Here is a 57408-nt window from a genome sequence, read left to right on the forward strand (position 1 = left end):
GGAACAAACTGCGGACGATGTTAGCCGCGCTCGGCATCATCATCGGCGTCGTCTCGATCTGTTCGCTCGGAATGGCGACGGCTGCGATTCAACAGCAGGCGACGTCGCAGTTGGGAAGTATCGGCAACGAGGTATCGATAACGTCCGGTCAGGACAGCGACACGGACGGGGTGACCGACGACCAGGTCGACACGATACGGAATCTGGTGACCGACGCGGAGGTCGTCCCCCAGAAGACGAACTCGACGACGATCTCTTCACGAAACGGACGGGAGGTGAGGGTAAGCGTCACCGGGGTGACGAACGCGGCAGCGCTGTACAACCTCACGTCCGGCGAAGCACCCTCCCGGCTGTTGAGCGGCGCCCTCCTCAGCAACAGCACCGCCACGACACTCGGGATTGAGGAGGGTGACCCCGTCGAGTACGACGGCCAACTGTACCGCGTACAGGGGCTCATCGAGGAAGAAAACGCGTTCGGCTTCGGCGGCGGTGAACTGGTGTTACCCGAGTCCGGCCTCTCCGACCAGAACCACTACAACACCGTGACGGTCGTCGCCGAGGATAGCTCGACCGCGACCGAAATCGGCGGGGAACTGAATCAGTACTTCAACACCGAAGACGAAGAGGAACTCAGCATCAACACGTTCGGGAACGCCGGCCAAGTCGGCGGGTTCTTGGAGACGCTGTCGCTCGCCTTGCTGGCCATCGGCGGCATCTCGCTCGTCGTCGCGAGCGTCGCCATCCTCAACGTGATGCTGATGAGCACGGTCGAACGCCGCGGGGAAATCGGCGTCCTCCGCGCCGTCGGCATCCGCCGCTCCGAAGTGCTGCGGATGATTCTGACGGAGGCCGCCCTGATGGGCACACTCGGCGGGCTCGTCGGTGCGACCCTTTCGCTTGCGGCGGGGCTCGTCATCTTCCAGATGATTACTGGAGACCCGCTCGGAGCGCTCCAGTGGAGCAGTGCGCAGTATCTGGTGTACGGGTTCGGGTTCGCCGTCGTTGCGAGCGTCCTCAGTGGGGTCTATCCCGCGTGGAAAGCGGCGAATGACCGGCCGGTCGACGCATTGAGAGGCTGACTCACTCCCGTGGGAACGCCGCGGCCCTCAGCCGCCGGCGGGTTTCTGTGTCGTCTCCGAAGCCGGGCCACCCTTGTGCAGTCGCGTGAGCCGGCGGAACAACGAGAGCACGAGTAGATAACAGAGAACAAGCCCGGCAGCGAACGCCCCGGCGACAACCCAGAACACGACCACCCCTCCCGCTTTGAGCAGTCGAACCAGAAGCGACGCCGCGTTGGGCCCTAAATACCCTGCGAGCGTGGTTTTATTCGCCTGTGAGTCCCCGGTGATATCTTGGATGTTGCGGGACTCGACGCCGGCCGCGGTGATAAGAAACCAGCCGGCGAAAACGGTCACTCCATCGAGCGAATACGGTTGTGGCGTTGCTGCAACGACCGAAAACACGGCCACAAACGCCCAGGTAAACCCGACGCCGATAGAGTCGAGCGTCGGATAGCGCTTCAGCCAGCCGTAGCTTCCGAGGACGACGAGGGGAACCTGCGCAAAGAGTAGGTCGCTGACGTTTGCTGTCCCCGTCTGAAACACCAGCAGACAGACCACGAGCTCGTAGCCGAGCAGCGCGAGTAGCTCCGTCACGAGTAGCTCCGTCTGGTACTGTCGCACGAGCTTCGTCCGATACGGCTGATTCACCTCGTCTTCGGCTGTCACCGCTCGTCGGTCTTCGACATATATGAAATAGAACAGGAGCGGTGCGAGCAGCAGCCCTCCCCCAACTGAGAGGGGAGCAACTCCCAACGCGACACCCGTGATTGCAACCATCGCGGCAGAGAGCAAGCACAACCAGATGTTCAACTGGAAAAACAGGAATCGCATATCCGCGACTCTCATCTCAGTATGCACCTCCTTGAGGGAAGGCGTTGCGGTAGATACGGTGTTGACGCCGCGGAGCGTAATCCGTCCCGGTCATCTCTCAGACCTACCTCGCTGCTCGTACTATACTTGTTTGGTCAGCGACTCACGACCGAAACGACAACTCGGCCGTCGTGCCGTTCACGCACCGTCGGTACCCGTTTCTTTCAGTTCCGTTACTAGATATGCGTCTCTGGTGCAAATCTGTGGACTATATTACATAATTCCAAAAAGAATAATTAGCTCCCATCTACTGGTATAGAATACGGTGTTTGACCGATGGCTCACCCTCGAAATCTCCATAGCGCTGATGTATCTTGGGGTGATTCCATCCGTCGTGAACTGCTGTCTTCTCTGGAAGGAACGTGACAAACCAGGAGTCATCTGGTTTATCTTATCGATGGCCACTGGAGGTCTCTGGGCACTATTGTTCGCGACGTTCACACTTATCCCGGACCCGGGTCTCACGTTAGCGGTCGCAAATTTCTTCTGGGTGTCGATTCCGGCTGCCGCAGTGACGTTCTTCTTACTCGCGTACGAGTTCGTTTTCAAACAAACGGTCCCGTCAACCGTCGTTGCTGCGTTGTTCAGCCCACTCGCAGTGTTATTCGTTCTCTCTTGGATTAACCCGTACGAGTTGGTCTTTACAACTGCATACTACGTGACCGCCGATGGGGTGTTACACTTCCCAGTGTTCGACGGCCCGCTGAAAGTTCTCGTGACGCAGGTCTATGGCTACCTCCTCGTGTTTCTGGCTGCGGGCATGTTCGTCGGCGAACTGCTCCGGACGAACGGCACACAGCGCCGACAAACCGTGTACCTCTTGGTCGTGTTTTCGATGCTCGTCGGCTCGACGATGGTTAAGGTCGCGGGGGTCGTTCCGATCTATTTCGATCCCACGTCGGTCTTGTACTCGTTTTCCGGACTCTTTTTCGCGTATTCGATTCGAGAACACGGGTTGCTGAAGTTCGTTCCCGTCGCTCGCGAACAGACGTTTGATGAGATTACGGACCCCATCTTCGTGATTGGCTCTTCCGGGCACATCGTGGATGCGAACCGGGCCGGGAGCCAACTGTCTGATCAGAGTGTCATCGGGACCAAAATCGAACAACTCATCTCCGAATCCGCCGTGTCTTCGGACGAACAAGACACCGGCGTCATCAAATTAGAACTGGACGGCGGCACGCGGATATTTTCCATCGAAGCATCCGAAATCGTCTACGGTCGGGGCGTGACCGGGAAAATCGTCGTGCTGAGCGATATTACGGCGCTCAAGGAGCGCGAAGAGGAGTTAGATCTGCTCAAGCAAGTTCTCTCGCGTATCTTCCGGCATAACATTCGGAACGACCTCAACGTAATCGCGGGGTTTGCGGCGATTATCCGAGACTCAACGAACGGCGAGACCGCGCGGTCGGCGGACCGCATTCACACGCGTTCGATGAAAGTCGTTGACCAAGCGGCGAAAGCGCGGAAGATCGAGACCGTGCTGTCGTACGCCGAAACGGACCAGCGCCCGCTCGAAGAGTATCTAGCCAAGGTCAAACAGAACATGCCGGCCGAGCTGTTGAGCTGTGTCTCGTTCGCTGTCGACGACGTCGTACTCGACGCACACCCTCGGTTTGACCTCGCACTCACCGAGTTAATCGAGAACGCGATCTCTCACCACTCCGGCGAGGAGCCGATTGCTGTGCGCGTCACAACCGACGTGTCCCCGGCGGACGCGACGATTATCGTCGAGGACAACGGACCGGGGTTACCGCCATCCGAATTCGCCGTGTTAGAAGCCGGCGAAGAGACGGACCTCGAACACGGGTCCGGTATCGGTCTGTGGTTGGTGTACTGGATCGTCTCCCGCTCGAACGGGACGCTCAGTGTGCAGGTCTCCGATTCCGGAACGGAAGTTCGAATCACACTGAATCGACCGGACTCGACCCCTGACGTTTAGCAACTCCCTGCGACTCCCGCGTCTCCAACGGAGCCCCACAGTCGTTTGGGAGAGACCGGTCACGACCGAAATAATATTGCACTTTTTTGAACTACTATATCTGTATAATAACTATTAGAATACCAATCTAGATTGAGTGTTTTTCTTAGAAGAACTATCGAATTTTCTCTTACTGCTTATATATTGTCTAACATAGTTCATACTGGCCCCAAAATTCCTATAAAGTATTAAATTAATATTTTTAAAATGGAATTTAATTCTGACCCTCGACCCGAGATGTGTTTGAGAAATTATCATTCTCGGTTCAGTTATTTTCCCCCGGTTAGTTATGTTTGAACTATACGCGACTCTCCGGTCGGGGCGATGTAAAATCTGTGACCGGAGCTCGATGCCAGCGTAGTTCTGTTCCTTCATACCTGTCCTCCACGCTGTGAGGGGCGACGGCGCTCGGCCGCTTACAGCGTCAGTTCGAACTCGACGTCTCGCGCCGACCGACAGATTTCGATGGTGAACGGCCCTTCGAGCGCGGTCCAGCCCGCGGTCTCGTCGTACTCCGAGAACGCGAGGTCGTCGAGGTCGACGTCGACGGTCGCCGTCTCACCGGCCGGAATCGAAACGGCTTCGAAGCCGCCGAGTTCGCGGACGGGCCGGTCGTCGCTCGCGTTCGAGGGCCGGACGTACGCCTGCACCACCTCGCGACCCGTCCGGTCGGAGACGTTTTCGACCGTGACTTCGACGCGGCGCTCGTCGACGAGTTCCGCGCCGCGGTATTCGAACGCCGCGTAGGACAGCCCGTAGCCGAACGGATAGACGGGGTCAGCCTCGGTCGCGTCGAAGTGCCGGTAGCCGACGAGCAGGTCTTCGTCGTACTGCACCTCGCCGTCGATTCCCGGGAACGTCGCGTCGTCGGTCACCGGGTAGTCTTCCTCGTTCGCGAAGGTGACCGGGAGCCGTCCCGATGGGTCGGCGTCACCGAACAGGACGGCCGCGAGCGCGTCGCCGTCGGCCTGTCCGGGGTACCACGACTCCAGAACCGCGCTCACGTCGTCGCGCCACGGGAGTTCGACGGGGCCGCTCGACTGGACGACGACGACGGTGTTGTCGTTGACCGCCGACACGTCTTCGACGAGTTCGTCTTGCCCGCCGGGGAGCGTGAGGTCGTCGCGGTCGACCGCCTCGGCGGCGGCGTCCTCGACGACGACGACGGCGACATCGGCGTCCGCCGCCGCCGAGACCGCATCGTCGAGTGTGGGGTCCGGTCGCTGGTCTTCGTCCTCGTCGTCGCCGCCGAAGAACGAGACTTTCTCGATGGGCGGGACGCCGCGCTCGACGGTGACGCTGCCCGTCGCGCGCGCGCCGATTCCCGTCGCCGTCGGGACTTCGTGGAGCGCGTCCATCTCCGAGGACCCGCCGCCCGTCGAAATCTCCTCGACGCCGGGGCCGATGACCGCAACGTCCGCGTCGTCCGCGAGCGGGAGTGTGCCGTCGTTCTCCAAGAGGACCGTCCCGCGAGCGGCGATGGTCTCTGCGAGTTCTCGGTGGCCGTCGTCCTCGGGTGGCGATGCCGCACGGCCGCCACCGAGCACGCCGATGCGCCTCATCTGCCGGAGTATCCGCGTGACCATGTCGTCCAGTCGCGCGTGCGGAACATCCCCGCGTTCGACGGCCTCGCGGAGCGGGCCGCCGAAGTTGCCGGTGTTAGTCATGTCCGGCATTCCATCGGAAACGTCCTCGGTCTCGCCGAAGACGGCGTCATCGTCGTCTTCGGGGGGTTCGAGGTCGAACATCTCCCAGAGTTCGTCGCGGGTGACGCCCGGCATTTCGAGATCCAGCCCCCCGTTGGCCGACTCGACTGTGCTGACGGCTCCGAACCAGTCGGAGACGACGTAGCCGTCGAAGCCCCACTCGCCTTTCAGCACGTCAGTGACGAGCGGGCGGTTCTCTCATGAACGAGTCGTTGACGCTGTTGTAGGCGGTCATGACCGACCCGGCACCGGCGTCGACGGCCGCTTTGAACCCGGGGAGGTAACACTCCCTGAGCGCACGCTCGCTGACGCTCACGTTCACCGACGCTCGGTGTGTCTCTTGGTTGTTGGCGACGTAGTGTTTCGGGGTCGCGATGACATCGGCCGACTGGATACCCTCGACGGCCGCCCCGGCGAACGCGGCCGTGAGAACGGGGTCTTCGGAGTAGTATTCGAAGTTCCGTCCGCAGTGCGGCACCCGAATGAGGTTGAGCCCGGGACCGAGCAGCGCGTCTTGGTCGCGGGCGTTCGCCTCGCGCCCCATGGCGGTCCCCTGCTCGCGCGCGAGATTCGGGTCGAACGTCGCCGCGAGGGCGATCGACGCGGGAAACAGCGTGGCGGGCGCGCCGTTGACGCGGACGCCGAGCGGTCCGTCGGCCAGCCTGAGCTCCGGAATTCCGAGTCGGTCGACGCCGGGGAGGTAGCCCGTCGCCGTTCCGTCCGGGTCGACCGCGCCGTGGACGAGCTGGATTTTCTCTTCGAGCGTGAGTTCGTCGACTACCGTCTCAACGTCGGCTTCGGCGGTTTCCATCCCTGTGGTCGAGTGCCGGCAAACGCCCATAAAACGATTGGAAATGTGACTAGTATTACCCGTCGGTTCGCCGTCCCGGATTTCGGGCCGAAACCGGACACCGCACTCGAACGACCGGAAGGAGAACTGCGGAGTCTCGCCTTGAAGCACCGCTGTCTCCCGTTCGGCCGGGAGAGCCATCCCATCGACATCATATTCGTATTACTAGTATTTCTAAGGATGTCACGGGGTGGGAACGTCCATCGCCCCGACTGAGCGCGCGCCAGCGGCGGCTATCGGGATCTGCGGGCCGTCGAGTCGACGAACCGGCCGGTATCTCGAAGAGGACGTCACCGGGCAGGTCATCAGCACCGCGAAATCTATTCAGGTCGACCTGACGCGGTGAGTCGCGACGCTGTCGAGGGCGGTTTCGAGGCATTCGAGTGCGAGGTCGAGTTCGCGGTCGGTCACGTCGAGCGGCGGCAGGAGGCGAAGCGACCGCTTACCGCAGCCGAGCGTGAGAAGCCCCTCGGACAGCGCGGCCTCGAGGACCTCGTCGCGACGGTCCTTGGTATCGAATTCGACGGCAGTCATCAGCCCGAGGCCACGCACGTCAGTGAGACAGGGGGTCCGCTCGGCGAGCCGAGAGAGGTCCGCGCGGAACCGCGTGCCCTTCTCCGTCGCGTTCGCCATGAGGTCCTGTTCCTGAATGATGTCGAGCGTCAGCGTACCCTGAATCGACGCGAGGATGTCGCCCGCACCCCACGTCGATGACAGTCGCGCTTCGGTGTCGGGGAACAGCGCTTCGTTCGCCACCGTCGCGCCGACCCGAAGCGCCTTCGCGCTGGTGATGACATCCGGTTCGAGGTCGTAGTGGTCCGAGGCCCACAGCTCGCCGGTCCGACCCACGCCGGACTGAATCTCGTCGGCGATGACGGGGATGTCGTGTTCGTCGCAGATGGCCTGTACTTCGCGCATGAACGCCTCGCTCGGGACGTGGTAGCCGCCTTCGCCCTGAACGGGTTCGAGGATGAGGAACGCGACCTGGTCGGCGGGAAGGTGACCGTGGGTATCGTCGAGTTTGTCGCGCAGCGTTTCGAGGCCCGCCATCGAGTACGGCACGTCGTGGATACCGCTCACTTCGGGGAACTTGCGGCGGTGGACGGACTTCGAGCGGTTGAGCGAGAGCGCGCCGAGAGTGCGGCCGTGGAACGCCCCGTCGAAGGTGATGCCGTACTTCGGAGTCTCGCAGGCGTCGTAACAGATTTTGATGGCGTTTTCGACCGCTTCGGCCCCGGAGTTCGACAGGAACACTGTGTCGAGGCCGTAGTGGTCGGTGAGGTCGGTCAGGCGGTCCATGAGATGGGCCGGTCCGGGTAGCGACGCCGTCTCGGGCGACCCGCCGGTGCTCACGTAGAAGTCCTGGCCCGCGATTTTCATCGGGTCGACGAGGTCGAGGTCGTCGAGGCGGGACCGCAGTTCGGGGTTGTTGTAACCGAGCGGCGCGGCCGCGACGTGGCTCGTGAAGTCCAGCAACACGTTGCCGTCTGGGTCGGTACAGAACGGCCCGACGGCGTCTTTGGTGATGTCCCACACGAACTCGTAGACGTACGTGCTCGTCGCGGCGGTCGACTGGTGATACTCGACCCACTCTGAGGCCTTCGGCCCCGGGAGCGACGTGACGGTCGGCTCGACTGAGTCTCGATCCATACGAACACGCTGGTGGACAATGTACCATAAAACTACCTAGAAAAATGAGTAACATCTTAGAAACTGCCCCTAAGTAACCGAATGTCTGATTAACCGAGGAATTAGTTTGATAATAACGAACTATGTCGGCGCGTGCGAACGCGTCGCAGGTCGCGAATCGGCGGCGGTTCGCGCCGAGGGCGCTCTTCGTGCGGTGCGCCGGAGTCGCGCGGCGTTTGGAATCGTCAAAGTCCGGCTCACCGGGATGGGTCGAACGTGGTCGTTTCGAGGTTCACCTCGATGATGTTCGCCGCCTGCATCACGAGTTCGGGGATTTCCGAGCGAAAGCGGTCCCCGGAGAGTCGGCTCGTCGGCGCGGTGACGCTCACCGCCCCGCAGACGTCGCCGTCGACGCCGCGAATCGGTGCACCGATAGAGCGCATGCCGCGAAGCTCCTCTTCGTCGTTGACCGCGTAGCCCCGCTCGCGAATCCCCTCGAGTTCGTCGAACAGGCGGTCGGCGTCGGAGATGGTGTTGTCGGTCTGTTCGACGAGCCCCTGGTCGTCGATGATGTCGCGGACGCGGTCGTCGTCGAAGTGGCCGAGCATCGCCTTTCCGGTCGCCGTACAATGGAGGTACTGCGGGGCCTCGCGCATCCGCAGGTGGTAGTCGGTCGCGACCGCGTTGTCGCCGCGACTCTCGTAGATGGTCACCTCCTTGCCGCGGGAGACGACCGTCAGGTGGACGTACTCGCTGGTCGTCTCGGCGAGTTTGTCCACCTCGACCTGTCCCGCGCGGTACAGCGGCGTCTCGTTGCGCACGGTTTCGCCCATCGTGACCAGTCGGAGGCCGAGACGGTAGCGGCCGTCGACCTTCGCCACGAGTCCCTCCGCTTCGAGCGTCGCGAGATAGGTGTGGACGGTCCCCTTCGAGGCGTCGAGTTCGTCGCAGACGTCGCTGAACGTCGGGTCGGACCGCCGCTGTATCGCGGCCAGAATCTCGCTCGCCGTCTGTACGGATTTGATTCGACGCGGGCCGTCCGCGGGGCGACTGTCGTCCATACGACTCCGAACTCGGTGGAGTGCTATTAGTTCTGTTATATCAAACTCCGATTCGACTGGAAACCCCGTTTGTCTGCTCTCGCCGCAATCTTGTTTGACTTTCTCAAACATTCACTGAGAAAATCTCCAAATAAAAATTTATATGGGACATTCATGATTGTTCGAGTGGTATGGACTGTCAACCATCTGGCCGCCGCCGGGATGCGCCCGCGGTGGACCGGGTGCGAGCGCGCACGTATCGGCTTCCAACGACGGTCGGTGAACGCGGACCGACGGCACGCGCCGACCGCGCCGGTCCGGTCTCGGTCGGTCTCGGCCGCGGACCCCCGACGGGGCGGGCGGGCGACGGACGGCGACCGGTGGAGGTGTCACGATGGGGTTAGCGTTCGAGCCCCGCCTGTACGAGGAACTCGACGCCGACGAGCGACCCTCGCTGCTCGAAGCGTTGGTCCCCGTCTTCGGGATGCTCGTCTTCCTCGGCGTCGGCATCGTCGTCTACGGCCTCGACCCGCAGTTCCCCCTGTTTTGGGGCATCAGCTTCACCGGGTTGTTCAGTCGGTACTGGCTGGGCATCTCCTGGGCGGAGCTCTACGACGGCATCACCGACAGCCTCCACATGGGGATTCAGGTCATCCTCATCATGTTCGTCGTCTACGCGCTCATCGCGACGTGGGTCGCCGCGGGGACGATTCCGAGCCTGATGTACTACGGCCTCGACCTGCTGACGCCGACGATTTTCCTGCCCATCACGGCGGTGCTCGCGTCAATCGTCACGTTCGCAATCGGGTCGTCGTGGACGGCCGCCGGCACGCTCGGCGTCTCGTTTATCGGCATCGGCGCTGGGTTGGGGATTCCGGCCCCGATGACCGCGGGGGCCATCCTCTCGGGGGCGTACATGGGCGACAAACAGTCGCCGCTGTCGGACACGACGAACCTCGCGGCCGCCGTCACGAACACCGACCTGTTCGACCACGTCAACGCCATGCGCGACAGCTCGCTCGTCGCGTTCGGCATCGCCGTCGTGTTGTACGCGGTCCTCGGCGTCCAAGCCTCCGGGAACATTCCGGTGGGCCGCATCACCGAGATACAGGGCGCGCTCACCGGGTCGTACGCGATATCGGCGCTCACTTTCGCCCCGCTCGTCGTCACGTTCGGCCTCGCGCTCTACGGCGTGCCCGCGTTGCCGACGCTTGGCGCGGGCGTGTTCGCGGGCGCACTCACGTCGGTCGTGATGCAGGGAACCGCGTTCGGGGCCGTGTGGTCCATCGCGCAGTCGGGAACCTCGCCGTCGACCGGGATGGAACTCGTCGACGGCCTGTTGGCCAGCGGCGGGATGATCGGCGGCGCGTGGGTGGTCACCATCGCCATCGCGGCGCTGTCGCTCGGCGGGATGCTCGAACGCGCCGGCATCCTCGCCGTGCTCGCACACCACCTCGGCCGGCTGAGCCGCGGTGTCGCGAGTCTCACCGGCGTGACCGCCATCTCCGCGGTGTCGATGAACGTCCTCGCTGCCGAGCAGTACATCAGCATCGTCGTCCCCGGCATCACGCTCAGGAACCTCTACGAAGAACAGGGACTCCAAAGCGAGAACCTCTCGCGGGCTATCGAGTCCGCGGGCACGACGACGAGCGCGCTCATCCCGTGGAATAGCGGGGCGCTGTTCATGGCCGGCACGCTCGGCGTCGGTACCCTCGAGTACGCGCCGTACTACTTCTTCGGCCTGCTGTCGCCGCTCGTCTTACTCCTCATGGGTGTGACCGGGTGGCAGATTACCTACCAGCCGGGCGAAGCCCCCGGGAACGCCGGCGACCGTCGCGGCTCGCCTTCGTCGACCGACGACTGACGAGGACCCGCACCTACAAACCCCCTCCCGCGACGAGTTCCTCGACCCGCGCGTGGTCGAACAGCTGTTCGTCGGCCCCGAAGTCGGGGTAGTCGTCGCCGTCCTCGTAGGTCGGCCACGCGCCGAACCGCTCGGGATAGAGCTGTTTGGCCGTCATCTCGGTCTGGAACAGGTTCATCAGCGGCCCCTGCCACCGGGTCCCCTGCGGGTAGACGCGGTCGTTCCGGACGGCCGCCAGTTCGCGGCCGACCGGGTCGTCCCGGAGGTTCTGTTTCAGCCCGTCGAAGTCGAACGTCTCCGTGACCGTCCACAGCGCGAGAATCACGTCGGGGTCGGCTTCGAGGAGCGCCTCCACGTCGACCTCCTGGAACGGCCCCGTGAACTCTTCGTCACCGAAGGCGTCGACCGCGCCGAGCGGCCGGGTGTGGGCGTTCCAGTAGCCGGGCGCGTTCAGGCGGAGCAGGTAGATGCTCGACAGGTCGGTCGAGATGGAGAGGTACGCGGCGGTGGGCCGCTCGGACTCCGGCGGCAGGCCGTCTTCGACAGTAGTGAGCAGGTCGTCGTGCACGGACTGGAGCGCTTCGTAGCGCTCGCGTTCGCCGTACAGCGACGCGACGCGCTCGAACAGCTCCCAGAGGTCGTAATACTCGTAGCCGTCGGCCCACTCTTCGGGCGGCGCGGCGTTGAAGTTACTGTAATAGTTCCCGAACCACGGGCCGATGTTGTCCGCGACTTCGTCGATGTCGGCTCGGTTCCAGTTGTCCTGCGTGGTCACCCACGCGGGGTCGACGAGGTGGAGGTCGCTGTCGAGTTCGTACAGTCGCTCCTTCGTGAACCCGTACTCGCCCGCCGCGTCCGCCCACTCGATTTCGAAGCCGTCGAAGCCGGCGGTGAAGTATTCGAGCCCCGCGACGGTGCCGTCCCACCAGAGGTCGTTGACGGTGTCGCCCCGCCCGAGCGCGCTCGCCATGTCCGGGAACCACGGGAAGTGGGTGAACACGTTCGTCGGCGGCTCGTCCAACGTGACCGTCCCGACCGGCGACAGTTCGGCCTCGTAGCTCGATTCGGCCGTCTCGGTCGCCGTTTCGGTGGCTTCCGCCTCGGCCCCAGTCGCCGTGGCGGTCTCGGTCGCCGTCGTCGTTGCGCCGTCGTCCGACTGCCCGGTACAGCCAGCGAGCGCTCCGCCACCGAAAAGCGCCCCGCCGTACTTCAGGTAATCTCTCCGCGTCGGTTCCGCGTTCTCGTCGCCGTCGTCCAGCATACGAATTAGGCCAGCCTAAAACAATATAGCTGCTTCGGAATTTAGTCCGGCCTAAAACTGGGCGACACGACGGTTCGCGTTCGGGGGTCGACCGGGCCCCGCCGACGCCCGCGTCGGCGTCGGGTTAGGGCTTCGATACGCCGACGACCTGCTTGCCGATGTTGTCGCCGGAGAACAGTCCGAGGAACGCGTCGGGCGCGTTCTCCAGCCCGTCGACGACGGTTTCGCGGTGTTCGAGGTCGCCCGACGCGACCCACGAGCCGAGCCGTTCGCTGGCCTGTCCGAAGCGGGTGGCGTAGTCACCGACCAGCAGCCCTTGGACTTTCGCGCGCGGCGCGATGAGCTGCGGGAGCTTTCGCGGACCGGTCGGTACGCCCTCGTCGTTGTAGTGGGCGATTTGCCCGCAGACGGCGACGCGAGCGTCGAGGTTCAGCTTCGTGAACACCGCGTCGGTGATGGGGCCGCCGACGTTGTCGAAGTAGACGTCGACGCCGTCGGGGGCGGCGTCGTCGAGCGCCGCCCGGTAGTCGTCGACCGCCTTGTAGTTGATTGCGGCGTCGAAGCCGAGGTCGTCGGTGAGCCACGACACCTTCTCGTCGGAGCCGGCGAAGCCGACGACGCGACAGCCGTTGAACTTCGCAATCTGGCCGACGACGGAGCCGACCGCGCCGGCGGCCCCGGAGACGACGACCGTCTCGCCGGGCGAGGGGTCGCCCACGTCGAGCAGGCCGAAGTACGCCGTTCGTCCGGGCATCCCGAGCACGCCGAGATAGGCGGGGAGGTCCGCGACCGATGGGTCGACCGGCGCGACGTTGTCGGCGTCGAGGACGGTGTAGTCGGCCCACGTCCCGTTACCGCTCACGAGGTCGCCCGCATCGTACGCGTCGCTTTCGCTTTCGACGACTTCACCGACGACGGCCCCCTGCATCGGGTCACCGACCGACCACGGCTCGGCGTACGACTCCGCGTCTCGCATCCGGCCGCGCATGTACGGGTCGACGGAGAGGTACCGCACGCGAACGAGGAGCTCCCCGTGTCGCGGCTCCGGCAGGTCGCCCTCGCGGAGTTCGAAACTGTCCATGTCCGGTTCTTCCTCGGGTCGTTCGACGAATATCCACTGGCGGTTCGAATCGCGCATACGTGAACACCGACCTGCGGACCAACGACGGTGTTGCTTCCAGCAGCACCCGCCGGTTCGACGAGGGATATCGGGTGTCGGGGTCGGTGCTCCACCGCGACGGGTCACGCACGCCACCTTCGCTGAACCCAGCCCCTATCTGGCCGGGCCGACTACGGGACAGCGAACGATGCAGGTCGCAGTCATCGGCGCGAACGGCGGTATCGGCCGAGAGCTACTCCCCCGACTCGCGGACGCCGGGCACGACCCCGTCGGCGTCGTCCGCGACGAATCGCAGTTCGAGGCGGTCCGCGACCGCGGCGGTGAGCCGCGACTGGGCGACCTCGAAGGGGACTTCGAATCGGCGCTCGACGGGGCCGACGCGGTCGTGTTCACCGCCGGCTCCGGCGGGTCGACCGGCGCGGACAAGACGCTCATGGTCGACCTCTGGGGCGCTCGGCGGGTGGTCGACGCCTGCGTCGAGGCGGGTATCGACCGCTTCGTGATGATTAGCTCCATCGGCGCGGGCGACCCGCTTTCGGGCCCGGAGGCGCTGCGCCCGTATCTGGTCGCCAAGCGCTGCGCGGACGACTACCTCGAACAGTCGTCGCTCGACGCGACGATTCTCCGCCCCACGAGGCTCACCGACGCGGCGGGCACCGGCTCCGTCTCGCTGACCGTCGAGAGTCTCGACGGCGACACGCCCGAGATTCCGCGGGCCGACGTGGCACAGTCGGTCGTCGCCAGTCTCGATATCGACCGGACGGTCGGCGAGACGCTGACGCTCACGGGCGGCGACACGACCATCGAGCGGGCGCTCCGCGGAGACGACTGAGTCGGTGAGGCACCCGCGGCCGCGGCGCAATCGGACCGCAATCACGCGGTTTCATATCCTTCCGCCGAGCAGGTAGCGAAACCGTGAGTACGACTGACGACACGACGGGCACGCGACGCGAGACACTGGGCATCGTCGTCGGCTTCTTCCTGCTTTCGACGGCGGCCGCGGCCTACGAAATCGCCCCGGCGAGCGTCTTTCCGGCCATTCAGGACTCGCTCGGACTGAGTTCGAGCGCGGCGGGCTGGCTCGTCAGCATCATGTACGCGACGGCGGTCGTCACGAGCGTCCCCGTCGGCGTCGTCCTCGACCGGTTTTCCGTGCGCCGCGTCGTCGGACTGGCGACCGTCGCGCTCGTCGTCGCCGGCGGCTGGGGCTGGTACGCGGCCACCGCCGGCGCGTTCGGCTGGCTCCTCGCCTCGCGGGTGCTCGGGGGCCTCGCCTACGTCACGTTCTGGAACGCGGGCGCGAACGTCGTCGGCAACGCGGTCCCTCCGGCACAGCGCGCGACCGCGGTCGGCGTGTTCACCGCGAGCGCGCCCGTCGGGTTCGCCCTCGGGCAGTTCGGGAGCCCGCTCATCGCAAACGCGGCGGGCTGGCCCGCGATTCTCCCGCTGTACGCCGCGGTCGCCGTCGTCGGCGTCGTGTGCTTCGCGGCCGCGACTCGCCGCCGCGTCCCCGGTGTCGACGCGCCGTCCCCCGACGGGGCGGCACTCCGCGAACTGTTCGGGAGCCGGGCGGTCTGGACCGTCTGCGCGCTCTGTTTTCTCGCCTACTCGCTGTACCTGTTCGTCAACACCTGGCTGCCGAGCTTCCTCGCCAGCGAGTTCGAAATCTCGCTGGCGGCGAGCGGTCTCCTGACCGCGCTGTTCCCCGCCATCGGCGCGGTCGCGCGGTCGACGAGCGGCGTGGTGACCGACCGCGTGTTCGGCGGTCGTCGCCGCCGCGTCATCGTCTCGTCGTTCGCCGTCGCCACGCCCGCGGTCGTCGCCTTCGCGTTCGTCTCGGGACTCGCCTCCGTCGTCGGCGCGGTCGTCGTCGTCGGCTTCGCCATCCAACTCGTGACGGGACTCATCTTCTCGTACATCGCTGAACTCGTCGCCCCGTCGGTGCGAACCACGGCCGTCTCGCTCCTGACGAGCGTCGGCCTCCTCGGCGCGTTCGCCGCGCCCATCGCTGCCGGCGCAATCATCGACTACGCGGGCTACGCGCCCGCGTTCTTCGCCGCGGGCGGCGTCGCCGTCGTCGGCGTGCTTCTGGCGCTCCGCGCACCGGAACCGACGCGGGCGTAACCCCGCGCGCCGCTCCGCCGTCTCCCCGCCCGTAACCGCCGCCCTCGCCCGCCGGTATTTATATATTAACTATTCAGTCAGCTTATGTATGATGGGAACGGACGACTACGTATGGCCCGCGCAGTCAACCCCGTTCGAACCGACTACTCGAACACCCAGATGGGTCTCATGGGGACGCTCATCGTCGCTGGGATTGCAGTACTCATGATTCCGTTCGCGCCGTTCATCCTCCTCGGTCTGCTGTGGAGAGCGTTCCACTAGGGACGGCGAACCACGCGTTGACCGGCGGATATCGGGCACAACGCATTTTATCGCTCCAAACGACCGACCGACTGGTATGTCCGTTCCCCGCCGTACACTCCTCCGCCACTGTGGCCTCGCCGCGATTGTCGGCCTCGCGGGATGTGCCGGCTTCGGCACGTCGCCCGCCGGTGCGCCCGACCTCGTGCTCGTTAATCAGAACGACGACCCAATCACTGTCGAGACGACTGTCACCGACGCCACCGGCGAGACGTTGGTCTCCACGCGTCTCGACGTGCCCGTCGTCGAGGGTCACGGTCGTCCGAACGCGTCGATCGACAACGTGTTCGATACCGACGGAACGTACACCGTCTCGGTCGACGTGACTGACGGGCCGTCGGCCACGACAGAACTCGATGTCGACGGAACTGCTGAGGACACCGACACTCACCAAGCGTACTTCGAGGGTGACGAGATTACTTTCTCGTGACCGCCGAGACGGACCCACTTTCCCGCTGACTCGCCGTCGGTCTCTCCCTCTCGCCCACCGACAAAATGTTCGGAAACCATGTATGTTCAATTGAATATATAATAATTGATGTAGTTTGTATAGTTGAAATCTTGAATCGACGTAATACCCTCAGCTGAAGCATTAATCCGCCGAGATAGCTTCTCTAGTGCGTCGCTCGCGTTCTCGAATCAAACTGCGATTCGAAACTGACGACACACGAGCTGAAAGAGCAGGCCGGGTGCTATTCGAAGTAATATCTCAACCACCATCTCGAAACATATGTTAATTGTTACTACTATTGAATACTCAAAACACTGCCTTGAATACACGGCCCGTGCGACGGTGCTCACGCCGGGCGTCACCGGCGGCAACGGCTCACAGCAGAACCACAACTGTCGACCGTCAGGAGAGGCGGAGCCTCGTCCTGACGGCGATGCTCAGCTGTCGTCGTCACTCCGGCCGTCGGTCGCGAGCGTCGCGGTCGGTGGCGAGTTCGATTGTCTACTAATCGAGGTCGAAGTCGTTTTCGACGAGTTCGACCAGTCGCTCGACGGCCTGCTCGCCGTCGCTGCCGTCGGCGGTGATGACGATTTCCTCGTCCGGGCCGACGCCGAGCGAGAGAACGGCGATGCTGCTTTTCGCGTCTACTTCCGTCTCCCCGCCGGCTTTCCGCACGGAGATGTCCGTCTCGAAGTTCGACGCCGTCTGGACGAACATCGACGCGGGGCGTGCGTGGAGACCGGTCTCGTGCTCTACGACTACTGTCGCTGATTTCGCTGCCATCCGTGCGGGCATTTCCCACGCCGGCACTAAGGCCTTTCCGCTTGGCGAGCGTTTTTGCCGGCGGACGCGGACTAGACGCGTGCGATGTTCGCAAGCGAAGCGTATTCAGCGATAGCTACGAGGGAGCGATGAGCGACCGCCGAATCTCGGGCGTCGGGGTGACGCCGCTCCTCGGTGTCGGCACGGTCGTCCAGTACGATTCGACGGTCGACCTCGACGAGAGCGAGCGGTCGGCGGCCGACCCCGAAACTGAGCTTCAGCGGTTCGAGGCGGCACGGGAGACAGCCGCGGACGAACTCGCCCGCGAGCGGTCTCGGACGGCCGAGCGCGTCGGCGCGGAAGAAGCGGAGATATTCGACGCGCACCTGCAGTTCCTCGACGACCCACAGATAACCGACGGCGTCGAAACCGCGGTCGGAGAAGACGGCGTCACCGCCGGGCGAGCCGTCTCGCGGGCGTTCGAGGACCCGATCGCCACGTTCGAGGGCGCGGATGGGATGTTCGCCGAGCGCGCGGACGACCTCCGCGACGTGCGCGACCGACTGCTCCGCATTCTGCTCGACCGCGAGCGGGTCGACCTCTCGGCGCTCCCCGAGGGAACGGTGCTCGTCGCGGAGCGGCTCACTCCGAGCGACACCGCACAGTTAGACCCCGACGCGGTCGCCGGGTTCGTCACGGTCGAGGGAGGCCGCACGTCGCACGCCGCCATCATGGCTCGGTCGCTGGCGATTCCGGCGGTGGTCGGCGTCGCCCCCGACGCGCTCGACCTCACCGACGGCACGCGTCTCGTCGTCGACGGCACCACGGGCGACGTGACCGTCGACCCGGACGCAAACGCCGTCGCCGCGGCGCGGGAATCGAGCGGTTCGACGGTCCGGCACGACCCCGTCGCGACGGCCGACGGCCGGCAGGTCGAAGTCGCCGCGAACGTCGGAACGCCGCGGGAAGCGGTGGCGGCCGCCGAACGCGGTGCGGACGGCGTCGGGCTCTTTCGAACGGAGTTCCTCTTTCTCGACCGGGCGACGCCGCCGGACGAAGACGAGCAGTACGAGGCGCTCGACGAGGTGTGCGAGACGTTCGCCGGGTCGCGCGTGGTCGTCCGAACGCTCGATATCGGGGGCGACAAGCCGATTCCGTACGTCGACTCCGACCCCGGCGATAACCCGTTTCTCGGCGTTCGCGGCGTCCGGTTCGCACCCGGCGAGCGGCCCGAACTGTTCGAGGAACACGTCCGCGCGATTCTGCGTGCCGCCGCCGGTCCGGCGCAACTCGCCGTGATGTTCCCGCTGGTGTCGACGGTTACGGAGCTCGACGCACTCCTCGACGAAGTGAGCGCAATCGCCGCGGAACTCGATGACGAGGGCATCGACTGCGCGGTCCCCGAACTCGGCGCGATGGTCGAGACGCCGGCGTCGGTCTTCGTCGCCCGCGAGTTCGCCGAACGCCTCGATTTCCTCAGTATCGGGACGAACGACCTCACGCAGTACGTGATGGCCGCGGCCCGCGACGACGACCGCGTCGCCTCGTTACACGACCCGCTTCATCCGCCGGTCCTCCGCGCCATCGCGCGGACGGTCGAGGCCGCCCACGAGGGCAACGCCTGGGTCGGTATGTGCGGCGAGATGGCGGGCGACCCGGACCTCACAGAACTGCTCGTCGGGCTCGGCCTCGACGAACTGAGCATGAGCGCCGTGACGATTCCCGACGTGAAAGCCGGTGTCCGGAACATCGACGACGAGTCGGCGGCGGCGCTCGCCGAGGCGGCTCTCAGCGCCGAGACCCGCGAGGACGTGCGAGCGCTCGTCGACTGAGAACTGGATAGAGTGGCATGGAGTGAAGTGGAGTACTGGCCGCTCGCTCGTCGTGAAGCACCACTCCACGGCGTCGCCTTCTCCCTCTCAGCCGTCGAAATCAACACAGCGCTCGACGACGAGGTCGAGCAGGCCGTCGGCGTCGCGGCGCTTCGTCAGTTCCGCGAACTCCTCGGCCTGGAAGAGCTTCGCGAGGTTCGAGAGGAACGACGAGTAGCCGTCGGTGTCTGTCACGAGGAGTAACACGACGACTTCGGCGTCGACGCGCTCGTCGGGGTTGTCCATGCTCCGGAACGCTATCGACTCACCCGCGGGCGGCAGTCCGAGGAGCACGGCCTGTTCCGTGACGTGGTCGGGGTCGGCGTGGGGGATGGCGATACCGAACCCCATCGTCGGGATGTCGAGTCCCGTCGGGTAGTCGGCTTCGCGTGCCAGAAGGGCGTCCGCGTAGCTCTTGTCGGCCCAGCCTTGGTCGTAGGCGTACGCGCCGAGTTCCGTGAGGACCGCTTCGTCCGTCTCGCCAGTCAGTTCGAGGCTTTCGGTTCGCATCGATGAGTCGTACGCGAGTCTCCGAGAAAAGTGTTGGTACCGGTTCGCCGGCGATGCCGCACAACGCGGCGACTCGTCGCGGTCGAGTCGCGGACACCGACGGGTAACTGCGCGGTCAGTCGTCGGAGCGACCCTCCGCGCCCGAGGCGTCGACGGTCGAGCCGATTTTGTTGGGCAGGAGGCCGCCGCCTTTGCCGGTGTGACGACGTTCGACGGTCTCCCGCGCTTTCTCTTCGGACGCGCCGGCGACCATGTACATCCGCTGGGGCCACATCCGAAGCGCGACCCAGATACCGAGGACGATGACGAGCCCGACCGCGAGGGCGACCGGTGCCGGGATGAGGGCCAGAATGCCCGTCGCGGGCGACCCCGCGTCAGCGACGGGCGACGTGATGAGCCCGCGACCACCGAGGTCGAAGCCCGCGCTCCCAGCCGCCTGCGTCAGGAGCGGAGCCACCGCGGAGGAGATGTAGTGCAGCGGAACCAGCAGGATGGTGCCCGTGACGACCATCTTCACGATGTTGCCGTTCATGATAGGGACCATCAGCGCGAAGAAGAACGGGAACGTCGCCAGGTCGATTCCCCACAGCACGTCGTTGCCGGGGAGGATAATCGACATCACGATGGTGATGGGGACGATGAGCAGGCTGGACGCGATGACCGACTCGTGGCCGATGAGGATGGCCGAGTCGAGGCCGATCGCCATGTCGCGGTCTTCGAACCGCGAGGTCATGTAGTTCCGAATCGACTCCGAAAGCGGCGTCAGCCCCTCCATGAGGATGCCGACCATCATCGGGAGGATATGCATCACCGCGGCGAACGAGATGCCGGCGGTGAGGATGGCGTACCAGCTCTCGGCGACGAAGAGCGCGTTACTGTAGGCGGCGATACCGATGACGAGCCCGATAGCGAGGCCGACGAAGATTGGTTCACCGAGGATGCCGAACCGGTCTTGAATCGCGTCGGGGTCGGCTTCGATGTTCCCGAGCGGCGTCTTATCCACCGCCCAGTGAATCGGAATCGCGGCGACGGCGTAGGGTGCCGAGGTCCCGTGCGGAATGGAGATTCCGGGCGTGTCGAACGTCTCTTCGACGGCCGGTTGCGTCCAGTCCGCGGCCACGAGGACGAACAGCCCCAGCGTCAGCCCGACCGCCACCGAGTACAGCCAGTTGTTCGTGCTCATGTAGACCAGTCCGCCGATGAAGGCGAAGTGCCAGTAGTTCCAGATGTCCACGTTGAGCGTGTACGTGAAGCCGATAGCGAAGAGGACGAGGTTCATCACCACGAACAGCGGAATCATCCAGACGCCGAGTTCCGCGATACCGAAGGCGATGGCGGCGGCGGCGGGCCAGCCGACGTCGACCGCCGGAAGCGTGATGCCGGTCACCTCGACCATCTGTTGGGCCAGCGGGCTGATGTTCTCGCTGAACAGCCCGATGACGAGATTGATGCCGATGAAGCCGATGCCGATGAGGATGGACGAGCGCGCCGCCTTCAACACGTCCACCCGGAACGCGAGCGCGATGAGGAAGATGATTATCGGCAGGAGGACGCTCACGCCCAACGATTGGATTACGCTGTTGATAGAATTCAACAGGGAACTCACACCACTCTGTAAGAATACGTCTGGTACTGCCATGTTATTAACTCACAACCCTGTCTCAGAATGAGAGTGTCTCTACATAAATGTTGCTGTCATTCGTGAATGATTCGTGTCGGCGACGTATCGGTCAGCCTTCGAGCGCCGCGGCGATGTCGTCGAGGACCTCGTCTTGGCCGATACCGGTCATGAACGCCGTCGTGTGGATGACCGGGATGTCGAACTTGTCTTCGTTGAGTTGCGTCGTGGTGACGATGAGGTCGAAGTTCCCCGACGAGACCTTGCCGGGGGCTTCCGTCGCCTTCGCCTTAGCGATGGTCCCGATGTCGAGGCCGCGCTCCGGGAGCTTCTCTTTCAGCGCTTCCTTGACGACCGTCGACGTTGCAACCGATGTGCCACACACTACGAGGATGTTTTTCGCTGTCATTGTCGTGTATTGCACATCATCGATGACCACTAAAAAGATTGCGCCGGTCCGACGCGCCGCAGTCCCGAGCGGAGCGAGACGGGGCGGTCTGCCGTCGGCGGCCGTCTCAGGGGAAACTCGCGGCGATATCGCGGAGGAGCGGCTCCGGCTCCGACGCGAGCGACACGGCCGACGCGGCACCGGTCGCGTGACCTCCCTGTTCGAACGCGAGGCGGACGTCTTCGGCGGTCGAGATGCCGCCGCCGACGAGGACGCGAGTGCGCGGGTTTTCCGTCTCGACCATCGACATGAAGTCGCGAACGCGGTCGGGGTGAGTCTGCGTAATCGCGCGGTCCGACGAGATGTCTTCGGGCATCTCGTATATCATCGAGTCGGGGTCGAACTCCGCGACCGCGCGACCCATCTCGATGCTGTCGACGCAGACGACCGAGTCGAGGTCGAGGTCGCGACAGCGCTCGATTTTCCACACGAGGTCGGACAGCGTGTCGCGGTTCTCCGCGTGGTTGATGACGACGCCGTCGGCCCCCGCGTCTGCGACGGTCTCCGGGAGGATTTTCCCCATCCCGCGACCGGGCTCGACGGCGTCCATCGCGGGCGCGGTGACGGCGAGGTCGGTGTGTTCGGTTATCAGCCGGATGTCCGGCAGTTGCGGCGTCAACACGAAGCGCGCGTCGGTCTCCGCCTCTATCGTTTCGAGCAGCCGCGCGAACGCGAGCGCGTCCTCGCCGCTCGTGTCCGGATACACCTTGAAGTTGACCTGAAAGTGGGGGTACGGGAGATTCATGAGTGGGTCCGGGGACTACCTCGGGGAGTCATAACAGCGTCTCCGCCTCCTCGATAGTCGCGCCCTCGTGGACGATGGCCGAGAGCGCGTCGATGATGGCCGCGGGGTCGTCCCGCTGCCAGACGTTCCGGCCGAACATCACGCCCTGCGAACCGGCCTCGACGGCACCGTGGACCATCTCCAGTACCGCTCGGTCCGTCTCGACGGTGGGGCCGCCGGCGATGTACGTCGGCACCGGCGCGTTGTGCACGATGCGCTCGAAGCCCGTGGGTGGGTACGGCGTCTTCAGGATGTCCGCGCCGAGTTCGAAGCCCAGGCGGTTGGCGTTGACGAGGTAGTCGGTGTCGAACTCGTCGTCAGCGCGCTGGCCCCATAATGTGGGTTCGACGATGAGCGGAATCCCCGCGTCGTCGCAGTCCTCGGCCGCGGCCGCGACGAACTCGGCGTTCTCCTTCAGCACGTCGGGACTCTCCCGCCCGAAGACGAGCGCGACTTTCGCGGCGTCGGCTACCTCGGCGCAGTCCTCGACGCTGAACACCTGGGAATGGATTTCGGCGTTCTCGATGTCGCCCGGCATCGTCGAGTCGTACAGGAGGTCGAGCGTGCCGATGGTGTGGACGCCGGCGGCGTCGATTCGGTCTTCGAAGCGCTTCAGAAACGGCACGCTCGCCAGGATACCGTCGGGGCCGGCGTCCAACACCGTGTCGAGGAGCGCCGCGGGGTCCTCGAACCCCTCGAGGGAACCCCAATGGAGGCCGTGGTCGATAGCGACAGTCACCGATCGTCCGAGTGGTTGGTCCGTCATGGTTATTGGAGAATCGTCGTGGTAATCGTTCGCTCGCGCGGGCCGCACAGTTCGAAGAACATGACCTCCTCCCAGGTCCCGAGGTCGAGCTCCCCGTCGCGGAGGACGAGAAGGACCGGTCGCTTGATCATCGCGGAGATGAGGTGCGCGTGGGCGTTCGGCTGCTCGCCCGCGGTGATGTGGTCGAGGTCGTGGTAGTAGCCGTCGTCCGGGGGGGCTATCTCCTTGAACTTGTCAATCATGTCGTCGAGGAGCTTCTCTTCGTACTCGTTGGTCGAGAGCGCCGCAGACGTGTGGGGCGTCGACACGTACACGAGTCCATCGGTCACGCCGAGGTCCTCGATGGTCGCTTCCACCTCGGGTGTGACGCTCAGAATCTCGAACCTGCTGTGGCTCTCGATGGAGAAGCTCTCTGTCTGTATCTCCATACACCGTAGCTCAGGGAGTGAGCGTAAATAGTTTTTGCCGACAATCTCCCGAACACCGCACAGCGGCCGTTAGGCGGCAGATATCTTGGGCTCTCCTTCTACAACTACCGTTCGGACGGTGTCGGTGATTCGCCCCCTCTGTCTCACTGAGTCGAACAGTTGTTCTGCTCGATGGAACAAACTATTTAGGGTTGCCTCGACGACACGCAGTTATGACAGAAAACGCGCCCAACCGGATCGAAACGAGTCGGAAGACGATTCGGGTGCTCGACGCGCTTCGAGAACACGGGTCGAGCAGTGTGACGTTCCTCGCGCGGGAACTCGGGATGAACAAGAGCACGGTTCACAACCACCTCAGCACGCTCGAAGCCGAGAAGTTCGTCGTCCGCGACGGGACCGATTACGAACTGAGTCTCCGCCTGCTCGGGTTCGGGGGATACGTACAGCACCGCCACCCGCTGTATCAGGTGGCGAAGCGGGAGGTCCACCGGTTGGCGTCCCAGACCGGCGAACTCGCGAACCTGATGGTCGAGGAGTACGGACAGGGCGTCTATCTCGCCTCCGAACAGGGTGAGCGGGCGGTCGATTTAGACATCTACCCCGGTCTCAGACGGCCGCTCCACGCCATCGGTCTCGGAAAGGCGATACTGGCGCACCTCCCGTCCGAGCGCGTCGACGAAATCATCGAGGAACACGGCCTTCCCGCGGAGACCGACCAGACGATTACCGACAGGGCTGAACTCGACGCACAGTTGGCGACGGTCCGTGACCGGGGCTACGCCGTGGACAACGAGGAACTCATCAGAGGGCTCCGATGCGTTGGCGCACCCATCATCGCGAAAGACGGGACCGTCCTGGGTGCAATCAGCGTCTCGCAACCCGTCAGCCGCATGAATAACGAGCGGTTCACCGACGAGGTTCCCGACATCGTCCAGAGCGCCGCCAACGTCATCGAACTCCACACGAACCACTAACGATTACAAGCATACCTTTGTAATGAATATCTCGACGACTCTTACAAGTCGCCGCCGACTCCGACGGTGCCGTTCAGTCGGAGTGCACGTCCGTTCTCAAATACAGAATGAATACTACTCCAACAATAATTATGGTCTATCTGATTATGTCTCTTATCTCTGCGGTTATCTAATTGTATTCCCCCGAACCGGAGCTACTTGTCAACCGGATATGCTCTCCGATAGAGCGTATGCTAACTATTGACAACTGAACCCTGCTGTCGCCAGTCGGCCGAACTGCGCCCTCGTGCCCTCGCCGAGGTACCATCCTCGGAAGGATTTAATGGCGTCCTGCGTGACGGCGTGGTATGGAGAGCCCGCAACTGGTCGGCGTTCATCTCGGTACCGCGAGCGTGCATGTCGATGTGTACAGCACCGACGGCGAACGACTCGCCGGCGGTGAGGCACCCGTCGCCGAGCAGACGACGCTCGCGTGGGAGCGAGCGCTCCACGAGGCGGCGCCGGCGCTCCCGCAGACCGGCATCGGCTCGGTCGCGAGTACGTCGGGGACCGCCGTGCTCGTCGATAAGTACGGCGAGCCGGTGTTCCCCCCGCAGATGTACTTCGATTCCGCGCCCGAACAGGCGTCGAAGCTCCGCGACCTCGACCTGTCTGACCTCTCGATTAACCAGAATATCGCGTTTTCTCCGACCAGCCCCCTTCCGAAGATTCTGAAGCTTCGCGAGGAGCACCCCGAAAAGTTCCAGCGGGTGGAGTGGATTCTCAGCCCGACGACGTGGCTGTTGTACCGGCTCCGATTCGACGCGTCGACGCCGTGGCGCGATATCGAGACCGACTGGACGAACGCGTTGAAGTTCGGCGCCGACGTGACGACGCCACTCCCCACGTGGTTCGAGTCGCTGTTCGAGACGCTCGACCTGCCTCGGTCGCTCTTTCCAGCGATTCGCCCCCCCGGCTCGTTCATCGGGGTCGCCGACGGTCAGTTGGCCGAGCGGACCGGCTTCGACGGTATCAAACTCTTTCAGGGGCTCACTGACGGCAACGCCTCGGTGCTGGCGAACGGCGGCGTCAAACCCGGGGACTTCAGCATCACCTTCGGCGCGTCGAGCGTCGTCAAATACGTCTCGGAGTCCGTCTCGCCCCACCCGGCGCTGTACTACCACCGCCACCCCATCGACGGCTATCTGCCAGGTGCGTCGTTCGACACCGGCAACCTCCTCCGATGGTTCTTCGACCGCGTCCTCAACTGCACGCCGGAGCGCGGGCTCGAACTCGCCCGACAAGTCCCGAGCGGCCACGGCTACGAGGTGTTCCTCAAGGGCAACCGAAGCCCGTTTTTCGACGCCGACGTCGCGGGGTCGCTCCTCGGCCTCAACTACGACAACTCCCTGTCGACCGAGGAGGTCCACGGCCGACTGGCGCGCGGGCTCATTACCGGCATCATCCTGACCGAGTGGACATACATCTCGCTGGTGGAAGAACACTTCGACACGGACATCGACCGCGTGCTCGTCATCAACGACGGGACGCCGACGCTCGACGGCAACTACGACTGGTGGAATACGCTCCGGGCGTCGATATGGGACCGCCCGGTCGTCGAGATGGAGCCGCGGACGACTGCCGGCGCGGTCATGGCTCCCGCGCTCATCACGTCGATTTACAGCGATGTCGAGACGGCGGCGGAAAACCTCCTCCGAGAGCGCGACGTTATCGAGCCGGACCCGTCGGTCAGCGCGGACTTCGATACGCAAAAAGAGGCGTACTTCGACCGATGGCGGGACATCGCGGCGTTCTATCAACGGGAGTGACATCGACCGTGGCGGCGAGGCCCGCCGACTGGACGACGACCGACCGCGTCGATGGCACGGACGCGGGAACCGTAATTCCCTGATGTATTACAAGCATACACCTGTAATCTACACTGCCTATCTCGTATCCGAGCGAAGCGCGTGACCGCTCGGTCCGAAACGGTTTCCAACCCGCGTGGAACGTGATGCACGGCGGCTCCGACCAGCGGCGACCATTCCAACCGGCGTTACGGTTCCGCGGGTCGCTCGCTCGCCGCCGAACCACTCCAGCGACACTCGATACCGTGCGTTCGCGTGGCTATCACGGAGCAAGTCCCCACGCAGTGCAACTCGTCCCGTTTAGTGCTTTCACTCAGGGTGGAAACGCAACTCTCGACCCGACCCGTTCGTAATCGTGGTATTACAACGCAGACGATTCCGAAACCATCCACTTGTCGCACACGGAGGCGGACGTTCTGAAAGCGCTTCTCTGCATGCAACGGTTCCGTTTCGAGACGGAGACGGAGAGCCCTACGCCGAATGATGGTCGGTGAGACAGCCGATACCCCGACCTAGGGTCGCTTTTTCGACTCGCGTTCGATTCAGCAGTGGTAACCGTGCTCGACTGCGCCCAAACCCAAATATTTAATCAGGTTGGAAACAGTGTGTTATCGTATGGCAAGCAACGAACCACGAACGCTCGAGGCGGTTGAACGGACTCTCGAAATCGTCGAGGCGCTAGTGGAGGAGGACTCACTCGGGGTGACGGAACTGTCGGAGCGAACCGGACTCCCGACGAGCACCGTCTACGTCCACCTACAAACGCTCCGAGAGAACGAGTACGTCGTCAAGGAGGACAGCAAGTACCGACTCTCGCTTCAGTTCCTCCACTACGGGGGCAAGATTCGAGAGCGGCTCCCGGTCTACCGACACGGGCGACAGGTCGTCCACGACTTGGCGAAAGAGACCGGTGAACTGGTCAATCTCGCAATCGAGGAGAGCGGTCGCGGCGTCGTGATTTTCATGGCGCGCGGCGACAACGCCGCCGTCGACCTCGCGCCCGTGGGGAAGCACTCGTACCTCCACCGACCGGCCTTCGGGCGGGCCATCCTCTCGTGTTTCTCCGACGACGAGGTGAACGACATCGTCGACAAGTGGGGGCTTCGAGCGGTCACCGAAAACACCGTCAACACGCGCGAGGCGCTCTTCGAGGAACTCGACGCCACACGAGAACGCGGGTACGCTATCGAGCGAGACGAAGGCGACGTGGGCATCAGCTGTGTCGGCGCGCCGATTCAGGACATCGAAGGCAACCCCGTCGGCGCGATCAGCGTGACCGTCCCGTCGAACAAACTCCGGGACGACCGCGTCGAAGAGGAACTCTCACACAAGATTCTCAACGGGACCAACATCATCGAACTCAAGATAGAACACGCGTAACCGACGATGCGATGTTTCCACGCCAGTCGGAACACCGCCGAAACCACCTGACGAGGGCTCCGTGTTCGTCACGCTCGCTCGACGGCGACGCGGGCGGCGGTCCGAATCGCATCGACCATGCTCGACTCGGACGCGATGCCCTGTCCCGCGATATCGAACGCCGTGCCGTGGTCGACGCTCGTCCTGATAATCGGCAGTCCGACCGTCATGTTGACGCCGCTGACGGTGTCGGTGCTGTCGAAGCCGAGCATCTTGATGGGGATGTGGCCCTGGTCGTGGTACATCGAGACGACGCAGTCGTAGTCGCCGGCGGCCGCCTTGACGTAGACGGTGTCCGGCGGAATGGGCCCTTCGGCGTCGATGCCCGCCGCACGGGCTCGTTCGACCGCCGGTTCGATGGCGTCGTCGTCTTCCGTTCCGAGGAGTCCGCCCTCTCCGGCGTGGGGATTCAAGCCGGCGACGGCGATCGTCGGGTCGTCGATTCCCAGGTCGCGCAACCCCTGAGCGGTGACCGTGATGGTGTCGCGGACGTTTTCGGTCGTCACGAGGTCGCAGGCCTCGCGGAGCGGGACGTGCGTGCTCACGTGCGTGACGCGCAGTCCCCCCTCGATGAGCATCATCGAGTAGTTGTCCGTCTCTGTGTACGCCGCGAGCATCCCGGTGTGGCCCGCGAATTCGCTTCCGGCCCGTGCCGTCGCCTGCTTGTGAATCGGAGCCGTCGCGATGGCGTCGATGTCGCCTGCGATGGCGAGTTCGATGGCGCGCTCGACGTACTCCAGCGAGGCTCGTCCGTACGCTTCGTCGATTTCGCCGTGAGCGAGCGACGCGACGTTGTCGAGGTCGAGGACGGGCAGCGTCGACGGGGCGGACCGAACGTCAGCGACGGTGTCGACCGCCTCGACGGTCAGGTCGCTCCCGCACTGCGCTACCGCGTTCCGGACCGCGTCTGCGTCACCGATGACGACGACGTCCGCGTCGTCGGTCACCTGCGGTGCTGCCTTGACGATTATCTCGCTTCCGATACCACCGGGGTCTCCCATCGTCACGCCGACGAGGGGTCTCTCTGCTTCCGTCATCACCGCGTACCGATGAAGTCGAGGCAATTAACTATTGTCGTCGGGTCACCGAACGACCCTGCCTTGGTCACGAGCAACGTCTCGTCCGCCGGCCCGCCGCGAATTCTGGTGAGTGGAACCCCATCCGAAAGTTCGATTCCCGTCAGGTCGAGCGATGCCGCGTCGAGTTCGTCGAGCACCGCGATAGTCGTCGAACCGCCGGTCGTGAACAGGCCGGTCAGTGGCCGCGACTCGTGGACTCGTCGGACGGTCTCGCGCAACGCCGTCGCGATTCGGTCTTTGACGGCGCTTTCGTCGAGTCCGAGCGCGTCCGCGGTCCGACGCACCGCGTCGACGGCCCCGGGAGACGCGGCCGACGTGACGACGGCGAAGCCGTGGACGCGCTGTGCGTCGAGAAGCGGACCGAGCGCAGAGGCCGCGGCTTCCTCGGGGCGTTCGAGCATCGCCTCGGGGTCCAGTACCACGAGCGCACCGTCGGGGACTGGGGTGAGTTGCTCGAACGAGGTCTCGCTGACGCTCCCGACGACCCCGAGTACCGCCCCTTCGCCCCCGTCTGTGGGCGAGAGCGACAACGCCCCCGCGAGCCCGCCGCTCCCCGCGTAGGCGACATCGGCGGCGAGCCGGCCGGCCGCGTCGGCGAGCGACCGAAGGTGTGTCTGCGACGTTGCGTCGGCGACGACGACGGTCGGTTCGTTGTGGCGTCCGTGTATCTCGGTGAGCCGCGACCGGACGGCCTGCCGTCCCGCGTCTACGATGCCCGTGTGCATCGTTTCGACGGGATACGGGACCGACGAGAGCAAGTCCACGACGGATGACGCCGAAGGGAGGTTCTCCGAGTCGGTGAGCGTCTGAAGGACCGGGTTTCCGTCGACCAGTTGGACGCCGCCTTCCGTTGTCCGTCCGTTCGCGGGAAACGCCGGCGCGAGCAACAGCAGGTCCGGCGTCGCGGCGTCGAGGAGCGCAGTCAGTTCGTCAGCGACGTTCCCGCGGAGCGTCGAGTCGAGTTTCTTGTACAGGACGGGCGCGTCGTGGGCTGCCACGACGGTTCGAACCGAGTCGTACGCCTCCGTCGGCGGCGCTTCCCGCGTCTCCGTGTCGACGACGAGAACGTCACAGTCCGTCGGTGCGTTCGGGTCGAACACGACGTTCGTCCGATACCCCCGACTGGCGAATTGACTTCCGGTGTCGTTCGCTCCGGTGATGTCGTCTGCGATGACGACTGCTTGCAACTCGGTCATACCGACCGGTTCCGCCCCGCCCTCATGAATGTTCGGCCGTTGTATGACAAATGTCAACAATGGTTAGAAATGTATTTACATTACAATCATGAAGCAGATTCCATGGCATCGAACGAATGCCGAGACAGCGAGAGGAGTGTCACTCGACGCAGAAACGTCCTGAGAGCCGTCGGCGGCTCAGCAGTCGCCGGGCTTGCGGGGTGTATCGGCGGCGGTGGCGGTGGTTCGGGGTCGACGCCCACGGAAGGAAGTACGACCGGTTCGGTCCAGGAAAACGGTTGGCCGGATTACAGCGGGCGCGAGATGCGCGTCGTCACCGACGAGTGTTCGGACGTGTTCAAGCGCGTCTGGGAGGACGCGTTCGCGGAGTTCGAAAACCGGACGGGCGCGTCAGTCACCCTCGAATGCGGTGCGGAGGGCCAGAGCATCCAAGAGCGAATCATTCAGCTCATTCAGTCCGGCAACCCACCGGAGCTGTTCCCGACGTCGGTGACGCAATCGACGCAGCTCCAGAACCAGGGGACGCTCGCGCCGATGACCGACTTGGTCGAGACGGTTACGGACCGACTGGGCACGCCCCACGAGCGGTCGTTTCTCAAACGCGACGGCGAGCATTACACGATTCCCTTCTTCGCGATTCCCTACCTGCAATGGTACCGAGAGGACATCGCCGAGTCGAAGCCGGACTCTTGGGAGAACATGGTCAGTTGGATGGAGGAAGCCAGCAACTCTGACGAGGTGACCGATGCGACGCTGCTCCCGTGGTCGACGCACTATTGTAGCGAACTCGTCGCTCAATGCTTCCTTCGGAGTAACGGCGCGAACATGGCGACTCGGAACGACGACGGCGAGGTCGTGGTCTCTATCGACCAAGGGGAGAACCGCGAGCGCTGGATCGAGATGCTCGAATTCCGCAAACAGCTCCAGCCCTACACGGGTCCCGGTTCGGACATCGGCTGTGAGGAGCGAATCAACGCGCTTCACACCGAATCGTCGGCGCACACGACGTACGGCGGTGCACGGCCGAAGATTCAGTCGATCGAACGCGACCGCGACTTCCACCAACACATCCGCGCCGAGCCGATTCCGGGCCCCGACGGCCCCGGGGAGTTCTTCGGCGTCATCAAGTCGATCTGTTCGTTCGAGGGGTCGAACACGGACATGGCGAAGACGTTCCTCGACCGATTCATCTTCCAACCGGAGTACTACGAGCGCTACATCAACATCCAGAACGCGCCGCTGTACCCGAAACAAAAAGAGGAGATTGACATGCGGGAGAAGCTCCCGGACTCCTACACCGACGAGGATATCGCGGCGTGGAAATCTGTCACCGACGCGATTCCGCCGGCACACGAGACCAGCCCACCGAACCCCTACGTCGATTCGATCTTCACGACGCGACCGGGTTCGACCGCCATCTCGCTCGTGATCAGCGAGGACACGGCACCCGGTGAGGCGGTCGACCAGGTCGCCGAGAGCGCCCGCGAGTCGCTGAACCAGGCGAAAGGGCCGTAGCGATGCGTGACTCACGTCACAGCCACCGACACCGGAGGCCTTCGTCTCGACGTGTCGAAGGCCCCGTAACCGCGACAGCGGACTCCGTTACATTCCAAACGACACACCGATTCACACACGATTCCAACAACAGATGACCAACGAACTTCACGGCGTCAATCCCCCGCTTATCACCCCGCTCGACGCTGACGGCCAACTGAAAGACGACGCGTTCAGAGACGAGATTCGCTACCATCTCGACGCCGGCGTTTCCGGCGTCGTCGTCGGCGGAAGCACCGGCGAAGGGATGCGGATGAGCAACGACCAGCTCCAGCACCTCTACGAGGTCGCGGTCGACGAAGTCGACGGCGCGGTTCCCGTGGTCGCGGGAGTCATCGCGCGGCAGACGCGCGAGGCCACCACGAAAGCGGGGCTCGCTCGCGATGCCGGCGCTGACTTCCTCATGGTGATGCCTCCGACGGGGTACGCCGGCTCGCATATGGCTGACAACGACTCGATTCGCGACTACTACCGCGCGATTGCGGACGTCTCGGAGCTCCCAATCGTCGTTTACGATGTCATGTCGTTGCTCGACCTCGACGCGGAACTCGTCGGCGACCTCGTCCGGGAGATTCCGGAAGTCGTCGGTATCAAGGTCAGTAGCACGCTCGGTAACTTGACGCGCTATCTCCGAGCTATCGGCGACGACGGCTTCGTGCTCGGTGGGATGAGCATCGCGCAGTTCCCGACGTACACGCTGGGCGTCAACGGCGGTATCGTGGGTATCAGCAGCGTCTGCCCGCGTATCTCCGTCCAAATCTGGGACGCCACCCAACGCGGCGACTACGACCGCGCTCGCGAGCTTCACCTCTCTATCGTGCCGCTCATCCGCGCCGCGATGGAAGACTACGAGTCGAACTTCCCCGCTGGCGAAAAAGCGGCCATCGACGTCCTCGGGCGCGACCCGGGCCATCTCTTCCACCCGTTCGACGAGGTGACGAACGGCGACGAGAAACGCGCGGCAATCGAGCAGGCCGTCGCACACATGCGCGAACGAGGAACCAGAGAAGTGGTCGCCGCCGACGATTAGGGCAGTCGTCTCCCGCCCCGAATCTGTCTGCCGTCCAACCGCGACGCAGATTCCGGTGTCGCTCCTGTCTGCGACGACCCGGCGTGCAGTCGGCGTCCCCTGCCGATTTCTTTTCTGTGCCACCTAGGCACCGACCCCGAGGCGTGTTCGGTTCGGAACCCGCAGCACCCGTCACTCGTGTGCCACCGCTGGTGGTTCTTCCAGACGGTTCGTAAAAGCCCGCTCTCGGGCCGGTGTTACCAGTCGACCCAGTCTCGGTCGGCGATTCGTAGCTCGCGGTCGATATCGTCGATACGTGCGAGTTCGTCCGACGCGAGTTCGATAGCCGCGGCGTCGAGGTTTCCACGGATGTGGTCTTCGCTCGACGCCTTCGGGATGGGGTGGACCCCGTCTTTCGAGAGCAGCCACGCGATGGCGACCTGCGCCTCGCTGAGCCCGTTTTCGCGGGCGATGTCGGTTATCTCCGGAATCTCGAAGACCTCGCCGCGGGCGAGCGGCGAGTAGGCGACGACTTCGATATCGTGACCGCGACAGTACTCGATGAGGTCCGGTTGCGGGAGCAGCGGATGCAGTTCGACCTGATTGACGGCGATTGGAACGTCGCAGGCGGCCCGCGCCTCGTCGAGCAGGTCGGCGGTGAAGTTACTCACGCCGACGTGTCGAATCAGGCCCTCGTCCCGGAGTTCCGCGAACGCGCCTAACGTGTCCGCGGCGTCGTAGTCTTTCGCCGGCCAGTGCACGTAGAGGACGTCGACGTAGTCCACGCCGAGGCGGTCGAGGCTCTCGGAGACCGCTTCGGGGACGCGGTCGGACGCGAGGTCGCCCGGCCAGAGTTTCGTCCCCAGCGTTATCTCCTCGCGGTCGATGTCCGCACGCTCGATTCCGTCGCCCACGTAGGCTTCGTTGTCGTACAGTTGCGCCGTGTCGATGTGGCGGTAGCCCATCTCCAGCGCCGTTCGGACGCTCTCCGCACAGGCGTCCGGGTCGGTGTTCTGCCACGTTCCGAAGCCCACTCTCGGCTCTCCAAATACCATGGTCGTCAGTACGTTCTCGCACACTCCTATAATAATCTATGGGGGCCGATACGTCCTCGTCGGGTCGCGCTCCGCCCGCTTTCGTCTTTTTCACTCGCTCCGGTGACTACGGTGATGGGAAGATTTTTACCGTTGGTTCATGAAGAATCGGCACGTTCCATGAGTACAATCAACAAGCATGGCTCTCGGGCTCGACAACTACGAGACGAGGCGTTCGAGTTCCTCTCGAAGAAGAAGGTACTGGCCGCGCTGACGATTCTCCCGCCGATGTTGCTCTTCACGTTCGTGAATCTCGTTCCGATTGTCGGCGTCATCGGCGCGAGTTTCTTCAGCATCAACGCGTTCTCGAACGAGTGGCAGTGGATCGGCGTCGCGAACTTCGAGACGCTCCTGTCGAGCGATTCGTTTTACGATGCGCTCAGCCGGTCGGTCGTCTACGCGGGCGGTTCGGTCGTCATTCAGGTGGTCTTCGGCACCGCCCTCGCGTTGCTACTCAATCGGTCGTTCAAGTTCGTCAACATCGCGCGGACGTTCGCGATTCTCCCGTATCTCATCCCGAACGCGGTCATCGGCTTCATGGCGCTCTGGATGCTGAATTCGCAGTGGGGAATCGTCAACCAACTCGCCGTCCAGGTCGGCCTCATCCAAGGCTACGTGTCGTTCTTCGGAAGCCAGGAGTCGGCGATGCTCGCGGCGATTCTCACGAGTAGTTGGAAGGACTCCATCTTCGTCACGGTGATGGTGCTCGCTCGGTTGCAGGCCATCCCGGAGAGCTTCTACGAGGCCGCGAAGATGTCCGGCGCGACGGCGTACCAGCGCTTCCGGGATATCACCCTCCCGAACCTGAAGGGTGTGTTCTTCATCGTGTTGCTGCTGCGTGCGGTATGGATGTTCAACACCTTCGACTACATCTGGGTCCTCACGCAGGGCGGCCCTCGCGGGGCGACGACGACCGCACCCATCTACGCGTACAACGTCGCCTTCGGGACGAGCCGGCTCGGTATCGCGGCGGCCGTCTCGACCGTGTTGTTCCTCGTGTTGTTGGTCGCGGCGGTGTTGTACTTCCGCATCTTCGAACCGTCCGCGGAGGTGCGTGCAGAATGAGCATCCGCAACGACATCGGGCAGAAGTGGTCGAGCGTCAAGCAGCGAACCGTAGACAAGCCGTGGAACCCGCTGACGCACCTCTCGCACCAAGGTCGGTCGAGAGGGTGGAACCTGCTTTTGAACGCCCTGTTGGTGCTGCTGCTGTTCGTCGTCATCTTCCCCATCTTCTGGATGGTCAGCACGGCGCTGCGGCCGACCGACATGATCTACAACGTTCCGCAGACGCTGTTGCCGCAGACGTTCTCCGCCGAGAACTTCGTCAATACGTTCGAGGGGACGAACTTCCCGACGTACTTCACGAACAGCATGATTCTCTCGGTCGGCGTCGTCGGCGTCACGACGTCGATGTCGACGCTGGCCGGCTACGGGCTCACGCGCATCGACATCCCACACAAGAAGACGTTCGCGAGAATCATCCTCTTCGGGTACATGTTCCCGCAGATTCTCCTCGCGATTCCGATGTTCATCTTCTGGAGTCGCATCGGCCTCATCAACAGTCACCTCGGTCTCATTCTCGCGGTCACGGCGACGGCGCTTCCGTTCGGTATCTGGCTGATGTGGAAGTTCTTCCAGAACGTCCCCATCTCGCTCGAGGAATCCGCCCAGATGGCCGGCGCGTCGCCGTTCCGCGCGTTCTACGAGATCGCACTGCCGATGGCGAAGCCCGGCGTCATCGCGGTCGCGATTTTCTCGTACGCGACGGCGTGGGGGGCGTACACGATTCCCCGCATCATCATGCCGACCAGTGAGAACTGGCCGCTGACCGTCGGCATCCACATGTTCACGATACAGAAGCAGACGCTCTGGGGGGAGGTGATGGCCGCGAGCGTGATGATGGTGATTCCGGCGTTCATCTTCGTCTTCGCGCTCCAGAAGTACCTCCTCGAAGGGTTCGAAGTCGGCGGGCAGATGTGACGCTCGGCCGAACCCCCTCACCGACGTAACCCCGATTTCTTCTCATCTCGTTTCGAGGCCGAGAATCTGCACCCACCGAAACGTATAATGGCAACGTCTCTCAACCTGTATGTGGTTGTCAATCATGACTATTGAGGTCAGCTCCCTGCGAAAAGAGTTCAGTTCGCCGTCCGGCACGATAACGGCCGTCGATGGCATCGATTTCAGCATCGACGAAGGCGATTTCTTCACGTTCGTCGGTCCATCGGGGTGCGGGAAGACGACGACGCTCCGCTGTATCGCGGGGCTCGAAACGCCGACGAGCGGGAGCATCCGATTCGATGGCGAGGACATGACGGGGAAGCCGGCTCACAAGCGGAACTTAGCGATGATGTTCCAGAACATCGCTCTCTACCCGCACATGAAGGTAAAAGAGAACATCTCCTACCCGCTGAAAGTCCGGAACGTTCCGAAGCAAGAGCGATACGAGAACGCCGAGGAAGCCGCGGACATCATGCAGATTCGCGAATTGCTGGAGAAGTACCCCGGCGAACTCAGCGGTGGCCAGCAACAGCGGGCGGCCTTGGCGCGAACCATCGTCCACGAACCGGAGGCGTTCCTGATGGACGAGCCGCTGAGCGACCTCGACGCGAAGCTCAAAGTCGAGATTCGCAAGGAAATCCAGCGCGTCCACGACCGTGTGGAGAAGCCGACGATCTACGTGACGCACGACCAGGAGGAGGCGATGACGATGAGCGACCGTATCGCGGTGTTCAACGACGGCGGTATCGAGCAGATCGGGACGCCCGACGAACTCTACCAGCGGCCGGCGAACCGGTTCGTGGCGAACTTCATCGGCAACCCGTCGATGAACTTCTTCGACGGCACCGTCGACCGCGCGAGCGGCGAGACGGTCGTCGTATCGGTCGACGGTCGAGAGGTCGAGCTTCAGGTGGTCGACTCCACGGCGGTCGGCGTCGGCGACGAAGTCACGGTCGGCGTCCGGCCCGAAGACGTCAGGCTCGACCGGAACGACGGTGATCTCGAAGGCGAAATCACCCTCATCGAGCGGATCGGGAAGCAGATGCTGGCGACCATCGAGGGCCCGCAGGGCGAAGTCAGGGTGACGCTCCCGGCCGACAACTCCTACGAAAAAGGCGAGGTGGTTCGCCTCGCTATCGAGACTCGGGCGACGCATCTCTTCGATTCCGGCTCCGACGACGTCGTGACCCGCGGCCCGGACGTATGACGAGGTGACCGATGCACTGGCTACGTCACCGCGGCTCGACCGTGCTCGACCGCGTCAGGAATCCAGCGTACACGGGTGATAATCGGTGTCTCCCCTGTACCGGCGTGAACGCCGTTTTCGCCGTTACCCTCGCCGGAGTCGTCGCGTGGGCGGGGTCGCCGCTCTTGGGTGCTGTCTCACTCGCGGCGTCGGCCGCGGCCATCGGCCTCCGGGGGTATCTGATACCGGGGACACCGACGCTGACACAGCGATACCTCCCCTCGCGGGCGATGGCGTATTTCGAACACGGGCCGGCACGGACGGCCGTCGATTCGCACCCGGAATCAGTTGACGTGAGCGACCGCGACCGCGACAACGTCCTCGTCGAACACGGCGTGCTTGTGCCGTGCGACGGCGGGGCCGATTTCTGTCTGACGGACGCCGTTCGTCGTGCGTGGACGGACGCACTCGACGCCATCGGTGCCGACGTAGACGCCGCACTCTCGGAGTCCGCGCTCGTCGATGCCGAGCCGTCAGAGTTCGTCGTCGACGAATCGGCCGGCGATTTCGCCGTCTCCGTCGACGGGGCGCACGCCGGTCGGTGGCCCTCGCGCGAAGCGTTCCTCGCCGACGCGGCCGGTGCGGTTGCGTTGGCGGACGAGCTCCCGGATTGGCACGGGCTGTCTTCGAGAACGCGCGGCATCGCCCTCGGCGAACTTCGACTGTTCCTCGACCGCTGTCCGACCTGCGGCGGCGACCCCGACTTTCGGCAGCGAACCGAGGCGACGTGCTGTCGGACGCGAACCGTCACGACGATGCGATGTGCGGACTGCGACGCCTCGTTCGTCGAAGTCGTCGGCGCGTGACCCGTTTTACCACCGTCTGCGGTATCTTTAATATCCCCGCCCCAACTCTGTGAAACAGACGCATGCTAGCTTCACCCAAGAGAGTCGAGAGTGCCGAACACACCGTCGTCTACCACGGTGATGGCGAGTTCTCGGCGTGGCCCTTCAACGGCGGGATGTGGAAGACCGACGACGGCGTGGTCGTCGCGTTCATCAACCACGACTGCGATTACTCGGTGCCCGAGAACCTCCACGACGCCAAGGTCGTTCGCTACGGGAGCGTCGTCTCCCCGACCGAGAACAAACAGAACCAACTGAGCCACGCGCGCATCGAGACCTACGGCGCTATCCGTGCGATGCGAACGACCGACGGCGGCGACACGTGGACGGACGACGGCGTCATCTCGGATAACGTCGAGACCTCCGAACAGGTGCTTTACGACGAGATTCCGGACATCGACCCCCACGACTTCTCGAACCGGGATACCCTCATGGCCTGTTGGTCGTCGCCGCATTCGGCCGCCTCGGACGCGGTTCCCTGGGTGAAACTGTCCGACGACGGTGGGGACTCGTGGAGCGACGCGAAGCGCCTTCCGATGTTCGACTTCGAGCGAATACAGGGCCGTCCGTCGTACATCACTCGCGAAGACGGCACGCTCCTGTTGATGCTGACGGGGAAGACGGGAAGCGACCCCCACGACGTACCAATCGTGTACGCGTCGTTCGATGGGGGGCAGAACTGGACGTTCCTGTCGCAGATCGGCGGGAGCGAGAAGTACCGCATGCTGTGTCCCTCGCCGGTGCTGCTCGACGACGGGACGCTCGTCGCGGCCGTTCGGTGTAAGATTTCCGTCGACTGCGAGTGGACCGAAATCTATCGGTCGACCGACGACGGGCGCAACTGGTCGTTCGTCTCTCGCGTGAACGACCTCGGCGCGCCGAGCAAACTCTTGCAGTACGACGGGTCGCTCGTGTGTATCTACGGCTACCGCCACCCGCCGTACGGCATCCGCGCCCGCGTGAGTCACGACGACGGCGCCACGTGGAGCCGCGAATGGATTCTCCGCGACGACGGCGCGAACTACGACCTCGGCTACCCGCGGGCGGCCGTGCTCGACGACGGGACCATCCTCGCCACGTACTATTTCAACAAACGGGACGACGACGTCGCTGTCGAGGGGGGTCCACGACACATCGCGGCCACTCGATTCGACCCGACAGAACTACTCACCGAGCGGTGATTTCCCGGCGAACAACCTCGTAACCGCGCTTTTACTACATGGCCGTGGCACGGTTAAATACAAGGGAGAACCGGATTACTTCAACTAACCGCGCTTTTACTACATGGCCGTGGCACCGTCTCGTCAGGGGAGTCGCTGTTTCGACGCACTCCTACTGGTGTCTCGCTCGTCGTCCGCGGCGCAGTCCGCGGGACCGTTAGTCTCCCCGAGTGGGCATGCGACGATGTCATCGAGGACGTGATTCTGACAACAAAATATTGTATAAAATATACAATATCATGGGGGACATGGGAATCTCCCCGATTTGAGAGATATTAATCCTGAGTCTAAAATAGCTTTTATTACACTTCTTAATTAGATAGTAACACATACACTACTGAATCGTATATTTAATACGATAACTGGTTAGGATTATTAGTTAAATGATTCGCATCGACGCGTCACCCGTGATGTATTATTGCGTATTTAATACTATTCTAATTGGTGCTCTCGGGAGACTGACTTCGCTATACACTCCCTGTGGAAGCTCGAAGTGAACGCCGTCCACCCGGTCGCGCGCGACGCTCCCCGGCGGCTACCGAGGCGAGAAAGCCCCCGCTACGTGCGGTCGAACTCGTCGTCGACCATCGCCAGCGCCCCGCCGGAGTTGAACAGCAGGCGGCTCACGACCACCCACGTCGGCACCGCGAGGACGACCAACGCGACGGTACTCGCCACGGGCGACAGCGGCGGCAACAGCCCGCGGTAGAACCACACGATGGCGAACGTCAGGACGATGCGGAGCATCGGCTTGACGGCGACGCTCATCTGTCGTCGTCACCCCGGCCGTCGGTGACGAGCGTCGGCTCGGCGTCGAAGTTCTCGATGCTGAACCGCTCGTCGACGCCCTGCGCGGCGCTCGGGACGCCCGCGCCGGTCTCGAACTCGTCGACGTGGATGCAGGCGGCCTTGTGGCCGCCGGTCGCGCCCGCCACGTCGTCCAGCGTCGGGTCGACCGACGTGCACTCCTCGGTCGCCGCGGGGCACCGCGGGTTGAACGAACAGCCCGACGGCGGGTCGAGCGGCGAGGGCACCTCGCCTTCGAGCACCTGTCGTTGCCGGGCGAGTTCAGGCACCGGCTGGGGAATCGCGCCCAACAGCGCCCGCGTGTAGGGGTGCTGGGGGTTCGAAAACAGCTCGTCGGCGTCCGCGAGTTCGACGATTTCTCCGAGGTACATCACGGCGACGCGGTCGCAGACGTGACGAATCACGCTGAGGTCGTGGGCGATGAACAGAAGCGTCAGGTCGAACTCCTCCTGCAAATCGTCGAGGAGGTTGAGAATCTGCGCCTGAATCGACACGTCGAGCGCGGAGACGGGTTCGTCGGCGACGATGAAGTCCGGGTCGACCGCGAGCGCGCGGGCGATGCCGACGCGCTGGCGCTGGCCNGTCGAGCGCGGAGACGGGTTCGTCGGCGACGATGAAGTCCGGGTCGACCGCGAGCGCGCGGGCGATGCCGACGCGCTGGCGCTGGCCGCCGGAGAACTCGTGGGGGTAGCGGTTGGAGTACTGCGGCGGCAGGCCGACCGTCTCCATGAGTTCGTCCACGCGAGCGTCGCGTTCGCCCTCGTAGAGGCCGTGAATCTCCATCGGCTGTTTGATGATTTGGCCGACGGTCTTCCGGCGGTTGAGGCTCGACGCGGGGTCCTGAAAGACGATTTGGATGCGCTTTCGCATCTCCGTCATCTCCCGGTCCGACAGCGCCGTCAGGTCGGTGCCGTCGTAGCTGACCGTCCCTTTCGTGGGCTCGTCCAACCGGAGGACCGACCGCGCGGTCGTCGACTTACCGGAGCCGGACTCGCCGACGAGCCCGAGCGTCTCGCCGCGCTCGATATCGAAGGAGACGCCGTTGACGGCTTTCACCGTCTCGTCGGCTCCGAGCAGGCGGTCGATGAAGCCGTCGTTCTGGGTGAAGTGCTTGTGGAGCCCCGAGACGGACAACAGCGGGTCGTCGCTCATCGCAACTCACCTCCGTCGGTCGCGGGGGCCGCGGGGCCGCCGCCGTCCGCCTCGGCGCGCTCCGTCTCGATGGCCGACGGCGAGAGGTCGTAGCCGCGGGCGTGGAGACACGCCGCCTCCCGGCCGGGTTCGACCTCCCGCAGTTCGGGGTCGTACGACTCGCACTCGGCGGTCGCGTGGGGACACCGCGGGTGGAACGAACAGCCCGACGGCAGGTCGGTGAGGTTCGGCACGTCGCCCTCGACGGGCGTCAGCCGGTCGGTGTCGTCGGTCAGCCGCGGAATCGACCGCATGAGGCCGCGGGTGTAGGGGTGCCGCGGGTTCTCGAAGAGGTCGTCCACGCCGGCGCGCTCGACGACGCGGCCGCCGTAGGCGACGGCGACGCGGTCGCAGGTCCCGGCGACGACGCCGAGGTCGTGCGTGATGAGGATGATGCTCATCCCGTACTTCTCCTGGAGTTCGTCGAGGACGTTGAATATCTGCGTCTCGATGGTCACGTCGAGCGCCGTCGTGGGTTCGTCGGCGATGAGCACGTCCGGCTCGCAGGAGATTGCCATCGCCAGCAGCGCGCGCTGACGCATCCCGCCGGAGAACTGGTGGGGGTAGTTGTCCACGCGCGAGGTCGGTTCGGGGATGCCCACGTCGGCCATGAGTTCGATGGTCCGCTCGCGGGCCGCCGCGTCCGACACGTCCTGGTGGGTCTTGATGACCCGGCTGATCTGGTCGCCGACGGTGAACACGGGGTTGAGGCTCGTCATCGGGTCTTGGAACATCATCGCGATGTCGTTGCCCCGAATCGACCGCATCTCCACCTCGCTCTTTTCGAGCAGGTCGTCGCCGCGGTAGCGGACGCTCCCCCGCTCGATGCGACCGGGGCTGTCCACGAGTTGGAGCATCGACAGCGCGGTCACGGACTTGCCGGAGCCCGACTCACCGACGATGCCCAGCGTCTCGCCCTCGTAGAGGTCGAACGACGAGCCGTCGACGGCCTCGACCGTCCCCTCGTCGGTGTAGAACCGCGTGACGAGGTCGCGGATTTCGAGTACCGGCTGTTCGTCCGGGTCGGCGCTCATCGCTCGCCTCCGTCGTTGCGGGGGTCGAGCGCGTCGCGCAGGCCGTCTCCGAGTAGGTTGAACCCGAGGATAGTGACGACGATGACGAGTCCGGGGAACACCGAGTACCACCACTCGCCGCTGTAAAGGTAGCCGCGGGCGTTCGACAGCATCAGCCCGAGGCTCGCGTTCGGCGGCTGGATGCCCAGTCCGAGGAACGACAGCGCGGCGCTGGCGAGGACGGCCGTCCCCATGTAGAGCGTCCCCTGGACCACGACGGTCGGCAGGGTGTTGACGGCGATGTCCTTCACGAGGATGTGTCGGTCGCTCGCGCCGAGGGACTTCGCGGCGTCGATGTAGTCTTCTTCCATCTCCTTGAGGACGGACCCGCGCATGACGCGCGCGAAACTCGGGATGTAGACGACGCCGATGACGGCGATGACCTTCACGATGTTCGGGAGCGTAAAGGAGCCGTACTCCGTGCTTCCCACCCCGAGCACGCCGAGCACCGCGATGGCGAGGATGAGACTCGGGAAGGAAAACAGGATGTCCATGAAGCGCATGATGACCTCGTCGACCCAGGTGTTGCGGTAGTAGCCGGCGATTGCGCCGGCGGTCACGCCGAGCGCCATCGCGAAGCCGACGACGCCGAGCGAGACGGTCATCAGCGTCCGCAACCCGTAGATGATGCGCGAGAGGATGTCCCGGCCGTGGTGGTCGGTGCCGAGGTAGGCCGTCGTCGTGCCGACGACCTCGCCGGCGCCGTTCTCGACGAGCATCTCGGTGCCCATCGGCATCGGGTTGTGTTCGCCGTCCGGTGCCTCGAACTGCGTCGTCGGGTCGTGGGGGGCGAGAAACGGCGCGAACAGCGCGGTCAGGAGCATCGTGAGGATAATCGCGCTCCCCACGAGCGAGAGGGTGTTCTGGCGGAACTCCTTCCAGAACATCTCGAACTGACTGTGGTGCGTGCCGGGGGCTTGCGCGGCGGGCACCGCCTCGTCCGTCTGGTCTGTCGTTGCCATGTTAGTTTCCATCGTGTCTGATGCGGGGGTCGAGGTAGGCGTACAGCACGTCCACCGCGAGGTTCGCGAAGACGAACACGCTCGCGATGAACAGGATGAGCGCCTGGATGATGCGGTAGTCGCGGCGGTCGATGGCCAGTATCAGGAGCTTCCCGATACCGGGGAGATTGAACACCGTCTCGGTCAGAATCGCGCCGTTCATCAGTTGGCCGAGCCCGACGCCGATGACCGTCACGACGGGGATGAGCGCGTTCTTCGAGGCGTCCTTGAGGACGATTTCGCGCGCGCCGATGCCCATCGCGCGGGCGGTCTTGACGTAATCCTGACTGAGCGTGTCCAGCATCTCCGAGCGCATCATCCGGGCGATGAGCGCGGAGTAGGCCGTCCCGAGCGTGACGACCGGGAGGAACAGCTGTTGGAGGTTCGCCACCGGGTCGACCCACGGCGGCGTCCAGCCGCCGGTCGCCCACGGGAACGAAAACTGCACCGCGAATATCATGATGAGGATGATGCCCAGCCAGAAATCGGGAATCGAGATGCCCGACAGCGCGGCGATGCGCGCGGCGTGGTCCGCGGGCTTGTCCTTGCGGACGGCGCTGATGATGCCCGCCGGGATGGCGATGAGAATCGCCGTAATCATGCTGAGAATCGACAGCTCGACCGTCAGCGGAATGCGCTCGACGATGATGTCGGTCACGGGCGTTCCCTGCTGGACCGTCCACGACACGCCGAAGTCGCCTTGGATGGCGTCGAGCATCCACAGGCCGTACTGGACGTACAGCGGGCGGTTGAGCCCCATCTCCAGCCGAATCTGCCTGACGAGCTCCTCGCTGCTGAGCGGGCCGAGCATCACTCGCACCGGACCGCCCGGCGCGAGATGGACGAGCGCGAAGACGACGACGCTCACCCCGAGGAGGACGGGCAGGCTCAACAGCAGGCGCTTGAGGACGAACCGGAACATGCTCACGGCTGAGTCACCTCCCGGGTCGCCGCTGGAAATCGACGGGGCTGGCGCGAACGCGTGTGCATCTGTTCGTCACTCACCCTTCGAGACGAAGCGGTAGTTGTCCTGGAACGTGCCCACGTCGTAGTCGTTGACGGCGTTGCGCCACGCTTCGAGCTTGTTCACGTAGGCGATGTCGATCTGGATGCCGTGTTCGACGAGGTACTCCTCCAGTTCCCAGACGATTTCCTTCTGTTCCTGTTCGTCCGTCGAGGCCTGCGCCTCGCGGAGCTTCGAGACGTACCACTCGTGGCCGTTCGAGAAGTCGCCGTCGGCGTCTTCGGGCGCGGCGGGGCCGCTCGGCGCGTAGATGTCTTCGAGGTCGTCCGACGGGTGGTGCCAGTTGTTGTGGTTGTGGTTGTTGTCGGCGTAGCCGGCGTCGAGCCACGACGTGGCGACCGGAATCGACTGCGCCCAGTCTTCCATCGCGGCGTGCCACGTGTCCGTGCTGTACACTTGGTTGAGGAGCGTGGACTTGTCGACGGCGGTGACGCTGGCTTCGATGCCGATTTCAGACAGCTGGTTCTGGATGACGACGGCCTCGTCTTTGAACCACGAGCCCTTGGTGGCGATGATGTCCATCTCGAAGCCGTCGGGGTTGCCCGCGAGTTCGAGTTCTTTCTTGGCCTTCTCGGGGTCGTACATCTGCATCTCCTTGAGCTTCGGCGAGGTCCAGTCGCTGTCGGGGTACCACGGTCCCTTCTGGACCGCGCCCTGCCCGTAGAACACCTCGTCGAGAATCTCCTCGCGGTCGATGCCGAACAGCACCGCGCGGCGGTTGTGCCGGTTGCTCATCGGGTTGCCCTCCGACTCCATCAGATTCACGTACAGCACCTGCGTGAAGTTGCCGGGGACGGACTCGGTCGTGATGTCGGGCTGGCCGCTGAGGCTCTCGAAGTCCTTCGGGGGGACCTTGTCCGTCAGGTCGAGCTGGCCCGAGCGGAGGTTCGCGAGGCGCGTGGAGTCCTCGCCGATGAAGTCGAACTTGAACTCGTCGACGGCGGGCGCACCCTCCTTCCAGTAGTCCTCGTTCTTTTCGAGGAGGACGTGACTCCCGCTTTTCCACTCGACGAATTTGAACGCGCCGGTGCCCGCGCCGGAGGGGTCCTGCGTGAGGTCGGTCGCGAGGCCGCTGGGTCCCTTCCCGTCTGCGGTGTCGCCGCGGGAGCCCTCGGGAACGATACCCTCCAGGCCGCGCGTGAGCCACCAGTTGAGCGTCCCGAACGGCTGAGAGAGGTTGAGCCGGAGCGTCCGGTCACCGACGATTTCGGTATCCTCGACGAACGGGAGGCGGCTCTTGACCGGCGACTTGTTGTCGGGGTTGAGAATCCAGTCGACGGAGTACTTGAAGTCCTCGACGGTCACTTCGTCGCCGTTGTGGAACGTGATGCCCTCGCGGAGCGTGTATTCGAAGGCGGTCCCGCCGTCGACGGGGTCGGGAACCTCGGTCACGAGTCCGGGCTGGAGTTCGGAGTCGGGCGTCAGTTCGATGACCTCGTCGTAGATGAGGCCGCCGATGGTGCTGGTCGCGGTGTCCGTCCAGAGCGCGGGGTCGAAGTTCCACGGCTCCGCGGCGAGCGCGACGTTGACGCGGACGGTCTCTCCCGAGTTGCCCGACGAACTGCTGTCGGTGCTCCCGCCGCTCGTCTCGGTTCCGTCGGAACCGCCGGAACCACCGGCGTCACCGCCGGTACAGCCCGCAAACGCGGTCGCGCCGACCGCGCTCGCGGCCGCAATAAATTGCCGTCTGTCCATGTTTATCTCGGTAATGTTGTCGTCTGACATTGTTTTCTGGAGCTACGTACACACCCTTGTAGCGGTACGCGTGATACCTTAGCTCATGAAACACCGTTATTTATAGCTTTGGTAACCTCTCACAATATTGGTACTATATCGCAATGGAGCCGTGCGCGTTCGTTGTGCTACCGCTTCCCAAACAGTTTAACGGGGTGGTTGCAATGTCGGCTTCATGGCGTACGCCAGCACGCTCTCCCTGCGAGAGTTACGACAGGACCTTCACGCTCACCCCGAGTCCGGGTGGAAGGAGTTCCGCACGACCGCCCTCATCGCCGCCGCGCTCGACGACCGCGAGTTCACGCTTCACCTCGGCTCGGACGCCGTCGCCGAAGACGAGCGACTGGGCGTCCCCGACGACGACGCGGTCGCGGCCGCAGTCGAACGCGCACGCGAGGAAGGCGCACCCGAAGCCTATCTCGACCAGATGGGCGGTGTTACGGGTCTCGTCGCCGAGAAGCGCTTCGGAAACGGGCCGACCGTCGGCGTCCGCGTCGACATGGACGCCCTCGAACGCACCGAGTCGAGCGACGAGGAACACCGCCCCGCGAAGCTGGGCTTCGCGAGCACGCACCCCAACGAGATGCACGCGTGCGGCCACGACGGCCACACCGCCATCGGGCTCGGAATCGCCCGCGCTCTCGACGACGACGGCGGGTTCGACGGCACGCTCCGACTGTTCTTCCAGCCGGCGGAGGAGGGCGGCCGCGGCGGCAAACCGATGAGCGAGACCGACCTGCTCGCGGATATCGACTACTTCCTCGCGCTCCACCTCGGCCTCGGCAACCCCACGGGAACCGTCATCGCCGCCTACGAGAACCCGCTTTCGAACGCGAAACTCGACGTGACATTCGAGGGCGCACCGAGCCACGCGGGCAACGCGCCCAACGAGGGGCGCAACGCGCTCCACGCGGCGACCGCGGCGGTCCAGAACCTCTACGGGATTCCGCGCCACGCCGACGGGGCGACCCGCATCAACGTCGGGAAGTTCGAATCGCCCAACCCGCAGAACATCATCGCCGAGGAGGCGCGCCTCCGCGTCGAGGTCCGCGGCGGGACCGCCGACCTGAACGAGTACATGCTCGACAAGGCCCGGCGCGTCCTCGACCACGCCGCGGGCATGCACGACGTGTCGGTCGAGACGGGGCTGTACGGGAAGACGGCGACGTTCACCGCCGACGACGAGATGATAGAGGCCGTCCTCGCGTCGGCGGCCGACCTCGACGGCGTGACCGAGACGGTTCCGCGACTCGACATCGGGGGCAGCGAGGACGCCTCCTACCTCATCCGGCGCGTGCAGGAACACGGCGGGAAGGCGACCTACGTCGGCATCGGCGCGAGCAACGAGTTCGGCCACCACACCTCGCGGTTCGACATCGACGAAGACGCCCTCGACATCGGCGTCGACGTGGTGTGTCAGACGATTCGCGCACTCTAACGCGGCGGTCCGACCCGGCTGTTCGACCCCAACCAGCCGCGGGTGTCGCCACCCGTCGCCGCGGTCTCCCCGTAGAACCTGCCACGAACACGCACAACTATTATCCGCTGTTCGCGAGTTGAGCCGCACATGCAGGCCTCCCAGCAACGACTCCGCGAGGACATCGAAGCGAACGCCCGTTTCGGTGACATCGACGCGCCGGCGGGACGCGGCCGCACCGTCCTGACCGGGAGCGACGCAGACCGCCGCGCCCGCGAGTTCCTCGTCGAGCGACTGCGCGACGCCGACCTCTCGGTCCGCATCGACGCCGTGGGAACCATCGCGGGGCGGTGGGTTCCCGACGGGGCCGACCCCGACGCGGCCCCCGTCGCCGCCGGCAGTCACCTCGATTCGGTCCCGGAGGGGGGCATCTTCGACGGCCCGCTCGGCGTCTACGCGGCGCTCGAAGCGGTGCGGACGCTCCAAGAACGAGACGCCGGCGCGAGCCTCGACCGCCCAATCGACGTCGTCTCGTTCACCGAAGAGGAGGGCGCGCGCTTCTCGCACGGCCTGCTCGGGTCGTCGGTGGCGACCGGCGCGCGCGACGCCGACGACGCGCTCGCGCTCCGCGACGCCGACGGCACGACGCTCGACGCCCACCTCGACGCCATCGGCTTCCGCGGGACCGACACCATCGACGCCGCGGCGTGGGACGCGTGGGCCGAACTCCACATCGAACAGGGGACGGTGCTGGAGTCCGCGGGCGCGGGGGTCGGCGTCGTCGACGCCATCACCGGCATCACGACCTGTGCGGCCGACATCGTGGGCGAGGCCGACCACGCGGGCGCGACGCCGATGGACGAGCGCCGCGACGCGCTCGTCGCCGCCAGCGAGTTCGTCGTCGACGTCCGGGCCGCGGCCGACGACGTGGCGCAGAACCAGAGTTCGACCGCCGTGGGGACCGTCGGCCAGTTCGACGTGGCCCCGAACGCGCGCAACATCGTCCCCGGCGAGGTCACGCTCCAGATGGACATCCGCGACGTGGACTACCGCGCGATGGACGCCATCGCCGAGCGGGCCGAGGCCGCGCTCGACGAACTCGAAGCCGCCCACCCGGTCGAGACGAGCTTCGACCGCTACCGCGACCAGCGCCCGAGTCGGATGGCCGACGACTGCGTCGCCGCCGCCCTCGACGCCGCCGCGACCGAGGATATCGACGCGAAACGGATGCACTCCGCGGCGATGCACGATACTGCAAATGTTGCCGGCGTCACCGATGCCGTGCTCCTGTTCGCGCCGTCGGCGGACGGCCTCTCGCACAACCCGCGCGAATGGACCGACTGGGCGGACTGCGCGACCGCGGCGTCGGTTCTCGCTGGAACGCTCGCACGCCTCGCCGGCGCGTGAGTCGCGGCCGACGGCCTGCTCCCGTGTGACTAATTCTTTGTTTTCAGTCGTTTCACGGCCAGGTTCGCGCCTCTGCCGCGATTTCGTCGCGGCCGCGTCGCCTGTCTCGATATGTGACACGCGGCTCCGAATCACCCCGTGTTTCGCGTGGAACCTCGTATCCCGGCAGTGCGTGGGCGCTCGAACGCGAAGCGTGGTTTTCCGTGCCGCGTCGGTCGAATCCTCGTCCCGTGAGTTATCGGATTACGCCCGAGAATCACGCAGCTACGCGCTCTACTCCGGGTGTTGTCACCATATGCAATCGCTCTCTACGCCGTATGCGGCGCGACCGCACACAGCGACGCCGAGCGGTCGGATATCGAGTGCGAAGCCGATTCCACGTATCCGACAGTTGATGAGGGTCCGGCGACGGGCGTCGCTTCGGGTGTGTCTCGGTCCTGTCGGGCCTGTCTCGGGTCGCGCGCTCGTTCACACGCCAGTCGGGTTCCGGTCGTCCCACGGGGCGTCGCTTGCTGGACAATCATCGAGCGATAGCGGCTCTGATAGCCGGTCCCAACACCGATTCCCCTCGTCCGAGTTCGATTGCAAGATATTCGGAACAGCTATCACACCAGATAGACGTTCTGGTAGCATGCCCGAGAACCCCAACACCGATGCGCCGTCCCGCACGCTGAGCACGGTGGACACGGCGGTCAGCGTCGTCCGGGCGCTCGAGAAGTTGAACGGGGCGCGCGTCGCGGAGTTAGTCGACTACCTGGACCTCTCGAAGTCCACGGTGTACAACCACCTTGCGACCCTGCGGAAGAACAACCTCGTCGCCAAGGAGGGCGACAGCTACCACCTCAGCCTCCAGTTCCTACTTCTGGGCGAGTACGTGCGCAACCAGCAGATACTCTACCAGGTCGGCAAGGAGGAGGTCGAAGCGCTCGCGGAGAAGACCGGCGAGTACGCCCACCTCTCGACCGAGCAGCACGGCCTGCGTATCAGTCTGCTCAAGGTGCGCGGCGAGCGCGCCGTCGGCAGTCAGTACCAGCGCTCGAAGATTCAGCGCCCTGACAATCTCCACGCGTCGTCGACCGGGAAGGCCATCCTCGCGTTCCTCCCGCGCAGTCGCGTCGAGGAAATCGTCGACCAACACGGCCTCCCGGCGAAGACCGACGCGACCATCACCGACCGCGACGCGCTGTTCGACGAACTCGACGCCATCCGCGATCGAGGGTACGCCTGCAACGACGAGGAGGAAATCGAGGGACTCCGCGCGGTCGGCGCGCCGATTCGCGACCGCAACGGCACCGTCCTCGGCGCGCTGAGCGTCTCCGGGCCGACGAGTCGCATCAAGGGCGAGCAGTTCCGCGACACCATCCCAGAAATGGTCACGAGCACGGCCAACATCATCGAGGTGAACATGAACATGGCCGCGCGGAGTTCGAACGCCGGGCGCTTCGACTGAGCCGCACCGGCCGACTTCCATGACATCGANAGCGTGTCATGTCACACGGGTTCTCGCGCGCTCTGGCGTCCAACGTCCTCGACCAACTCGGTTTGGTGGAACCGACACGCCGTCGCAGACCGCGGACAGCTGCTCGCTCCGCCATCAAAAATATCCGAAATAGTATATTTAGAGAGTACTATCAAAATACTGTATTTTCGGCCGGGTCTCCGATGCCGAACTCGAAATCCGTAGTGTCGTATTTCTGCGCCTAAAACGCGACTATTGGGTGCTTCGATCGCAAGCGCAGCGAATGAACAGAGACGAGCTATTGTCTAGATCCCTTTGTAATTTAGGACAAATATCGAATTTATTCTAACTTCTCCTAAAAAGCAAGCATACTAGTTCGAATATAACGATATATGACAAATATTGGCTCAGCCTCTGCTGTCCTAATTCATCTAGAAAAAATATATATCCTATATCTGTTAGTTTGGCTCCCGACGAGTTCATTCTTCGGCGTCTCCAGTGGGTGACGGACCGCCGGCTCGACGACTGGTTTTCGGAACTGCATCGTGTCAGGCGCAGAAACAGGTCACGCCAGCACTCGCGACTCGCCGCGACGCCGATACATCGGGACCGTCAGTCCAACCGCGCTTCCAACGACTCGACGAGCGAGTCGTTGCCGATGTAGACCGGGACGCGGTCGTGAATGCCCTCGGGCGTTCCCGAGAGGAGCGACTGTTCGCCGTCGGACGACTGCCCGCCGGCGCACTCGATGATGTAGCCGATGGGGAAGCCCTCGAACTGCTGGCGGAGTTTGCCGCCCGGCGCGTCGGTCTGTGCGGGGTACGCGAAGACGCCGCCGTAGTGGAGAATCTGGTTCACGTCGCCGATCATCGACCCGCCGTAGCGGAGCTTCATCCCCTCGGTGCGTTCGGTCTCGCGGGCGAACGCCTCGAACTCGTCGAACCAGCGGTTGACGCGGCCGCCGAAGCTGAAGATGGCGGGGTCGTCGGGCAGCGTCAACTCCTCGCGGAGCGGACGCTTGATACCCGATTCGAGGATGTACTCGCTGACGACGCCGTCGCGGGCGGCCACGAGCGTCGTCACCGGGCCGTAGAGGATGTAGCCCGCGGCGAGCAGGTTCTCGCCGCCCGTGGGGAGCGGTTCGTCGTAAATGCTGTACAGCGTCCCCATCACGTTGTTCGGCTTCAGGTTCGTCGACCCGTCGAGCGGGTCGAGCGCGACCGAAACCCCCTCGCCGATGTCGATGACGTCGGGGCGCTCCTCGCTGGCGTACTCGCCGACGCCGTCGAGAGGTCGGAGGCGCTTCAACAGCAGTTCGTCGGCGTAGGTGTCGGCTTCCAGTTGGCGCTCGCCGCTCGGGTTCGTGCCCTCCTCGTAGACGCGCCGGCCGGGCAGCCCCGCCCGAATCGACGGCGCGGCCGCACAGAGCGTCTCGACGACGGCGTCGACCACGTCGTCCTCCCGACTCGATTCGTCTATCATGCGTTCGATACACCCCGCGGAGTCGGGGATGCGTCGAAGCGGTTCGACGGGACGCCGACGGGCGGCGCGCGGACGGGCGTCGGGGTGGTCGTCATTACCTACTGGTCCCGTGGACGAAGTATAGTTCTGTCCCCGCGTGTAAGCGTTGCACCGCGCCCACGACGGAGTTGGCGGCGGGTTTTCGACTCGGGCGCTGGTAGAATCCGCGATGTACTGTGTCGGTGAGACGGGCCTTCTGCATCGGGGCCCGTCCCCATATATATGGTCTCTCCGAACGGTGCAGTCGAATATGGTCGAGGCGGTTAGAACTATCTTCGGGGTAGTTATTCTTGCTAGCTCGTTGTGGTTTGGCTCCCGAGCGATTACCGCCGGGATGCTCTCGCATTCGATGTCGGTGTCCGAGGCCGAGAGTCCATCAACGCTCGTCGGTGGCGAGACAGCCGCGATTGAGGGAACGGTGAAGGTCAGGAGCGAACCCCCACTAAGCAACGCTTTTCGGATTGATGAGGGGGCGTCGATTGGTGCGTACGTGTGGCGGCTCAAGGAATCCGAGTCGTATAACTACAACCTTGATGCCGAAGAGCCCGGGGCGGATATGAATCTGATTACGTATGCATCCGGAATCGAGTCTGGAACGTTTACCGTCGACGACGGTCAACACGAGGTTCGTATCGACACAGGCTGGTTGGCTCAGACCCACGGCAGCGCCGACATCACAACGGTGTCTTCGGATTGGACGGTATCGACCTGGCTGTCGAAGCGTAGCTGGAAATCGCAGCACATCCACCTAGAGGACCACTGGATTGTCACGCCCGTTGCCGATGTAGATGGCTTGGACGCGGGCGCCGACGACGAGAGCCTCGATGAGACGTACTTTGAGGCGAGAGCTATCCTCGACGGCGAGGAGTTGGCCGTCTGCGGGGAAGTCACGGTTGAGCAGGGAAGGCCCGTACTCCACGGGAGCGACGAGACGCCGCTGGTGCTTTCTGATCACGGGTTTGATGACTTCCGCAGTAGTCTTCGTCGGCAGGCCCTGAGGTACGGACTGGCCTCGGGCGGATTTGCGGTCATCGCCGCTCTCGCGTTGGGAAGCGGACTGGGAATCGGTTGAAACTGACGGCGTCTAGTGGCGCACCGCGCCGGCGCAAGGTCCCTCACGCATCTGTCAGAGAGAACAGATAGAGAAACAGGAGAATCGAACTACCAAACGTTACTGCGCCGTACAGAAGCACAGATTTCCACGAGGAGGTTCGGCTGAACCACTTCGACACGAGAGTCCCGATTGCTGACAGTCCCAGAGGGGCAGACACAATCGGCAGACCTTCTAACGAGAGATAGCCGCCAACGACTTCCACAGCAATCGTTGTCGAGAGGAGTCCACAACAGAGAGCGAGGGGGACAGCGGTGGACCGTCGGTTACTCGTCAACTCCATATCGAGACGTGGCAATCAAATATAATAAATTAGTTGTTGCTACGTGGAAGCAGATTACTGCGCGGCAAACAGCCGTTCGAACACGACCGTCGGGAACTGCGGTTCGAGTCGGCTCGGCGGCCGCCCTTTCCGGTCGACGCGCTCCGCCGTGACTCGGCGGGTGATGCCGTCTTCGGCGAGTTCGTAGAGGATGCGTTTGACCGTCGTCGCCGAGAGGTCGACCGATTTGGCGATGTGCTGGCTCGTCGCCTGCACCGATTGCTGTTGGTCGGGGCGCAACGTGAGGAGTTCGTGGAGCACCTGTTGGCGGTTCTCCGGGAGCGAGAACACGCGGCCGAGCGAGACGCAGGGTCGGGGGACCGCGGCGATTCCGGCGGCGACGTCGGCGGCCGTGATGCTCCGGTGTCGGTTGCGGACCGCTTCGTCGGCCGCGCCGAACAGCGCCGCGAGCGCGTCGTGAGCGTCGCCGTCGGCCCACTCGGCGATGTCGCGAGCGAGTCGGTGGTCGAGCGTCCGCCGCGACCCGGCCGCCGACACTCGCGTCATCAGCACGTCGACGAGCACCTGACTCTGGTACGGTTCGAACTGAATCGCGCCGGCCGTGTAGTCGGTCAGCACCGTCTCGTCGGGCGGCGCGCGCCCGATAGCCAGCCAACTGACTTTGCTCGGAAGCCCGGCACAGAGGTCGACGAACGCCTCGCCGTCGAGCGTCCCCGGCTCTTCGAGGTGGTCGACGGCGACGACGGCACCCGTCTTCGGGCCGCCGAGCGCGGCCTTGAGCCGCGACTGGAGCGCCTCGGTCTTGATACCCTGCTTGGGCACGGACTCATCGACGAGCGCGTCGAGCACGGCGTGATAGAACGCGAACGCGCTCGTCGTCTCGCGCGCGTCGACGTAGACGAACCGCGGCGCGAACGTCGCCTGCACGCGGGTCGTCGTGTGGATGGCGGCGTTGTTGACGCTCGACGCGCGGACGAGATGGTCGAACAGCGCCGTCACGACCGCCGACTTCCCCGACCCCTTGGGTCCGTAGACGTAGGCGTTCGGCGGGAGATGGCCGTCGAACACCGGGTCGAGGTAGTCGAGCAGTCGCTCTAACACCGGTCCGCAGTTCACCGGGTCGTCGGTGTGCGCGACCGGCGAGAGCGAGTCGTAATCGACGAGGAGGCGAGGCTCACCGTCCCGGCGTTGCCGACGTTGGATCCTCGCTTCGATGTCCATGTCGTAGTGGTAGTTCCGAAATGGGAGGTATATCAGTTCTGACTGCTTACGGCTGCGGTCCGTCTGTGGTCGCCCGGTCGTCGAACGTGTTCGGGGCAATCGACTCGGTAGTCTCCCGCGAGGTTCGAGGTGTATGGCAGACACCACCCTCGACGTGCGCGACCTCCCACCGGCGGAGCGCCATCCGAAGATTCACGCCGCGTTCGACGACCTCGACGCCGGCGAGTCGCTGACGATTCTCAACGACCACGACCCGAAGCCGCTGTTCTACGAGATGCAGGCCGAAGTCGACGCGTTCGACGCCGACAACTACACGGTCGAACAACGCGCTCCCGACGAGTTCGCGGCGACGTTCCCGAAGCGGTAGCGCCGCGGTCGCGGGTCGCGGCCGCGAGTCGTACTCCCTGCCCCGACCCGTCTCCGCCGTTTCTCCACTCTCGTCGAATATGTTCGGCGTCACCGGTAGGGCTTCGCGCCGCGCTAGTCCGCGTATGAGCGTCATTCCCGCCGATGTCGACGCGGCCCGACAGCCTCCGATGACGATTCCGCTCCGGCACTTCGTCGTCGCGCTCGGCTTCCTCGCGGCCGCGGTGGGCCTCCGGGTCGCCCTCGTCGTCGGCGTCGCTCCCGGTGCCGCCCGCCTCGCGCACGTCCACCTCCTGCTCGCGGGGTGGGTGTGCGTCACCATCATGGGCGCGATGACGCAGTTCGTCCCGGTCTGGTCCGGCGTCGACCTCTACTCCCGGCGACTCGCGACCACGCAGTTGTGGGTCGTCAGCGTCGGTCTCGCCGGCCTCGCGGGATGCTTCCTCCTCGGGGCGTTCGCGTGGCTCCCCGTCTTCGGTGCCGTCGCGCTCCTCGGCTTCTGGACGTTCGCCTACAACGTCGCGCGCACGCTCTCCCGACTCGACGGCTCCGACGTGACCGAGCGCCACTTCGGCCTCGCACTCGGCTTTCTCGCGGTCGTCACCGCGCTCGGCTTCCTGCTCGCGGTCGACTTCACGCGCCCGCTTTTCGCCGGCGTCGGCGCGAGTCACGCGAGCGTCCGCGCGGCCCACGTCACGCTCGCCGTCTTCGGCGTCGTCGTGACGACCGTCGTCGGCGCGCTCTATCAGCTCGCGACGATGTTCACCCAGACGAAGCTCCGCGGCGTCGACGTGTGGCTCCGCCGCGTCGAGGAGGTCGGCTACCCCGTCGGTGTCGTCACGCTCGCCGGGGGGCGACTCGTCTCCGACCCGACGCTCGCGCGAGTCGGCGGCGCGCTCGTCGCCCTCTCGCTGCTCGGAATCGCCGCGATTCTCGCCCGGCGACTCGTCGAGTCGGCGGTCGATTGGACGCCCATGCTCACCCGGTACGCCGTCGCGGCCGTCGCGCTCGCCGGGTGGGCCGTCCTGACGCTCCCCGCGTGGCTCGCTGACCCGCTGGCGGGGGACCGCCTGTTCGGCGCGCCGGGAACCGGGTCGCTGTTCCGGCTCGGCTTCGTCGGCTTCGTCGTGCTCGGGACGCTCTACCACGTCGTCCCCTTCATCGTCTGGGTCCACCGATACAGCGACCGCCTCGGCCTCGAACCCGTGCCAATGCTCGACGACCTCTACGACGCCCGCCTCGCCCGCCTCGATTTCGGTCTCGTCGTCTCGGGCGTCGCCGCCGTCGTCGCACGCGACCTCGTCGGTCTCTCCCCGGTAGCCGAGACGGCGGGCTGGGCGCTCGTGTTCGCCGGTGTGGCGGCGTTCGCTGCGAACCTCCTGCGAGTTATCTGGCTCCACAGCCCGCAATCGCTGGTCGGCGGCGCGGCCGCGTCGGCTGGCGGTGCGGACGACGGCGCTGACTGAGTCGGCGCGTCAGGGACGGTCTCGAACTCACTCACATCCCGAGCAGTTCGGGTGCAAGAAAGAGGAGTGCGAGCAGGCACGTCAGGACGAGAACCGCCACGACGCGCAGGCCGCCGGCCGCTCGTCGTCGGTCCTCCGGGAGCGACTCCGCGAGTCCGGACAGGGCGGTCCCGGCTATCATGAACAGCAGCCAGCTCCCCGACAGAGACTGTTCCACGACCGCGTACTGCCAATACAGCCCCGAGAAGACGAGCGCGCCAGAGAGCTGGACGACTGGAAAGAGGCCGCCGGTGGGTTCGCTGAACAGGGTTTCGTCAACTATGGAGGGCATTGAACGCGTCATCGCCCGCGAGGGTGAAAAGAGCACCTGCCTTCGCCACCTCGGTCGCGCTCGCGCTGGCTCTCGTTCACATCCGGTCGCTTCCGGCCCCGCGCCCCCCGAACGTGTTCGGCCGCAGGCTTACCGACCGTGCGGTCGACGACTCACTCGTGATGCCAGAACACGCCGCGCTCGACGACCTCCCGCCGCAGATGCACGCGCCCGTTTTCGAGACCGACCGTCCGAAAACCGTCAGACTCCGCCTCGAAGCCGGCGACGAGGTGCCGGCGCACTCCCACCCCGGGTTCGATATCGTCTTCCACGTCGTCACCGGCCGGATGGAACTCGCGCTCGACGGCGAGACGCACGAGGTCGCGGCGGGAGAGCTGCTGCGGTTCGGCGGCGACCGAGATATCTCGCCGCGCGCGCCGGTTGACAGCACCGCGGTACTGGTGTTCGCGCCGGCCGGTGACGACTGAACTGCGGGCTCACGACGAACGAAAAACGAACGCCTACTGCTTTTCGCCCGACAGCCGGTTCAGCGCCGCCTCGAACTCCTCGGACAGCGAGACCGGTTCAGGTTCGTCCTTGTCGCCTTCGCCCGTCGGCGTCCCGGTATCGGGGACCGAGTCGTCCGTCTCCGCCGGCGCGTCAGCCGGGTCCATCGCGTCGAGTTCCGCGTTGATGGCGTCTGCCTGCTGGTGCATCGGCGCGACACGGACTCGGACGCGGTCGTAGTCGTGGCGGTCGTCGAGGCCGTTCCACGCCCGGAACGCGCCGACGGTGAGCGTCTTCGACTGCGGGCAAAACGGCGTCGTCGGCGTGAACTCCGCGAGAAGCACCGACGGGTCGTCTCGGTCCTCCGCGTAGCGGAACCCCGCGTTCGGGTGGCGCCGGTCGAGGTTCAGCCGCGCGAGGTTGTAGCCGAACGTCACGTCGTAGACGCCGCGTGCTTCGAACAGGTCGCGGGCGACCCGGTGGACGGCGACGTGGTCGTCGCCGTCGAGGACGCGGTGGCCGTCGAGGAAGGCGTCCGGGGCGGGCAGGTGTTCGGGGACGAACTGGTCGATATCGTCGA

49 protein-coding genes and 2 pseudogenes (2 of these 51 running past the window's edge) are annotated in these 57408 nt (G+C 64.5%); 25 read left to right on the plus strand and 26 right to left on the minus strand.

Annotated elements, in window-relative coordinates:
* A protein-coding gene (locus tag C458_RS09285) for an ABC transporter permease (RefSeq protein WP_008575158.1) crosses the window boundary here: on the plus strand, positions 1 to 1079 show its 3' portion. It extends 64 nt beyond the left edge of the window; 1079 of the gene's 1143 nt are visible here — the last part of the coding sequence; the start codon falls outside the window, past its left edge; the stop codon is at positions 1077 to 1079.
* Between the two features lie 27 nt (positions 1080 to 1106).
* Here C458_RS09285 and C458_RS09290 read toward each other — a convergent pair whose 3' ends face one another.
* Entirely contained in the window at positions 1107 to 1907 is an 801-nt protein-coding gene (locus C458_RS09290; RefSeq protein WP_008577931.1) for a UbiA family prenyltransferase, read from the minus strand.
* Positions 1908 to 2238: 331 nt separating this feature from the next.
* On the opposite strand from C458_RS09290, the gene C458_RS09295 reads away from it, so the two are divergent.
* The gene (locus C458_RS09295; RefSeq protein WP_081603252.1) at positions 2239 to 3873 is read left to right on the plus strand and encodes a histidine kinase N-terminal 7TM domain-containing protein; all 1635 of its coding nucleotides are present in this window, start codon (positions 2239 to 2241) and stop codon (positions 3871 to 3873) included.
* A gap of 455 nt (positions 3874 to 4328) precedes the next feature.
* Here C458_RS09295 and C458_RS09300 read toward each other — a convergent pair.
* From C458_RS09300 to C458_RS09310, 3 genes and pseudogenes are all read right to left on the minus strand, one after another.
* Positions 4329 to 6429 (minus strand): annotated as a pseudogene (locus C458_RS09300) (beta-glucosidase family protein).
* Between the two features lie 363 nt (positions 6430 to 6792).
* The gene (locus tag C458_RS09305; protein ID WP_008575161.1) at positions 6793 to 8118 is read right to left on the minus strand and encodes an aspartate aminotransferase family protein; all 1326 of its coding nucleotides are present in this window, start codon (positions 8116 to 8118) and stop codon (positions 6793 to 6795) included.
* Between the two features lie 236 nt (positions 8119 to 8354).
* On the minus strand, positions 8355 to 9158 hold the full coding sequence (locus C458_RS09310) for an IclR family transcriptional regulator (RefSeq protein ID WP_008575163.1): 804 nt from the start codon (positions 9156 to 9158) through the stop codon (positions 8355 to 8357).
* A 373-nt stretch (positions 9159 to 9531) separates the two neighbouring features.
* On the opposite strand from C458_RS09310, the gene nhaC reads away from it, so the two are divergent.
* Positions 9532 to 11001, plus strand: a complete 1470-nt coding sequence (gene nhaC / locus C458_RS09315) for a Na+/H+ antiporter NhaC (protein ID WP_008575164.1) — start codon at positions 9532 to 9534, stop codon at positions 10999 to 11001.
* A gap of 13 nt (positions 11002 to 11014) precedes the next feature.
* Here the strand turns inward: nhaC and C458_RS09320 are convergent, their stop codons facing one another.
* Complete coding sequence (locus C458_RS09320; protein WP_008575165.1) at positions 11015 to 12262, minus strand: ABC transporter substrate-binding protein; 1248 nt, start codon at positions 12260 to 12262, stop codon at positions 11015 to 11017.
* 124 nt (positions 12263 to 12386) lie between these two features.
* Entirely contained in the window at positions 12387 to 13400 is a 1014-nt protein-coding gene (locus C458_RS09325; protein WP_008575166.1) for an NADP-dependent oxidoreductase, read from the minus strand.
* A gap of 169 nt (positions 13401 to 13569) precedes the next feature.
* Between C458_RS09325 and C458_RS09330 the strand changes: the two genes are divergently transcribed.
* From C458_RS09330 to C458_RS09340, 4 genes are all read left to right on the plus strand, one after another.
* Positions 13570 to 14214: an SDR family oxidoreductase gene (locus tag C458_RS09330; RefSeq protein WP_008575167.1), complete on the plus strand. Its 645-nt coding sequence runs from the start codon at positions 13570 to 13572 to the stop codon at positions 14212 to 14214.
* An 83-nt stretch (positions 14215 to 14297) separates the two neighbouring features.
* Complete coding sequence (locus tag C458_RS09335; RefSeq protein WP_008575168.1) at positions 14298 to 15506, plus strand: nitrate/nitrite transporter; 1209 nt, start codon at positions 14298 to 14300, stop codon at positions 15504 to 15506.
* 111 nt (positions 15507 to 15617) lie between these two features.
* Positions 15618 to 15767, plus strand: a complete 150-nt coding sequence (locus tag C458_RS18460; protein WP_008575170.1) for a hypothetical protein — start codon at positions 15618 to 15620, stop codon at positions 15765 to 15767.
* A gap of 76 nt (positions 15768 to 15843) precedes the next feature.
* Positions 15844 to 16236, plus strand: coding sequence for a hypothetical protein (locus tag C458_RS09340; RefSeq protein WP_008575172.1), 393 nt, complete (start codon positions 15844 to 15846; stop codon positions 16234 to 16236).
* Positions 16237 to 16761: 525 nt separating this feature from the next.
* Here C458_RS09340 and C458_RS09345 read toward each other — a convergent pair.
* On the minus strand, positions 16762 to 17040 hold the full coding sequence (locus C458_RS09345) for an HPr family phosphocarrier protein (RefSeq protein WP_081603250.1): 279 nt from the start codon (positions 17038 to 17040) through the stop codon (positions 16762 to 16764).
* Positions 17041 to 17168: 128 nt separating this feature from the next.
* Between C458_RS09345 and ptsP the strand changes: the two genes are divergently transcribed.
* Complete coding sequence (gene ptsP, locus C458_RS09350; RefSeq protein ID WP_008575176.1) at positions 17169 to 18851, plus strand: phosphoenolpyruvate--protein phosphotransferase; 1683 nt, start codon at positions 17169 to 17171, stop codon at positions 18849 to 18851.
* An 87-nt stretch (positions 18852 to 18938) separates the two neighbouring features.
* On the opposite strand, the gene C458_RS09355 is transcribed toward ptsP, so the two are convergent.
* The 6 genes from C458_RS09355 to C458_RS09380 all read right to left on the minus strand — a co-directional run bounded on the left by C458_RS09355 (position 18939) and on the right by C458_RS09380 (position 23444).
* Complete coding sequence (locus C458_RS09355; protein ID WP_004062784.1) at positions 18939 to 19400, minus strand: PTS sugar transporter subunit IIA; 462 nt, start codon at positions 19398 to 19400, stop codon at positions 18939 to 18941.
* Between the two features lie 115 nt (positions 19401 to 19515).
* Positions 19516 to 20958 carry a PTS galactitol transporter subunit IIC gene (locus C458_RS09360; protein WP_008575180.1) on the minus strand — a complete coding sequence of 481 codons (1443 nt, stop codon included), beginning with the start codon at positions 20956 to 20958 and terminating at the stop codon, positions 19516 to 19518.
* Positions 20959 to 21130: 172 nt separating this feature from the next.
* Entirely contained in the window at positions 21131 to 21427 is a 297-nt protein-coding gene (locus C458_RS09365) for a PTS sugar transporter subunit IIB (RefSeq protein ID WP_004062782.1), read from the minus strand.
* Between the two features lie 106 nt (positions 21428 to 21533).
* Positions 21534 to 22211 (minus strand): triose-phosphate isomerase, encoded by a 678-nt coding sequence (locus C458_RS09370; protein WP_004062781.1) that lies wholly within the window; start codon positions 22209 to 22211, stop codon positions 21534 to 21536.
* A gap of 28 nt (positions 22212 to 22239) precedes the next feature.
* On the minus strand, positions 22240 to 23016 hold the full coding sequence (locus C458_RS09375; protein WP_008575183.1) for a class I fructose-bisphosphate aldolase: 777 nt from the start codon (positions 23014 to 23016) through the stop codon (positions 22240 to 22242).
* Between the two features lie 2 nt (positions 23017 to 23018).
* On the minus strand, positions 23019 to 23444 hold the full coding sequence (locus C458_RS09380) for a secondary thiamine-phosphate synthase enzyme YjbQ (protein WP_008575186.1): 426 nt from the start codon (positions 23442 to 23444) through the stop codon (positions 23019 to 23021).
* Between the two features lie 212 nt (positions 23445 to 23656).
* Here C458_RS09380 and C458_RS09385 point away from each other — a divergent pair, with 212 nt between their 5' ends.
* From C458_RS09385 to C458_RS09395, 3 genes are all read left to right on the plus strand, one after another.
* Positions 23657 to 24418 (plus strand): IclR family transcriptional regulator, encoded by a 762-nt coding sequence (locus tag C458_RS09385; RefSeq protein WP_004041991.1) that lies wholly within the window; start codon positions 23657 to 23659, stop codon positions 24416 to 24418.
* A gap of 347 nt (positions 24419 to 24765) precedes the next feature.
* Positions 24766 to 26226 carry an FGGY family carbohydrate kinase gene (locus C458_RS09390; RefSeq protein WP_008575187.1) on the plus strand — a complete coding sequence of 487 codons (1461 nt, stop codon included), beginning with the start codon at positions 24766 to 24768 and terminating at the stop codon, positions 26224 to 26226.
* 654 nt (positions 26227 to 26880) lie between these two features.
* Positions 26881 to 27645, plus strand: coding sequence for an IclR family transcriptional regulator (locus tag C458_RS09395; protein ID WP_008575188.1), 765 nt, complete (start codon positions 26881 to 26883; stop codon positions 27643 to 27645).
* Positions 27646 to 27713: 68 nt separating this feature from the next.
* Here the strand turns inward: C458_RS09395 and pdxA are convergent, their stop codons facing one another.
* Both pdxA and C458_RS09405 read right to left on the minus strand, forming a co-directional pair.
* Positions 27714 to 28721, minus strand: a complete 1008-nt coding sequence (gene pdxA / locus C458_RS09400) for a 4-hydroxythreonine-4-phosphate dehydrogenase PdxA (protein WP_008575189.1) — start codon at positions 28719 to 28721, stop codon at positions 27714 to 27716.
* Positions 28721 to 29959, minus strand: a complete 1239-nt coding sequence (locus C458_RS09405) for a four-carbon acid sugar kinase family protein (RefSeq protein ID WP_008575190.1) — start codon at positions 29957 to 29959, stop codon at positions 28721 to 28723. Before C458_RS09405 ends, pdxA begins: the two co-directional genes overlap by 1 nt.
* A 102-nt stretch (positions 29960 to 30061) precedes the next feature.
* On the opposite strand from C458_RS09405, the gene C458_RS09410 reads away from it, so the two are divergent.
* Together C458_RS09410 and C458_RS09415 are read left to right on the plus strand one after the other, a co-directional pair.
* Positions 30062 to 31474 (plus strand): ABC transporter substrate-binding protein, encoded by a 1413-nt coding sequence (locus tag C458_RS09410; protein WP_239638752.1) that lies wholly within the window; start codon positions 30062 to 30064, stop codon positions 31472 to 31474.
* A 133-nt stretch (positions 31475 to 31607) separates the two neighbouring features.
* A complete protein-coding gene (locus tag C458_RS09415; RefSeq protein WP_008575193.1) occupies positions 31608 to 32543 on the plus strand; it encodes a dihydrodipicolinate synthase family protein in 936 nt (311 codons plus the stop codon).
* Positions 32544 to 32779: 236 nt separating this feature from the next.
* Here the strand turns inward: C458_RS09415 and C458_RS09420 are convergent, their stop codons facing one another.
* Positions 32780 to 33556: an aldo/keto reductase gene (locus tag C458_RS09420; RefSeq protein WP_008575196.1), complete on the minus strand. Its 777-nt coding sequence runs from the start codon at positions 33554 to 33556 to the stop codon at positions 32780 to 32782.
* Positions 33557 to 33736: 180 nt separating this feature from the next.
* Here C458_RS09420 and C458_RS09425 point away from each other — a divergent pair, with 180 nt between their 5' ends.
* The 5 genes from C458_RS09425 to C458_RS09445 all read left to right on the plus strand — a co-directional run bounded on the left by C458_RS09425 (position 33737) and on the right by C458_RS09445 (position 38891).
* On the plus strand, positions 33737 to 34681 hold the full coding sequence (locus C458_RS09425; protein ID WP_008575198.1) for a carbohydrate ABC transporter permease: 945 nt from the start codon (positions 33737 to 33739) through the stop codon (positions 34679 to 34681).
* Positions 34678 to 35598 carry a carbohydrate ABC transporter permease gene (locus tag C458_RS09430; protein WP_008575200.1) on the plus strand — a complete coding sequence of 307 codons (921 nt, stop codon included), beginning with the start codon at positions 34678 to 34680 and terminating at the stop codon, positions 35596 to 35598. Before C458_RS09425 ends, C458_RS09430 begins: the two co-directional genes overlap by 4 nt.
* Before the next feature lie 124 nt (positions 35599 to 35722).
* Positions 35723 to 36826 carry an ABC transporter ATP-binding protein gene (locus C458_RS09435; protein ID WP_049896719.1) on the plus strand — a complete coding sequence of 368 codons (1104 nt, stop codon included), beginning with the start codon at positions 35723 to 35725 and terminating at the stop codon, positions 36824 to 36826.
* Between the two features lie 11 nt (positions 36827 to 36837).
* Entirely contained in the window at positions 36838 to 37671 is an 834-nt protein-coding gene (locus C458_RS09440) for a hypothetical protein (protein WP_239638753.1), read from the plus strand.
* A gap of 62 nt (positions 37672 to 37733) precedes the next feature.
* Positions 37734 to 38891 carry a sialidase family protein gene (locus tag C458_RS09445; RefSeq protein WP_008577933.1) on the plus strand — a complete coding sequence of 386 codons (1158 nt, stop codon included), beginning with the start codon at positions 37734 to 37736 and terminating at the stop codon, positions 38889 to 38891.
* A 597-nt stretch (positions 38892 to 39488) separates the two neighbouring features.
* Here the strand turns inward: C458_RS09445 and C458_RS09450 are convergent.
* The 6 genes and pseudogenes from C458_RS09450 to C458_RS09475 all read right to left on the minus strand — a co-directional run bounded on the left by C458_RS09450 (position 39489) and on the right by C458_RS09475 (position 45751).
* Complete coding sequence (locus C458_RS09450; protein WP_008575208.1) at positions 39489 to 39698, minus strand: hypothetical protein; 210 nt, start codon at positions 39696 to 39698, stop codon at positions 39489 to 39491.
* Positions 39695 to 40889: pseudogene (locus C458_RS18880) on the minus strand (ABC transporter ATP-binding protein). The gene C458_RS09450 and the pseudogene C458_RS18880 overlap by 4 nt, the downstream one beginning before the upstream one ends.
* Entirely contained in the window at positions 40886 to 41962 is a 1077-nt protein-coding gene (locus C458_RS09460) for an ABC transporter ATP-binding protein (protein ID WP_008575210.1), read from the minus strand. The pseudogene C458_RS18880 and the gene C458_RS09460 overlap by 4 nt, the downstream one beginning before the upstream one ends.
* On the minus strand, positions 41959 to 42963 hold the full coding sequence (locus tag C458_RS09465; RefSeq protein WP_008575211.1) for an ABC transporter permease: 1005 nt from the start codon (positions 42961 to 42963) through the stop codon (positions 41959 to 41961). Before C458_RS09465 ends, C458_RS09460 begins: the two co-directional genes overlap by 4 nt.
* 1 nt (position 42964) lies before the next feature.
* Positions 42965 to 43924 carry an ABC transporter permease gene (locus C458_RS09470; RefSeq protein ID WP_008575212.1) on the minus strand — a complete coding sequence of 320 codons (960 nt, stop codon included), beginning with the start codon at positions 43922 to 43924 and terminating at the stop codon, positions 42965 to 42967.
* Between the two features lie 75 nt (positions 43925 to 43999).
* Entirely contained in the window at positions 44000 to 45751 is a 1752-nt protein-coding gene (locus C458_RS09475; RefSeq protein ID WP_008575213.1) for an ABC transporter substrate-binding protein, read from the minus strand.
* Between the two features lie 184 nt (positions 45752 to 45935).
* On the opposite strand from C458_RS09475, the gene C458_RS09480 reads away from it, so the two are divergent.
* From C458_RS09480 to C458_RS09490, 3 genes are all read left to right on the plus strand, one after another.
* The gene (locus C458_RS09480) at positions 45936 to 47198 is read left to right on the plus strand and encodes an amidohydrolase (protein WP_008575214.1); all 1263 of its coding nucleotides are present in this window, start codon (positions 45936 to 45938) and stop codon (positions 47196 to 47198) included.
* A gap of 129 nt (positions 47199 to 47327) precedes the next feature.
* Positions 47328 to 48584, plus strand: coding sequence for a M20 family metallo-hydrolase (locus C458_RS09485; RefSeq protein ID WP_008575215.1), 1257 nt, complete (start codon positions 47328 to 47330; stop codon positions 48582 to 48584).
* Positions 48585 to 49215: 631 nt separating this feature from the next.
* Positions 49216 to 50034, plus strand: coding sequence for an IclR family transcriptional regulator (locus C458_RS09490; RefSeq protein ID WP_008575216.1), 819 nt, complete (start codon positions 49216 to 49218; stop codon positions 50032 to 50034).
* A 621-nt stretch (positions 50035 to 50655) separates the two neighbouring features.
* On the opposite strand, the gene C458_RS09495 is transcribed toward C458_RS09490, so the two are convergent.
* Positions 50656 to 51525 carry a class 1 fructose-bisphosphatase gene (locus tag C458_RS09495; protein ID WP_008575217.1) on the minus strand — a complete coding sequence of 290 codons (870 nt, stop codon included), beginning with the start codon at positions 51523 to 51525 and terminating at the stop codon, positions 50656 to 50658.
* Between the two features lie 289 nt (positions 51526 to 51814).
* On the opposite strand from C458_RS09495, the gene C458_RS09500 reads away from it, so the two are divergent.
* A complete protein-coding gene (locus C458_RS09500) occupies positions 51815 to 52636 on the plus strand; it encodes a hypothetical protein (protein ID WP_008575219.1) in 822 nt (273 codons plus the stop codon).
* Between the two features lie 376 nt (positions 52637 to 53012).
* Here C458_RS09500 and C458_RS09505 read toward each other — a convergent pair whose 3' ends face one another.
* Entirely contained in the window at positions 53013 to 54179 is a 1167-nt protein-coding gene (locus tag C458_RS09505; RefSeq protein ID WP_008575221.1) for a Cdc6/Cdc18 family protein, read from the minus strand.
* A 133-nt stretch (positions 54180 to 54312) separates the two neighbouring features.
* On the opposite strand from C458_RS09505, the gene C458_RS09510 reads away from it, so the two are divergent.
* Complete coding sequence (locus tag C458_RS09510) at positions 54313 to 54546, plus strand: DUF2249 domain-containing protein (RefSeq protein ID WP_004062753.1); 234 nt, start codon at positions 54313 to 54315, stop codon at positions 54544 to 54546.
* A 124-nt stretch (positions 54547 to 54670) separates the two neighbouring features.
* Positions 54671 to 56011 carry a hypothetical protein gene (locus tag C458_RS09515; protein WP_049896699.1) on the plus strand — a complete coding sequence of 447 codons (1341 nt, stop codon included), beginning with the start codon at positions 54671 to 54673 and terminating at the stop codon, positions 56009 to 56011.
* Between the two features lie 31 nt (positions 56012 to 56042).
* On the opposite strand, the gene C458_RS09520 is transcribed toward C458_RS09515, so the two are convergent.
* Positions 56043 to 56342, minus strand: a complete 300-nt coding sequence (locus tag C458_RS09520) for a hypothetical protein (protein WP_008575226.1) — start codon at positions 56340 to 56342, stop codon at positions 56043 to 56045.
* A gap of 161 nt (positions 56343 to 56503) precedes the next feature.
* On the opposite strand from C458_RS09520, the gene C458_RS09525 reads away from it, so the two are divergent.
* The gene (locus C458_RS09525) at positions 56504 to 56809 is read left to right on the plus strand and encodes a cupin domain-containing protein (RefSeq protein WP_008575227.1); all 306 of its coding nucleotides are present in this window, start codon (positions 56504 to 56506) and stop codon (positions 56807 to 56809) included.
* A gap of 33 nt (positions 56810 to 56842) precedes the next feature.
* Here the strand turns inward: C458_RS09525 and C458_RS09530 are convergent, their stop codons facing one another.
* Positions 56843 to 57408, minus strand: partial view of a hypothetical protein gene (locus C458_RS09530; protein WP_008575229.1) — the 3' portion only. Its footprint extends 49 nt past the window's final position; the window shows 566 of its 615 coding nt (coding positions 50-615); its start codon lies off the right edge, out of view; its stop codon occupies positions 56843 to 56845.

Source organism: Haloferax sp. ATCC BAA-644 (genome assembly GCF_000336975.1).
Classification (GTDB): domain Archaea; phylum Halobacteriota; class Halobacteria; order Halobacteriales; family Haloferacaceae; genus Haloferax; species Haloferax volcanii.

Bases quoted from the DNA above. Each gene is read 5' to 3' on its own strand.
- C458_RS09290 (WP_008577931.1), bottom strand. From the start codon at position 1,907: ATGAGAGTCGCGGATATGCGATTCCTGTTTTTCCAGTTGAACATCTGG.
- C458_RS09295 (WP_081603252.1), top strand. From the start codon at position 2,239: ATGTATCTTGGGGTGATTCCATCCGTCGTGAACTGCTGTCTTCTCTGG.
- C458_RS09305 (WP_008575161.1), bottom strand. From the start codon at position 8,118: ATGGATCGAGACTCAGTCGAGCCGACCGTCACGTCGCTCCCGGGGCCG.
- C458_RS09310 (WP_008575163.1), bottom strand. From the start codon at position 9,158: ATGGACGACAGTCGCCCCGCGGACGGCCCGCGTCGAATCAAATCCGTA.
- nhaC (WP_008575164.1), top strand. From the start codon at position 9,532: ATGGGGTTAGCGTTCGAGCCCCGCCTGTACGAGGAACTCGACGCCGAC.
- C458_RS09320 (WP_008575165.1), bottom strand. From the start codon at position 12,262: ATGCTGGACGACGGCGACGAGAACGCGGAACCGACGCGGAGAGATTAC.
- C458_RS09325 (WP_008575166.1), bottom strand. From the start codon at position 13,400: ATGCGCGATTCGAACCGCCAGTGGATATTCGTCGAACGACCCGAGGAA.
- C458_RS09330 (WP_008575167.1), top strand. From the start codon at position 13,570: ATGCAGGTCGCAGTCATCGGCGCGAACGGCGGTATCGGCCGAGAGCTA.
- C458_RS18460 (WP_008575170.1), top strand. From the start codon at position 15,618: ATGGCCCGCGCAGTCAACCCCGTTCGAACCGACTACTCGAACACCCAG.
- C458_RS09340 (WP_008575172.1), top strand. From the start codon at position 15,844: ATGTCCGTTCCCCGCCGTACACTCCTCCGCCACTGTGGCCTCGCCGCG.
- C458_RS09345 (WP_081603250.1), bottom strand. From the start codon at position 17,040: ATGGCAGCGAAATCAGCGACAGTAGTCGTAGAGCACGAGACCGGTCTC.
- ptsP (WP_008575176.1), top strand. From the start codon at position 17,169: ATGAGCGACCGCCGAATCTCGGGCGTCGGGGTGACGCCGCTCCTCGGT.
- C458_RS09355 (WP_004062784.1), bottom strand. From the start codon at position 19,400: ATGCGAACCGAAAGCCTCGAACTGACTGGCGAGACGGACGAAGCGGTC.
- C458_RS09365 (WP_004062782.1), bottom strand. From the start codon at position 21,427: ATGACAGCGAAAAACATCCTCGTAGTGTGTGGCACATCGGTTGCAACG.
- C458_RS09370 (WP_004062781.1), bottom strand. From the start codon at position 22,211: ATGAATCTCCCGTACCCCCACTTTCAGGTCAACTTCAAGGTGTATCCG.
- C458_RS09375 (WP_008575183.1), bottom strand. From the start codon at position 23,016: ATGACGGACCAACCACTCGGACGATCGGTGACTGTCGCTATCGACCAC.
- C458_RS09380 (WP_008575186.1), bottom strand. From the start codon at position 23,444: ATGGAGATACAGACAGAGAGCTTCTCCATCGAGAGCCACAGCAGGTTC.
- C458_RS09385 (WP_004041991.1), top strand. From the start codon at position 23,657: ATGACAGAAAACGCGCCCAACCGGATCGAAACGAGTCGGAAGACGATT.
- C458_RS09390 (WP_008575187.1), top strand. From the start codon at position 24,766: ATGGAGAGCCCGCAACTGGTCGGCGTTCATCTCGGTACCGCGAGCGTG.
- C458_RS09395 (WP_008575188.1), top strand. From the start codon at position 26,881: ATGGCAAGCAACGAACCACGAACGCTCGAGGCGGTTGAACGGACTCTC.
- pdxA (WP_008575189.1), bottom strand. From the start codon at position 28,721: ATGACGGAAGCAGAGAGACCCCTCGTCGGCGTGACGATGGGAGACCCC.
- C458_RS09405 (WP_008575190.1), bottom strand. From the start codon at position 29,959: ATGACCGAGTTGCAAGCAGTCGTCATCGCAGACGACATCACCGGAGCG.
- C458_RS09410 (WP_239638752.1), top strand. From the start codon at position 30,062: ATGGCATCGAACGAATGCCGAGACAGCGAGAGGAGTGTCACTCGACGC.
- C458_RS09415 (WP_008575193.1), top strand. From the start codon at position 31,608: ATGACCAACGAACTTCACGGCGTCAATCCCCCGCTTATCACCCCGCTC.
- C458_RS09425 (WP_008575198.1), top strand. From the start codon at position 33,737: ATGAGTACAATCAACAAGCATGGCTCTCGGGCTCGACAACTACGAGAC.
- C458_RS09430 (WP_008575200.1), top strand. From the start codon at position 34,678: ATGAGCATCCGCAACGACATCGGGCAGAAGTGGTCGAGCGTCAAGCAG.
- C458_RS09435 (WP_049896719.1), top strand. From the start codon at position 35,723: ATGACTATTGAGGTCAGCTCCCTGCGAAAAGAGTTCAGTTCGCCGTCC.
- C458_RS09440 (WP_239638753.1), top strand. From the start codon at position 36,838: ATGCACTGGCTACGTCACCGCGGCTCGACCGTGCTCGACCGCGTCAGG.
- C458_RS09445 (WP_008577933.1), top strand. From the start codon at position 37,734: ATGCTAGCTTCACCCAAGAGAGTCGAGAGTGCCGAACACACCGTCGTC.
- C458_RS09450 (WP_008575208.1), bottom strand. From the start codon at position 39,698: ATGAGCGTCGCCGTCAAGCCGATGCTCCGCATCGTCCTGACGTTCGCC.
- C458_RS09460 (WP_008575210.1), bottom strand. From the start codon at position 41,962: ATGAGCGCCGACCCGGACGAACAGCCGGTACTCGAAATCCGCGACCTC.
- C458_RS09465 (WP_008575211.1), bottom strand. From the start codon at position 42,963: ATGGCAACGACAGACCAGACGGACGAGGCGGTGCCCGCCGCGCAAGCC.
- C458_RS09470 (WP_008575212.1), bottom strand. From the start codon at position 43,924: ATGTTCCGGTTCGTCCTCAAGCGCCTGCTGTTGAGCCTGCCCGTCCTC.
- C458_RS09475 (WP_008575213.1), bottom strand. From the start codon at position 45,751: ATGTCAGACGACAACATTACCGAGATAAACATGGACAGACGGCAATTT.
- C458_RS09480 (WP_008575214.1), top strand. From the start codon at position 45,936: ATGGCGTACGCCAGCACGCTCTCCCTGCGAGAGTTACGACAGGACCTT.
- C458_RS09485 (WP_008575215.1), top strand. From the start codon at position 47,328: ATGCAGGCCTCCCAGCAACGACTCCGCGAGGACATCGAAGCGAACGCC.
- C458_RS09490 (WP_008575216.1), top strand. From the start codon at position 49,216: ATGCCCGAGAACCCCAACACCGATGCGCCGTCCCGCACGCTGAGCACG.
- C458_RS09495 (WP_008575217.1), bottom strand. From the start codon at position 51,525: ATGATAGACGAATCGAGTCGGGAGGACGACGTGGTCGACGCCGTCGTC.
- C458_RS09500 (WP_008575219.1), top strand. From the start codon at position 51,815: ATGGTCGAGGCGGTTAGAACTATCTTCGGGGTAGTTATTCTTGCTAGC.
- C458_RS09505 (WP_008575221.1), bottom strand. From the start codon at position 54,179: ATGGACATCGAAGCGAGGATCCAACGTCGGCAACGCCGGGACGGTGAG.
- C458_RS09510 (WP_004062753.1), top strand. From the start codon at position 54,313: ATGGCAGACACCACCCTCGACGTGCGCGACCTCCCACCGGCGGAGCGC.
- C458_RS09515 (WP_049896699.1), top strand. From the start codon at position 54,671: ATGAGCGTCATTCCCGCCGATGTCGACGCGGCCCGACAGCCTCCGATG.
- C458_RS09520 (WP_008575226.1), bottom strand. From the start codon at position 56,342: ATGCCCTCCATAGTTGACGAAACCCTGTTCAGCGAACCCACCGGCGGC.
- C458_RS09525 (WP_008575227.1), top strand. From the start codon at position 56,504: ATGCCAGAACACGCCGCGCTCGACGACCTCCCGCCGCAGATGCACGCG.